53 protein-coding genes and 1 pseudogene (2 of these 54 running past the window's edge) are annotated in these 57,451 nt (G+C 64.6%); 24 read left to right on the top strand and 30 right to left on the bottom strand.

The window, feature by feature from the left end:
* The 11 genes from FHW58_RS19360 to FHW58_RS19310 form a co-directional block, all read right to left on the bottom strand.
* Positions 1–478 carry the 5' portion of a phospholipid-binding protein MlaC gene (locus tag FHW58_RS19360; RefSeq protein WP_179674812.1) on the bottom strand. It extends 164 nt beyond the left edge of the window, so 478 of the gene's 642 nt are visible here — the first part of the coding sequence; its start codon is at positions 476–478; the stop codon falls past the left edge of the window.
* A gap of 29 nt (positions 479–507) precedes the next feature.
* On the bottom strand, positions 508–1,314 hold the full coding sequence (locus FHW58_RS19355) for a VacJ family lipoprotein (protein ID WP_179674811.1): 807 nt from the start codon (positions 1,312–1,314) through the stop codon (positions 508–510).
* Positions 1,314–1,784 carry an outer membrane lipid asymmetry maintenance protein MlaD gene (gene mlaD / locus FHW58_RS19350; protein ID WP_179674810.1) on the bottom strand — a complete coding sequence of 157 codons (471 nt, stop codon included), beginning with the start codon at positions 1,782–1,784 and terminating at the stop codon, positions 1,314–1,316. Before mlaD ends, FHW58_RS19355 begins: the two co-directional genes overlap by 1 nt.
* Before the next feature lie 39 nt (positions 1,785–1,823).
* Positions 1,824–2,609: a lipid asymmetry maintenance ABC transporter permease subunit MlaE gene (gene mlaE / locus FHW58_RS19345; protein ID WP_179674809.1), complete on the bottom strand. Its 786-nt coding sequence runs from the start codon at positions 2,607–2,609 to the stop codon at positions 1,824–1,826.
* A complete protein-coding gene (locus FHW58_RS19340; RefSeq protein ID WP_179674808.1) occupies positions 2,606–3,421 on the bottom strand; it encodes an ABC transporter ATP-binding protein in 816 nt (271 codons plus the stop codon). Before FHW58_RS19340 ends, mlaE begins: the two co-directional genes overlap by 4 nt.
* Positions 3,422–3,668: 247 nt before the next feature.
* Positions 3,669–5,132 carry a glutamate synthase subunit beta gene (locus FHW58_RS19335; protein WP_179674807.1) on the bottom strand — a complete coding sequence of 488 codons (1,464 nt, stop codon included), beginning with the start codon at positions 5,130–5,132 and terminating at the stop codon, positions 3,669–3,671.
* Between the two features lie 114 nt (positions 5,133–5,246).
* Positions 5,247–9,971 (bottom strand): glutamate synthase-related protein, encoded by a 4,725-nt coding sequence (locus tag FHW58_RS19330; protein WP_179674806.1) that lies wholly within the window; start codon positions 9,969–9,971, stop codon positions 5,247–5,249.
* A 216-nt stretch (positions 9,972–10,187) separates the two neighbouring features.
* Positions 10,188–10,892, bottom strand: a complete 705-nt coding sequence (locus tag FHW58_RS19325; RefSeq protein ID WP_179674805.1) for a transposase — start codon at positions 10,890–10,892, stop codon at positions 10,188–10,190.
* A gap of 146 nt (positions 10,893–11,038) precedes the next feature.
* Positions 11,039–11,719 carry a response regulator transcription factor gene (locus FHW58_RS19320; protein WP_179674804.1) on the bottom strand — a complete coding sequence of 227 codons (681 nt, stop codon included), beginning with the start codon at positions 11,717–11,719 and terminating at the stop codon, positions 11,039–11,041.
* 54 nt (positions 11,720–11,773) lie between these two features.
* Entirely contained in the window at positions 11,774–12,910 is a 1,137-nt protein-coding gene (locus FHW58_RS19315; protein WP_179674803.1) for a PAS domain-containing sensor histidine kinase, read from the bottom strand.
* A 4-nt stretch (positions 12,911–12,914) separates the two neighbouring features.
* Positions 12,915–16,043 (bottom strand): DEAD/DEAH box helicase, encoded by a 3,129-nt coding sequence (locus tag FHW58_RS19310; RefSeq protein ID WP_179674802.1) that lies wholly within the window; start codon positions 16,041–16,043, stop codon positions 12,915–12,917.
* Between the two features lie 153 nt (positions 16,044–16,196).
* Between FHW58_RS19310 and FHW58_RS19305 the strand changes: the two genes are divergently transcribed.
* Complete coding sequence (locus tag FHW58_RS19305; RefSeq protein WP_179674801.1) at positions 16,197–18,545, top strand: Tex family protein; 2,349 nt, start codon at positions 16,197–16,199, stop codon at positions 18,543–18,545.
* A gap of 22 nt (positions 18,546–18,567) precedes the next feature.
* Here FHW58_RS19305 and FHW58_RS19300 read toward each other — a convergent pair whose 3' ends face one another.
* Positions 18,568–19,095 carry a DUF2812 domain-containing protein gene (locus FHW58_RS19300; RefSeq protein WP_179674800.1) on the bottom strand — a complete coding sequence of 176 codons (528 nt, stop codon included), beginning with the start codon at positions 19,093–19,095 and terminating at the stop codon, positions 18,568–18,570.
* A gap of 12 nt (positions 19,096–19,107) precedes the next feature.
* Positions 19,108–19,431: a PadR family transcriptional regulator gene (locus FHW58_RS19295; protein WP_373996706.1), complete on the bottom strand. Its 324-nt coding sequence runs from the start codon at positions 19,429–19,431 to the stop codon at positions 19,108–19,110.
* 127 nt (positions 19,432–19,558) lie between these two features.
* Between FHW58_RS19295 and grxD the strand changes: the two genes are divergently transcribed.
* Complete coding sequence (gene grxD, locus FHW58_RS19290; protein ID WP_179674798.1) at positions 19,559–19,870, top strand: Grx4 family monothiol glutaredoxin; 312 nt, start codon at positions 19,559–19,561, stop codon at positions 19,868–19,870.
* Positions 19,863–20,471, top strand: a complete 609-nt coding sequence (locus tag FHW58_RS19285; RefSeq protein ID WP_179674797.1) for a UbiX family flavin prenyltransferase — start codon at positions 19,863–19,865, stop codon at positions 20,469–20,471. The genes grxD and FHW58_RS19285 overlap by 8 nt, the downstream gene beginning before the upstream one ends.
* Here the strand turns inward: FHW58_RS19285 and FHW58_RS19280 are convergent.
* Both FHW58_RS19280 and FHW58_RS19275 read right to left on the bottom strand, forming a co-directional pair.
* Entirely contained in the window at positions 20,468–20,638 is a 171-nt protein-coding gene (locus FHW58_RS19280; protein ID WP_179674796.1) for a hypothetical protein, read from the bottom strand. The genes FHW58_RS19285 and FHW58_RS19280 overlap by 4 nt on opposite strands.
* Positions 20,639–20,856: 218 nt before the next feature.
* Positions 20,857–21,264 carry a hypothetical protein gene (locus tag FHW58_RS19275; protein ID WP_179674795.1) on the bottom strand — a complete coding sequence of 136 codons (408 nt, stop codon included), beginning with the start codon at positions 21,262–21,264 and terminating at the stop codon, positions 20,857–20,859.
* Positions 21,265–21,571: 307 nt separating this feature from the next.
* Here FHW58_RS19275 and FHW58_RS19270 point away from each other — a divergent pair, with 307 nt between their 5' ends.
* The 5 genes from FHW58_RS19270 (at position 21,572) to FHW58_RS19250 (ending at position 26,313) form a co-directional block, all read left to right on the top strand.
* Entirely contained in the window at positions 21,572–21,961 is a 390-nt protein-coding gene (locus tag FHW58_RS19270; protein ID WP_179674794.1) for a MerR family DNA-binding transcriptional regulator, read from the top strand.
* 66 nt (positions 21,962–22,027) lie between these two features.
* On the top strand, positions 22,028–23,212 hold the full coding sequence (locus FHW58_RS19265) for an isovaleryl-CoA dehydrogenase (protein WP_179674793.1): 1,185 nt from the start codon (positions 22,028–22,030) through the stop codon (positions 23,210–23,212).
* Positions 23,213–23,224: 12 nt separating this feature from the next.
* Entirely contained in the window at positions 23,225–24,424 is a 1,200-nt protein-coding gene (locus FHW58_RS19260) for an acetyl-CoA C-acyltransferase (protein ID WP_179674792.1), read from the top strand.
* Positions 24,425–25,099 carry an SDR family oxidoreductase gene (locus FHW58_RS19255; RefSeq protein WP_179674791.1) on the top strand — a complete coding sequence of 225 codons (675 nt, stop codon included), beginning with the start codon at positions 24,425–24,427 and terminating at the stop codon, positions 25,097–25,099.
* A gap of 86 nt (positions 25,100–25,185) precedes the next feature.
* Positions 25,186–26,313, top strand: a complete 1,128-nt coding sequence (locus tag FHW58_RS19250; protein ID WP_179674790.1) for an acyl-CoA dehydrogenase family protein — start codon at positions 25,186–25,188, stop codon at positions 26,311–26,313.
* Between the two features lie 36 nt (positions 26,314–26,349).
* Here FHW58_RS19250 and FHW58_RS19245 read toward each other — a convergent pair whose 3' ends face one another.
* From FHW58_RS19245 to FHW58_RS19205, 9 genes are all read right to left on the bottom strand, one after another.
* Complete coding sequence (locus FHW58_RS19245; RefSeq protein ID WP_179674789.1) at positions 26,350–26,643, bottom strand: GIY-YIG nuclease family protein; 294 nt, start codon at positions 26,641–26,643, stop codon at positions 26,350–26,352.
* Positions 26,644–26,753: 110 nt separating this feature from the next.
* Positions 26,754–27,332: a flavin reductase family protein gene (locus FHW58_RS19240; RefSeq protein ID WP_179674788.1), complete on the bottom strand. Its 579-nt coding sequence runs from the start codon at positions 27,330–27,332 to the stop codon at positions 26,754–26,756.
* A gap of 10 nt (positions 27,333–27,342) precedes the next feature.
* A complete protein-coding gene (gene lepB, locus FHW58_RS19235; protein ID WP_179674787.1) occupies positions 27,343–28,254 on the bottom strand; it encodes a signal peptidase I in 912 nt (303 codons plus the stop codon).
* Entirely contained in the window at positions 28,251–29,537 is a 1,287-nt protein-coding gene (locus tag FHW58_RS19230) for an arsenic transporter (protein WP_179674786.1), read from the bottom strand. Before FHW58_RS19230 ends, lepB begins: the two co-directional genes overlap by 4 nt.
* A complete protein-coding gene (locus FHW58_RS19225) occupies positions 29,531–29,992 on the bottom strand; it encodes an arsenate reductase ArsC (protein ID WP_179674785.1) in 462 nt (153 codons plus the stop codon). The genes FHW58_RS19230 and FHW58_RS19225 overlap by 7 nt, the downstream gene beginning before the upstream one ends.
* A 2-nt stretch (positions 29,993–29,994) precedes the next feature.
* Positions 29,995–30,288: a helix-turn-helix transcriptional regulator gene (locus tag FHW58_RS19220; RefSeq protein ID WP_179674784.1), complete on the bottom strand. Its 294-nt coding sequence runs from the start codon at positions 30,286–30,288 to the stop codon at positions 29,995–29,997.
* 56 nt (positions 30,289–30,344) lie between these two features.
* Entirely contained in the window at positions 30,345–30,599 is a 255-nt protein-coding gene (locus FHW58_RS19215) for a hypothetical protein (RefSeq protein WP_179674783.1), read from the bottom strand.
* A 385-nt stretch (positions 30,600–30,984) separates the two neighbouring features.
* A complete protein-coding gene (locus FHW58_RS19210) occupies positions 30,985–31,899 on the bottom strand; it encodes a YihY/virulence factor BrkB family protein (RefSeq protein WP_179674782.1) in 915 nt (304 codons plus the stop codon).
* 20 nt (positions 31,900–31,919) lie between these two features.
* A complete protein-coding gene (locus tag FHW58_RS19205) occupies positions 31,920–33,641 on the bottom strand; it encodes an ABC transporter substrate-binding protein (RefSeq protein ID WP_179674781.1) in 1,722 nt (573 codons plus the stop codon).
* 98 nt (positions 33,642–33,739) lie between these two features.
* On the opposite strand from FHW58_RS19205, the gene FHW58_RS19200 reads away from it, so the two are divergent.
* From FHW58_RS19200 to ampC, 7 genes and pseudogenes are all read left to right on the top strand, one after another.
* Positions 33,740–34,978 (top strand): nucleoside recognition domain-containing protein, encoded by a 1,239-nt coding sequence (locus FHW58_RS19200; RefSeq protein WP_179674780.1) that lies wholly within the window; start codon positions 33,740–33,742, stop codon positions 34,976–34,978.
* Positions 34,962–36,509, top strand: coding sequence for a D-alanyl-D-alanine carboxypeptidase/D-alanyl-D-alanine-endopeptidase (gene dacB, locus FHW58_RS19195; RefSeq protein ID WP_229265405.1), 1,548 nt, complete (start codon positions 34,962–34,964; stop codon positions 36,507–36,509). Before FHW58_RS19200 ends, dacB begins: the two co-directional genes overlap by 17 nt.
* 54 nt (positions 36,510–36,563) lie before the next feature.
* Positions 36,564–37,302: pseudogene (locus FHW58_RS27960) on the top strand (HipA family kinase).
* Positions 37,299–38,150, top strand: coding sequence for a DUF3037 domain-containing protein (locus FHW58_RS19185; protein ID WP_179674778.1), 852 nt, complete (start codon positions 37,299–37,301; stop codon positions 38,148–38,150). The pseudogene FHW58_RS27960 and the gene FHW58_RS19185 overlap by 4 nt, the downstream one beginning before the upstream one ends.
* Positions 38,137–39,114, top strand: a complete 978-nt coding sequence (locus FHW58_RS19180) for an aldo/keto reductase (protein ID WP_179674777.1) — start codon at positions 38,137–38,139, stop codon at positions 39,112–39,114. The genes FHW58_RS19185 and FHW58_RS19180 overlap by 14 nt, the downstream gene beginning before the upstream one ends.
* A gap of 155 nt (positions 39,115–39,269) precedes the next feature.
* Positions 39,270–41,024, top strand: a complete 1,755-nt coding sequence (gene blaOXA, locus FHW58_RS19175) for a class D beta-lactamase (RefSeq protein ID WP_373996705.1) — start codon at positions 39,270–39,272, stop codon at positions 41,022–41,024.
* A 41-nt stretch (positions 41,025–41,065) separates the two neighbouring features.
* Entirely contained in the window at positions 41,066–42,190 is a 1,125-nt protein-coding gene (ampC, locus tag FHW58_RS19170; protein ID WP_373996711.1) for a class C beta-lactamase, read from the top strand.
* Here ampC and FHW58_RS19165 read toward each other — a convergent pair.
* The 6 genes from FHW58_RS19165 to FHW58_RS19140 all read right to left on the bottom strand — a co-directional run bounded on the left by FHW58_RS19165 (position 42,187) and on the right by FHW58_RS19140 (position 48,669).
* Positions 42,187–43,026: an N-acetylmuramoyl-L-alanine amidase gene (locus FHW58_RS19165; protein WP_179674774.1), complete on the bottom strand. Its 840-nt coding sequence runs from the start codon at positions 43,024–43,026 to the stop codon at positions 42,187–42,189. The two genes, ampC and FHW58_RS19165, sit on opposite strands and share 4 nt — an antisense overlap.
* 21 nt (positions 43,027–43,047) lie before the next feature.
* Positions 43,048–43,947 carry an N-acetylglucosamine kinase gene (locus FHW58_RS19160; RefSeq protein ID WP_179674773.1) on the bottom strand — a complete coding sequence of 300 codons (900 nt, stop codon included), beginning with the start codon at positions 43,945–43,947 and terminating at the stop codon, positions 43,048–43,050.
* Positions 43,947–45,620, bottom strand: coding sequence for a family 10 glycosylhydrolase (locus FHW58_RS19155; protein WP_179674772.1), 1,674 nt, complete (start codon positions 45,618–45,620; stop codon positions 43,947–43,949). Before FHW58_RS19155 ends, FHW58_RS19160 begins: the two co-directional genes overlap by 1 nt.
* Positions 45,621–45,653: 33 nt before the next feature.
* Entirely contained in the window at positions 45,654–46,925 is a 1,272-nt protein-coding gene (locus FHW58_RS19150) for an MFS transporter (RefSeq protein WP_179674771.1), read from the bottom strand.
* A gap of 119 nt (positions 46,926–47,044) precedes the next feature.
* Positions 47,045–47,923 carry an N-acetylmuramic acid 6-phosphate etherase gene (locus FHW58_RS19145; RefSeq protein WP_179674770.1) on the bottom strand — a complete coding sequence of 293 codons (879 nt, stop codon included), beginning with the start codon at positions 47,921–47,923 and terminating at the stop codon, positions 47,045–47,047.
* A 5-nt stretch (positions 47,924–47,928) separates the two neighbouring features.
* Entirely contained in the window at positions 47,929–48,669 is a 741-nt protein-coding gene (locus FHW58_RS19140) for a GntR family transcriptional regulator (protein WP_179674769.1), read from the bottom strand.
* Between the two features lie 169 nt (positions 48,670–48,838).
* Here FHW58_RS19140 and FHW58_RS19135 point away from each other — a divergent pair, with 169 nt between their 5' ends.
* The 9 genes from FHW58_RS19135 to FHW58_RS19095 form a co-directional block, all read left to right on the top strand.
* Entirely contained in the window at positions 48,839–49,276 is a 438-nt protein-coding gene (locus tag FHW58_RS19135) for a YchJ family protein (protein WP_179674768.1), read from the top strand.
* A gap of 101 nt (positions 49,277–49,377) precedes the next feature.
* Entirely contained in the window at positions 49,378–50,985 is a 1,608-nt protein-coding gene (locus FHW58_RS19130) for a carboxyl transferase domain-containing protein (RefSeq protein WP_179674767.1), read from the top strand.
* Positions 50,986–50,990: 5 nt separating this feature from the next.
* Complete coding sequence (locus FHW58_RS19125; RefSeq protein ID WP_179674766.1) at positions 50,991–52,118, top strand: dienelactone hydrolase family protein; 1,128 nt, start codon at positions 50,991–50,993, stop codon at positions 52,116–52,118.
* Between the two features lie 57 nt (positions 52,119–52,175).
* Positions 52,176–52,961, top strand: a complete 786-nt coding sequence (locus FHW58_RS19120; protein ID WP_179674765.1) for an enoyl-CoA hydratase/isomerase family protein — start codon at positions 52,176–52,178, stop codon at positions 52,959–52,961.
* A 10-nt stretch (positions 52,962–52,971) separates the two neighbouring features.
* Complete coding sequence (bioA, locus tag FHW58_RS19115) at positions 52,972–54,312, top strand: adenosylmethionine--8-amino-7-oxononanoate transaminase (protein WP_179674764.1); 1,341 nt, start codon at positions 52,972–52,974, stop codon at positions 54,310–54,312.
* A gap of 2 nt (positions 54,313–54,314) precedes the next feature.
* Positions 54,315–55,499: an 8-amino-7-oxononanoate synthase gene (bioF, locus tag FHW58_RS19110; protein WP_179674763.1), complete on the top strand. Its 1,185-nt coding sequence runs from the start codon at positions 54,315–54,317 to the stop codon at positions 55,497–55,499.
* A gap of 1 nt (position 55,500) precedes the next feature.
* Entirely contained in the window at positions 55,501–56,277 is a 777-nt protein-coding gene (gene bioD, locus FHW58_RS19105; protein ID WP_179674762.1) for a dethiobiotin synthase, read from the top strand.
* Positions 56,278–56,294: 17 nt separating this feature from the next.
* The gene (gene bioB / locus FHW58_RS19100; protein WP_179674761.1) at positions 56,295–57,341 is read left to right on the top strand and encodes a biotin synthase BioB; all 1,047 of its coding nucleotides are present in this window, start codon (positions 56,295–56,297) and stop codon (positions 57,339–57,341) included.
* A 63-nt stretch (positions 57,342–57,404) separates the two neighbouring features.
* Positions 57,405–57,451: the 5' end (the start) of an acetyl/propionyl/methylcrotonyl-CoA carboxylase subunit alpha gene (locus tag FHW58_RS19095; RefSeq protein WP_179674760.1), read on the top strand. Its footprint extends 1,903 nt past the window's final position; 47 of the gene's 1,950 nt are visible here — the first part of the coding sequence; it begins with the start codon at positions 57,405–57,407; its stop codon lies beyond the right edge, outside the window.

Here is a 57,451-nt window from a genome sequence, read left to right as displayed (position 1 = left end):
TCTTCCAGCCTTGCGGGCCCTTGGCCACGCGGTAGTTCAGCGGAATCGGCTCGCCGCCGGACTGGATCACCTGGGAGCGCACTTCAACGTCGGTGTCGCCCGGATCGGCGCGCAGCGGCTTGAACTCCACCGTCTGGTCCTTCACCTGGGACAGCGCGCCCGAGTAGGTGAACACCAGCAGCTGGCGGAACTGCTCGGTCAGCGCCTTTTGCTGGTCCGGGGTGGCCTCGCGCCAGAAGCGGCCGGCCGCCAGCGAGGTCATGCGCTGGAAGTCGACGTACGGCAGGATCTTGGTTTCCACCAGGTCGATGACTTTTTTGGTGTCGCCGGCCTGGATGGCCTTGTCGCTCTTGGCGGTGTTGAGCACGTCCGAGCTGATGCGCTTGACCAGCGCGTCGGGCGCCTCGTCGGCGGCGTGGGCGGCGTTGAACGCCAGTGCAACAGTGGCCAAAGCGATAAATTGTTTGATAAATTTCATTGTCTAAGCCTTATCAGTGGTTCTTCGGGTCACTGGCTGTCAGGTTGTGCAGCCGGTGTGCCGGAGTTTAACGCTTTTGCGGCCGGTTCGGATGACACCGGCGCAGAAGTGTCGGCAGTATCATCTTTTTCGACTTTACGTGGCGCACCGTCGCCGTCCGGGTGAATCTGGCTCTCGCGGCGCTGCAGGAAGCCGTCGCGCAGGAACTCGTAGCGGTCCAGGGCGGCGTCTTCCAGCAGGCTCGACGCGTCCAGCAGGCGGGCGCGGGTGTCGACCACGCGCAGCACGGTGCCGCTGTTGCGGACCCAGGTCGGATCCTTGTAGCGCCAGATGTCGCCGGCGATGTCGGCCGGCAGCGCCACGGTGTCACGCACGGTGGACGGGCCCAGCAGCGGCAGCACCAGGTACGGGCCGGAGCTTACGCCCCAGGTGCCCAGCGTCTGGCCGAAGTCTTCCTTGTGCTTCGGCAGGCCGGCTTCCGAGGCGATGTCGAACAGGCCGAGAATACCCAGCGTCGAGTTCAGCGTGAAGCGGGTGACGTCCGACATGCCGTCGGCCGGCTTGCCTTGCAGGAACTGGTTGATCGCGGTCCAGGCGTCGCTGAGGTTGCCGAAGAAGTTGCCCACGCCGGTCTGCACGAAGCTCGGGGTCACGGCCTTGTAGCCCTTGGCCACCGGTTTCAACGCGTATTCATCGACCTTGTCGTTGAAATTGAACATGGCGCGGTTGTAGCCCTCGTACGGGTCGCGCGGATTGGGGCCGGCGCACCCGGCCAGCAGTGCGGTGACGCCCAGCGCCAGCGCGGCCTGGCGGAATTGTTTTACGGTACGGCTCATTATTTGTCGTCCTTTCCTTCGGCGGCTTTGCTGTAGATGAACTGGTTGATCAGGTCTTCCAGCACGGTAGCCGATTGGGTGCGCGCGATCTTGTCGCCGGCCACCAGATTGTTGGTATCGCCGCCGGCTTCAATGCCGACGTATTGTTCGCCCAGCAGGCCGGCCGTCAGAATCTTGGCCGAGCTGTCCTTGGGAAATTTATAAGCTTCTTCCATATTCAAGGTTACCAGTGCCTGGTAGCTCTTGTCATCAAACTTGATCTCTCCCACACGGCCGACCACCACGCCGGCCGCCTTGACCGCCGCTTGCGGGCGCAGGCTGCCAATGTTGTCGAACTTGGCGGTGATGGCGTAGGTCTTGCCCCAGGACAGAGAACTGGTGTTGCCCGCCTTGAGCGCCAGGAACATCAGTGCGGCCACGCCGATGACGATGAACAGACCGACCCAGATATCCAGAGATTTACGTTGCATAGTTATTATTCCTCAAATCCTATCTCAATTCCTAAGCTTTTACTTGCTGAACATCAGCGCCGTCATCATGAAGTCCAGCCACCAGATCATCAGCGATGAGATCACGACGGTGCGGGTGGTGGCGCGCGCCACGTCCTCCGGCGTCGGCTGCGCCTCGTACCCCTGGTACAGCGCGATGAAGGTGATCGCCACGCCAAACACCACGCTCTTGGCGAAGCCGTTGACGATGTCCTTCCAGAAATCGACGCCGCCCTGCATCTGCGACCAGAACGCGCCGTCGTCGACGCCGATCAGCTGCACGCCGACCAGCCAGCCGCCCAGCACGCCCACGGCACTGAACACCGAGGCCAGCAGCGGCACCGAGATGGCGCCGGCCCAGAAGCGCGGCGCCAGCACGCGCTGGATCGGGTTGACGGCCATCATTTCCATCGCCGACAGCTGCTCGCCAGCCTTCATCAGGCCGATTTCGGCGGTCAGCGAGGTGCCGGCGCGGCCGGCGAACAGCAGCGCGGTGATGACCGGGCCCAGCTCGCGGGTCAGGCCCAGCGCCACCAGCAGGCCCAGCGACTGCTCGGCGCCGTATTTATTCAGCGTGTAATAGCCCTGCAGGCCCAGCACCATGCCGACGAACAGGCCGGACAGGGTAATGATCAGCATCGAGTAATTGCCGATGAAATGCAGCTGCTCGATCACCAGGCGCGGGCGCTTCAGCAGGCCCGGCGACAGGCCCAGCATGGTGGCCAGCGTGCGCGCGCCATAGCCGATGCTTTCCACGTAGTCGCGCAGCGGCGCGCCCAGGCGGGACAACCAATTCTTGACACTCATACATGCACTCCCAGGCCCAGATCGTCGGCCAGGGACTTGCCTGGATAATGGAACGGCACCGGGCCGTCGGCTTCTGCGTTGACGAACTGCTTCACATACGGATCGGTGGACACGCTCATTTCAGCCGGCGTGCCATGCGCAACAATTTTGCCCTGCGACAGGAAATACACATAGTCGGCGATGGCAAAGCTTTCCTTGACGTCGTGCGACACCAGGATGGTAGTCGAGCCCAGCGCCGTGTTCAGGTTGCGGATCAGGTTGGCGGTGACGCCCATCGAGATCGGATCCAGGCCGGCGAACGGCTCGTCATACATCATCAGTTCCGGGTCCAGCGCGATCGAACGGGCCAGCGCCACGCGGCGCGCCATGCCGCCGGAGATTTCTCCGGGCTTCAGCTTGGCGGCGTTGCGCAGGCCCACCGCCTGCAGCTTCATCAGCACCAGGTTGCGGATCAGCTCCTCCGGCAGGTCGGTGTGCTCGCGCAGCGGGAAGGCGACGTTCTCGAACACCGACAGGTCGGTAAACAGCGCGCCGTGCTGGAACAGCATGCCCATCTTGCGGCGCAGCAGGTACAGGCCGGCGGTATTCAGCTTGTGGACCACCTGGCCCTGGACCTTGACCTGGCCGCGCTGCGGACGCAACTGGCCGCCGATCAGGCGCAACACCGTGGTTTTGCCGCTGCCCGAGCCGCCCATGACCGCAATCACCTTCCCGCGCGGGAAGTCCATGTTCAAGCCCGTCAGGATCGCGCGCTTGCCATAGGTGAAGTGTAAATCACGGATTTCGACTAGATTTGGCACGACTGAACTCATTTTTTGGAATGCCGTATTGTAGTGCAGAAAGGTCAATCTCTGCAGGACGCCGCCCCGGGCGGACCACGAATGGCAGATAATACAACACTAATGAACCCAAAGTCAGCAATTTACACCCGGCACTAAATGTTACACCCCCACCGGCAGGTGCAAGGGACGCGGCGCATAAAAAAACCGGACACAGCCGGGGATCGCCCGTCCGTGTCCGGCACAGAACCAGGCCGCGCCTGGTCGCCGCCTCAGGGAATCAACGCGGCAACTCGGAACTGCCCATCAGGAACTCGTCCACCGCGCGCGCGCACTGGCGGCCTTCGCGGATCGCCCACACCACCAGCGACTGGCCGCGGCGCATGTCGCCGGCGGCAAACACCTTCGGTGCGGATGTCTTGTAGCAACCTTCGCCATCGGTGCTGGCGCGGGCGTTGCCGCGCGCATCCTTGTCGACGCCGAACGCGTCCAGGATATTGGCCACCGGCGAGACGAAGCCCATGGCCAGGAACACCAGGTCGGCCTTCATCTCGAATTCCGAATTCGGCACCTCGGTCATCTTGCCGTCTTTCCACTCGACGCGGCAGGCGACCAGCTTCTCGACCTTGCCGCCCTTGCCCTCCAGGCGCTTGGTGGCCACCGCCCAGTCGCGCTCGCAGCCTTCCTCGTGCGACGACGAGGTGCGCAGCTTGGTCGGCCAGTACGGCCACACCAGCGGCTTGTTCTCCTGCTCCGGCGGCATCGGCATCAGCTCGAACTGGGTGACCGAGGCGGCGCCATGGCGGTTGGAAGTGCCAACGCAGTCGGAACCGGTGTCGCCGCCGCCGATCACCACCACGTGCTTGCCGGTGGCCTTGATCTGGTCTTTCAGCTTGTCGCCGGCGTTGACCTTGTTTTGCTGCGGCAGGAAGTCCATGGCGAAGTGCACGCCCTTCAGCTCGCGGCCGGGCACCGGCAGGTCACGCGGGCTTTCCGAACCGCCGGCCAGCACGATGGCGTCGAAGTCTTTTTCCAGGTCTTCCGGGAAGATGGTTTCCTTGGCCCAGTTATTGACGTTGGCCGGGAAGTCCTTGCCGATCAGCACGCTGGTGCGGAAGGTCACGCCTTCGGCTTCCATCTGCTTGACGCGGCGGTCGATGTGCGACTTTTCCATCTTGAAGTCGGGAATGCCGTAACGCAGCAGGCCGCCGACGCGGTCGGCCTTTTCAAACACCGTGACGGCGTGGCCGGCGCGCGCCAGCTGCTGGGCTGCGGCCAGGCCGGCCGGACCGGAGCCGACGACCGCCACTTTCTTGCCGGTCTGCTGGCTTGGCGGCTGGGGGACCACCCAGCCGTGTTCCCAGCCCTCGTCGATGATCTTGTGCTCGATCGACTTGATGCCGACCGGGTCCTCGTTGATGCCCAGCGTGCAGGCGGCCTCGCACGGCGCCGGGCAGATGCGGCCGGTGAATTCCGGGAAGTTGTTGGTCGAGTGCAGCGTGTCCAGCGCCTCGCGGTAGTTGCCGCGATACACCAGGTCGTTCCAGTCCGGGATGATGTTGTTGACCGGGCAGCCGTTGTTGCAGAACGGGATGCCGCAGTCCATGCAGCGCGCGCCCTGGATCTTGGCTTGCTCGTTGGTCAGCGGAATGACGAATTCCGCGTAGTTTTTCAGGCGCGTCGCTGGCGGCAGATAGCCTTCTTCCTGACGCTGGAATTCCATGAAGCCGGTGATTTTACCCACAATATTTTCCTTCGTAATCTTTGAACCCGTCGTTCCGGCGCAGGCCGGAACCCATGCTGACCCAGATCAGACGTTCCATGGGTCCCGGCCTGCGCCGGGACGACGTGCGGTTAATTAAGCGGCAACGGGTTGCACCACGGCGGCTTCGTTCGCCACGTCCTCGGCCATCTCGGCCAGCGCGCGCTTGTACTCGCTCGGGAAGACCTTGACGAACTTGGCGCGGCTGTCCGCCCAGTTATCCAGCAACAGGCGGGCGCGCGTGCTGCCGGTGTGCTTGAAGTGACGCTCGATCAGGCGCTTCAGGATCACCTCGTCCGCCTCGCGGCCATGCTCCTTGTGCTGCACGTGGAAACTAGCGCTGTCCACCGACTGCTCCTTGGCGCTCAGCACGCGCTCCAGCGACACCATGGCGGTGTTGCAGCGCGACGCGAAGTCGCCATCCGGATCGTAGACATAAGCAATACCGCCCGACATGCCGGCCGCGAAGTTGCGGCCGGTGTGGCCCAGCACCACCACCGTGCCGCCGGTCATGTACTCGCAACCGTGGTCGCCGGTGCCCTCGACGATGGCGGTGGCGCCCGAGTTGCGGACGGCGAAACGCTCGCCGGCCACGCCGTTGAAGAACGCCTCGCCGGCAATCGCGCCGTACAGCACGGTGTTGCCGATGATGATGTTGTTCACCGCCCAGCCGCGGAACTCGGTGTTCGGACGCACGATGATGCGGCCGCCCGACAGGCCCTTGCCCACATAGTCGTTGCCCTCACCGACCAGGTCGATGGTGATGCCGTGCGCCAGGAAGGCGCAGGCCGACTGCCCGGCCGTGCCCTGCAGCTGGATGTGGATGGTGTCGTCCGGCAGTCCGGCGTGGCCGTAACGCTTGGCCACCTCGCCCGACAGCATGGTGCCAACGGTGCGGTTGACGTTGCGCACCGGCGAGATGAACGACACGCGCTCGCCCTTCTCCAGCGCCGCCTTGGCCTGCGCGATCAGCTTGTGGTCGAGCGCCTTGTCCAGGCCATGATCCTGCTCCATGGTGTGGTAGATGGCGTCGCCGTTCGGCACTGCCGGCGCGTAGAAGATGTTGCTGAAGTCCAGGCCCTGCGCCTTCCAGTGCGAGATCGCCTTCGACTTGTCCAGCAGATCGACGCGGCCGATCAGCTCGTCATAAGTGCGGATGCCCAGCTGCGCCATGATCTGGCGCGCCTCTTCGGCCACGAAGAAGAAGTAGTTGACCACGTACTCCGGCTTGCCCGAGAACTTGGCGCGCAGCACCGGATCCTGGGTGGCCACGCCCACCGGGCAGGTGTTCAGGTGGCACTTGCGCATCATGATGCAGCCCTCCACCACCAGCGGCGCGGTGGCGAAGCCGATTTCGTCGGCGCCCAGCAGCGCGGCGATGACGACGTCGCGGCCGGTGCGCATCTGGCCGTCGGCCTGGACGCGGATACGGCTGCGCAGGCCGTTCAGCACCAGCGTCTGTTGCGTTTCCGCCAGGCCCAGCTCCCACGGCGTGCCGGCGTGCTTGACCGACGACAGCGGCGAGGCGCCGGTGCCGCCGTCATGGCCAGCCACCACCACGTGGTCGGCCTTGGCCTTGGTGACGCCGGCCGCCACGGTGCCGATGCCCACTTCCGACACCAGCTTGACCGAGATCGAGGCGCGCGGATTGGCGTTCTTCAGGTCGTGGATCAGCTGCGCCAGGTCTTCAATCGAGTAAATATCGTGGTGCGGCGGCGGCGAGATCAGGCCCACGCCCGGCACCGAGAAGCGCAGCGTGGCGATGTATTCCGACACCTTGTGGCCCGGCAGCTGGCCGCCTTCGCCCGGCTTGGCGCCCTGCGCCATCTTGATCTGGATCTGGTCGGCCGAGTTCAGGTAAGCAGCGGTCACGCCGAAACGGCCGGACGCCACCTGCTTGATGCGCGAGCGCAGCGAGTCGCCATCCTGCAACGGAATGTCGACCACCATCTGCTCCTTGCCCATGATCGAGCCCATGGTTTCGCCCTGCTTGATCTTGATGCCCTTCAGTTCCATGGTGTAGCGCGACGGGTCCTCGCCGCCCTCGCCGGTGTTGGACTTGCCACCGATGCGGTTCATGGCCACGGCCAGCGTGGCGTGGGCCTCGGTCGAAATCGAGCCCATCGACATGGCGCCGGTGGCGAAGCGCTTGACGATTTCCTTGGCCGGCTCGACCTCGTCCAGCGGAATCGCCTTGCTCGGATCGATCTTGAACTCGAACAGGCCGCGCAGCGTCAGGTGGCGCTTGCTCTGGTCGTTGATGATCTGGGCATACTCTTTATAGCTGCTGTAGTTGTTGGCGCGGGTCGAGTGCTGCAGCTTGGCGATCGCGTCCGGCGTCCACAAGTGATCCTCGCCGCGCACGCGGAAGGCGTATTCGCCGCCGGCGTCGAGGTGGTTGGCCAGCACCGGATCGTTGCCGAAGGCCAGGTTGTGCAGGCGCAGCGCCTCTTCCGCCACCTCGAACACGCCAATGCCCTCCACCTTGGACGAGGTGCCCTTGAAGTACTTGTCCACCAGCGACTTGTTCAGGCCCACCGCCTCAAAGATCTGCGCGCCGCAGTACGACATATAGGTCGAGATGCCCATCTTGGACATCACCTTCATCAGGCCCTTGCCGACCGCCTTGGTGAAGTTGTAGATGGCCTTGTCGGCCGACATGTCGCCCGGCATGCCTTGTGCCATTTCGGCCAGGGTTTCCATCGCCAGGTAAGGGTGGATGGCTTCCGCGCCGTAGCCGGCCAGCAGCGCGAAGTGGTGGGTTTCGCGGGCCGAGCCGGTTTCCACCACCAGGCCGGTCGAGGCGCGCAGGCCCTTGCTGACCAGGTGCTGGTGGATGGTCGAGGTGGCCAGCAGCGCGGGAATCGCCACGCGCTCCGGGCCGATCGAACGGTCGGACACGATCAGAATGTTGTGGCCGGACTTGACCGCGTCCACCGCTTCCGCGCACAGCGAGGCCAGGCAGGCTTCCACGCCTTCCTTGCCCCAGGCCAGCGGGTAGCAGATGCCCAGCTCGTACGACTTGAACTTGCCGCCGGTATGCAGGCTGATGTTGCGCAGGCGCTCCATGTCGTCGAAGCCCAGCACTGGCTGCGACACCTCCAGGCGCATCGGCGGGTTGACGTTGTTGGTGTCCAGCAGGTTCGGTTTCGGGCCGATGAACGACACCAGCGACATCACCATCGCCTCGCGGATCGGGTCGATCGGCGGGTTGGTCACCTGGGCGAACAGCTGCTTGAAGTAGGAATACAGCGGCTTCAGCTTGTTGGACATCACCGCCAGCGGCGAATCGTTGCCCATCGAGCCGACCGCTTCCTCGCCGGCGGCCGCCATCGGCGCCATCAGGAATTTCAGGTCTTCCTGGGTGTAGCCGAAGGCTTGCTGGCGGTCCAGCAGCGACGGCACGGCTTTCTCGCCCGGCGCCTGCTTGTCCTTGGCGCGGTTGTGCGCCAGCTGGCTTTCGCTCAGCTTGATCTCGTTGAGCTTGATGCGCACGGCGTTGATCCACGCCTTGTACGGCTTGGCGTTGGCGTAGGTGTCCTTCAGCTCCTTGTCGTCGACGATGCGGCCGGCTTCGAGGTCGATCAGGAACATCTTGCCTGGCTGCAGGCGCCATTTCTGGATGATTTTCGACTCGGGAATCGGCAGCACGCCGGATTCCGAGGCCATCACCACCAGGTCGTCGTCGGTGACGATGTAGCGGGCCGGACGCAGGCCATTACGGTCCAGCGTGCCGCCGATGTAGCGGCCGTCGGTGAAGGCCATGGCCGCCGGGCCGTCCCATGGTTCCATCATGGCGGCGTGATATTCGTAGAACGCGCGGCGATTGTCGTCCATCGTGCCGTGATTTTCCCAGGCTTCCGGAATCATCATCATCATCGCCTGGGCCAGCGGGTAGCCCGCCATCAGCAGCAGTTCCAGCGCGTTGTCGAAGCAGGCGGTATCCGACTGGCCCTCGTAGATCAGGGGGAACAGCTTGTGCAGGTCGTCGCCCAGCACGGCCGACTTCATCACGCCTTCGCGGGCGCGCATCCAGTTGAAGTTGCCCTTGACGGTGTTGATCTCGCCGTTGTGGGCGATCAGGCGGTACGGGTGGGCCAGCGGCCATTCCGGGAAGGTGTTGGTCGAGAAACGCTGGTGCACCAGCGCCAGCGCCGAGATGCAGCGCGCGTCCTGCAGGTCTTTATAGTAGACGCCCACCTGGTCGGCCAGCAGCAGGCCCTTGTAGACGATGGTGCGGGCCGACATCGAGGCCACGAAGAATTCTTTGCCGTGGATCAGTTTCAACGCCTGGATGGCGTGGCCGGACGATTTGCGGATCACGTATAGCTTGCGCTCCAGCGCGTCGGTGACCATGATGTCGGCGCCGCGGCCGATGAAGATCTGGCGGATCACCGGCTCCTTGGCGCGCACGGTCGGCGACATTGGCATGTCGGTATCGACCGGCACATTGCGCCAGCCCAGCACCACCTGGCCCTCGGCGCGGACGGCGCGCTCGATTTCCTGTTCGCAGGCGATGCGCGAGGCGTTTTCCTTCGGCAGGAAGACCATGCCGACGCCGTATTCGCCGGGCGGTGGCAGTTCCACGCCCTGTTTGGCCATTTCGTCGCGGTAGTACTGGTCCGGGATCTGGATCAGGATACCGGCGCCGTCGCCCATCAGCGGATCCGCGCCCACCGCACCGCGGTGGTCCAGATTCTTCAAGATCAGCAGACCCTGTTCCACAATCGAATGACTTTTATTGCCCTTGATGTGGGCGACGAAACCAACGCCGCAGGCGTCGTGTTCGTTGGACGGATCGTACAGACCTTGTGCTTCCATGGCTAAACTCCAAAACTGATTGGCTTGAAAAACAAGGTTAGTGCAACGCAGCGTAAACCTCAAGCATAACAATTAGGGTCGGAGTCGAATTAAAATTCCGCGAGAAGCTGATTTTTTTAATTGGGGACAGAGCCACGTCATTCCGGCGAACGCCGGAATCCATGCTGACTATGTGGTCCGGGGCTCCACGGATTACGGCCTGCGCCGGAATGACGGTCAGGGGGTATCAACAGGCTTTATTTTGAAAGGCCGGCCGCGTTTTGCCGGCAATACCTGGCGTTTCATCTTGTGCTGCAGGGTAGTCTGGAACTGCTGCGAGCCCAGTGGCCAGCCCTTCAGCAAGGATTTGTTGATTAAAGTGATTTCGTCCGCCGTCAAAGGCGGCTCGGACATTGCGCTATAGGCCGCTTCGCGCTGGAATGGGGTGTTGCCCAATTCCCAAACCTTGGCGTGGTCGGTAATCAATCCGTCCGGGCGGATGCCGGCGTGGTGGCAGTAACTGGACCACGGATAATCCTCGGCGCGGGCCACCATGCCGTTGCGAACCGGGTTGAATTCGATGTAACGGCTGCACAACATGAAGTAAACATCCGCGTCGATCAGCGAGGTTTTGTAGCGTCCGTTCCACAAAGTTCCACTACGGGAATACTTTTGATTGAAATAGGGGACGTAATAGCGGCCGACCCACTGCATCATCTGGCCTAGGCCGGTTTCATCGGCTGGCGTGACCAGCAGATGCAGGTGGTTGGGCATCAGGCAGTAGGCGTGGATGGCGACTTTGTAGGTTTTGGCGGCGGAGCGCAGCCAGCCGAGGAAGGCCTGGTAGTCGGCGGTGTCGAGGAACACGTCCTGGTTGTTGGCGCCGGTCTGAATGACGTGGTGGGGCTGGTTGGGGACGATTAAACGGGGCAGGCGGGCCATACGAGGAACAAAAAGGGGTGAACGGAAACCCGATTCTACCCCTTTGATACGACTCTGTCCCCATTAGCACCCCGCAAGGCGGCCGGCCGCGGGGTCTGACCCCGTACGGGGTCAGACCCCTCTCACGTAGTGCGGGTTGGCGTTTTTCAGGACAGGTTGAAACTGGCGGACAGGCTATACCCCTCGCCATACGCGCTGCGCAGCGGCAGATCCTGGCCCAACCCCGTGCGCGCCTTCTTGCGCAAGCGGTACACCAGCATATCCACCCGCCGCCCCGCATCCGGATCATCGCCGCCGATCCCGGCCACGATCACCTGGCGCGGCACCGGCCGCGTATTAATCGTCAGCAAATGCAGGAAATTGCACTCCTTCTCCGTCAGCGTAATCGCCATCCCCTGCAACTCCAGTTGGCGAGCGCTCACCTTCAGCGTCCACTTGCTTGGCAGCGGAAGGGTCTCCTGCGGACCGACCCGCCGGTCCAGCGCCTCAATGTGCGCCGCCAATTCCGGGAATTTGATAGGCTTGGTGAGATAGTGGTCCGCGCCCAGGCGCAAGCCAAGAATACGATTATCGAACGCCACGCGGCCGGTCAGCACCAGCAGCCCGATCTGCGGATACAGCTGCCGCATGCGCGGAATGACGTTGAAGCCATCCTCGTCCGGCAGGCCCAGATCCAGCACGACCACGCCGACATTGCCTTGGCTCAAGGCCGACCACATGTCGCTGGCGTTGTTGGTGATGTGCACTTCGTGTTCAAGCTCAGTCAGGAACTCCGCCATTTCCTCGGCATAGTCCAGATTGTCTTCCACGATCAGTATTTGCGTCATTGATGCGCCACTTCGTTCAATTGTTGAGCAAATTGTGCCCACAACTTGGGACAATCAGCTTGCGTCTAGGGAATTATCACTGCTGGCACCAGCCCGCGCAAGGTTTTTCCCGGCATTGGCCGCCACCGGCAACCAAATCCGAAATTCCGTGCCGCTTTCAGAAACATTTCTCGCAGTAACAGTACCGCCGTGCACATCAACAATGGAACGCGCCATATACAGGCCCAGGCCCGATCCCGCCACACTGGCGGCATTGCTACCCCGGAAAGCCTTGTCGAATACCTTGGGCAATTCCGCCTCCGGTATCCCGGCGCCGTGATCGCGCACCAGGAACTCGACGCCACCTTCCGCTGCAATTCTTCCCGTTAATTCTATCGGAATATTATCTTCTGTGTACTTAATTGCATTATCCAGCAGCATTTCGAGGCATAAACGCATGCCGGCAGGGTCGCAACGCATCCATTGCGGCAAACTATCGGTCTGGACTGTGACATTGGCGCGACGCTTGCGCGCCTGCTCGGCCGCCGCTTGCAGCAAGTTGGCCGGATTGACCTCGTTCGGCTGACGCTCACGGCCGATGCTGGCCATGCGTTCCGGCGACAAATATTCGTCCAGCATCGCCAGCATGCGGTCGACCGCGGTCTGGATCTTGCGGTAGCGCTTGCGGGTGCCCTCGTCGTGGTGGGCGCCGGTCATTTCCAGCCGCTGCACGGCGCCATCGATGGTCGACAACGGCGTGCGGAATTCGTGCGACAGCATGGAGGCAAACTTTTTCTGCTGCGCGGCCAGCTCGCGCCGGGCGCTGAGGTCGCGCACCACGCCGACCACCGTGGCCGGCACGCCGTTGGCATCCAGCATCAGCGTGGATTCGATTTCGACCGGCACCGCGCGACCAGCCGCGTCAGACAGCTCAGTTTCGCGCAGCAGGCGACGGCGGCTCAGGTCGCCATTGGCGTAGCGCGCCAGCCGCGCCGGCAAGTCTTGCAGCAGGCCATGGGCCAGCGTTTGCGCGGTGTCCAGCGTGTAGCCGAACTGGCGTTCGGCGGCCGGGCTCAGCCAGGTCAGCCGCAGGGTGGCGCAGTCGGCCATCCAGCTGATCTCGCTGCTGTGGTCCAGCAGCAGCCGGTAGCGGGCCTCGTTGGCTTGCGATTGTTGGAGGGCAGCCTGGAGTTCCGCTATCGTCTGCGTCATGGTGTTACTCCACTAAGGGTGCGAAGATTTGTTGCAGGTCTTCCTGGGTCAGGGCCATCTTCTGCGATTCGCCCTCGGCCAGGATGGATTGCGCCAGATCCGACTTCTTCTGCTGCAGGATCTGGATTTTCTCTTCCAGCGTGCCCTTGGCGATCAGCTTGTAGACAAACACCGGCTTGTCCTGACCGATACGCCAGGCGCGGTCGGTGGCCTGGTTTTCCGCCGCCGGGTTCCACCACGGATCATAATGGATCACCGTGTCGGCCGCCGTCAGGTTGAGGCCGACACCGCCGGCCTTCAGCGAAATCAGGAAGATCGGCACCGCGCCCTGCTGGAAGGCCGCCACTTGCGCGCTGCGGTCCTTGGTGTCGCCGGTCAGCAGCGCGTACGGGATGTCGCGCGCCTCCAGTTCTTCCTCGATCAGCTCCAGCATGCTGGTGAATTGCGAGAACACCAGGATCTTGCGCTTCTCTTCCAGCAAGTCCTCGATCATCTGCATCAGGTCGGCCAGCTTGGCCGAGCCGGCGGCCTGCTGCTTCTTGGTGGTCGACTTGACCAGGCGCGGGTCGCAGCACACCTGGCGCAGCTTGAGCAGCGCTTCCAGGATCACGATCTGGCTGCGCGCCACGCCCTTGCGGTCGATTTCCTCGCGCACTTTCTGGTCCATGGCCAGGCGCACGGTTTCGTACAGGTCGCGCTGGGCGCCGGTCAGTTCCACCTTGCGCACCATTTCGGTCTTCGGCGGCAGTTCCTTGGCCACGCTGTCCTTGGTCCGGCGCAGCAGGAAAGGCTTGATGCGGCGGTTCAGCAGCGCGCGGCGCAGCGGGTCGTCCTGGCGCTCGATCGGGTGGCGGAACACGGTGTTGAAACCCTTCTCGTCGCCCAGCAGGCCGGGCAGCAGGAAGTGGAATTGCGACCACAGCTCGCCCAGGTGGTTTTCCAGCGGCGTGCCGGACAGGCACAGGCGGTGACGCGCGCGCAGCAGCCCGGCGCTCTGGGCCGCCTTGGAGCGGGTGTTCTTGATGTAGTGCGATTCGTCCAGGATGACCAGGTGGAAATCGTGCTCGCGCAGTTTTTCCTCGTCGCGCGGCAGCAGCGCGTAGGTGGTCAGCACCAGGTCGGCCTCGTCGATCTGGTCAAACTGGCCCATGCGGTCTTTGCCTTGCAGCAGCAGCACCTTCAGGCCGGGCGCGAAGCGCGCCGCCTCTTCCTGCCAGTTGCCCATCAGGCTGGTGGGGGCGATGACCAGCGCTGGCGCGGTCAGGCGGCCGGCTTCCTTCTCCACCAGGATGTGGGCCAGGGTCTGCACGGTTTTGCCCAGGCCCATGTCGTCGGCCAGGATGCCGGCGAAGCCGTATTCACGCAGGAACTGCATCCACGACAGGCCGTCGGTCTGGTAGTCGCGCAGCGTGGCCTGCAGGCCGGCCGGCGTGGCGACGCGCTTGACCGAACCGAACTGGTTCAGGCGGGCGCCCATTTCGCGCAGCTCCTCGCCGCCGGTCCATTCCATGTCGACGTTGCGGGCCAGCTCGTCGAGGCGGGCGGCGTCCAGCGTGGCCATGTGGACCGAGGTCTTGATCTTGTCGCTGAAATACAGCTCGCCCAGCGTGTTCAGGATCGGGCGCACGCGGCCCCATGGCAGGGCCACGCGGGTGCCGTCGGCCAGCGTGGCCAGCATCTGGTCTTCCTCGCTGTGCTGGGCGATGACTTTCGGATTGAAATCGTTGGGTGCGTTGCGGATCAGCTGGACCAGCACCGGCAGCAGCGGCACGCGCTCCTGGTTGACCATGATGCCCAGTTCCAGGTCGAACCAGGCGCGGCCGCCGTCGGCCTCGTCCTCCACCACGTCGGCGTACCAGTCGCCGACTTCCACCGTGTCGTAGCGGTATTTGACGGTTTTCTCGATCTTCCAGCCGGCTTCCTTCAGCGCGGCAATGCCATCGCGGGCGAAGCGTATCCACTCGGCTTGCGACGGCAGCAACAGGCCGCCCTTGACGCTGCTCAGCGGCAGCGTGGTCGGCGCAACGAAGTGGCGTTCGCTCAGCAGCGCCAGCGCCTCGGCCTCGGCGGCCTCGTCGCGCTGGATGATTTCGGTGACCTCGCCCTTTTGGCGGACCACGCGCTGCGACGGGTCGAACGACACGCGCTCGCCGTCGTAATCGTAGGACAGCACGGCGAAATCGTGCCAGCGCTGCAGCGAGCCGTCGGCCAGCATGGCGGCGTCCAGCGTCAGCACCGGGCGCGGCTTGACGTCGTCGCGCATGCGCTGCGGCAGCGGCTGCGGCAGCGGCATCAGGCCTTGCAGGCCGTGCGCCAGCAGCAGTTGCGACACGCGCATCTTGTCGTTATTGGTCAGCAGCGGCGCCTGCGCCACCAGCGCCTGCAGGTCGGCCAGCGGAATCTGCGCGCCGCCCTGGTTCAGTTGCAGCACGCCGCACGACAGGTTGTCGATGTACCACGGCGGATCGGTCGGCAGCATGTAGTCGACCTGGTCGGCGCCGACGTGCTTGGCGCCCGGCGGCGGCGCCACCTGCCAGCCAAGGCGCAAACCCTTGCCTTCCTCGCGCCAGGCCAGGTTGGCCTCGCGCAGCACGCCGCCCTTCAATGGATAGACCAGGCCGTTGCCGACGTCCGACCACGAATTTGCCCACAGTAATTTATCTTGCTCGGCCAGCATCTGCAGCAGCGCTGCGCCGATCTTGCCGCGCGGCTCGGTGGCCGAGCCGGTCTGGGAATTCTGGCCGCTGCGCATGGCCACGAAGAAGCGGATCAGGTCTTCGTCGGCCGGCGTCAGGAAGGTCGGCGGCGTCGACAGCAGCGAGAACACCTCGCTGACCGGGCTGGCGGCGGCCACGTCGCCGTTCGGCCGCAGGCGCGCCTTGTACAGGCACAGCGCCACGTGGCGGCCGCCGCTGGTCGGCGCCAGCACGTAAATCAGTTTGTATTGCGTTTGCTTGGGGTCGTTATCGACCGGCGGCGGCGTCAGCTTGGCCTTGGGGTGGGCTGCCGCATCCACACGCTGCAGCCAGGTGGCCACGGCGTACGACAATTGATTCGCGGGCGGCGCAGGGCGCGTGGGGGCCGGTGCTGGAGCAGCAGGGGCGGCAGGGGCGTCGTCGCGGGTAAAATCCATAGGTCGCATTGTTGTTCAAAGATGGTTCAAAAACGGCAACAGGCAATATTATCCGCCATTGAAGCGTTCGTGTTTACGTAAATCTTATAAAACCTGTGGGCTTGCCCACGTTCACTGTATTATTCCGGGCTTGTTAGTCTAGGAATCATCACCATGTTGCCTTCCATCGAACAACGTCTCGCCCTGGAACTGTCGGCCAAGCCGGTCCAGGTTGCCGCCGCCATCGCCCTGCTGGACGAAGGCGCCACCGTGCCCTTCATCGCGCGTTACCGCAAGGAAGTGACCGGCGGCCTCGACGACACCCAGCTGCGCCTGCTCGAAGAGCGCCTGCGCTACCTGCGCGAGCTGGAAGAGCGCCGCGCCAGCATCGTCGCCTCGATCACCGAGCAAAACAAGATGACACCAGAGCTGTTAGATGCTGTCATGCATGCAGAAGACAAGACCCGCCTGGAAGACTTATATCTTCCGTACAAGCAAAAACGCCGCACTAAGGCCCAGATCGCCATCGAAGCCGGCCTGGCGCCGCTGGCCGACGGCCTGCTGGCCAACCCGGACCTGACCCCGGAGGCGGAAGCCGCCAACTACCTGCGCGAAGCCTTCACCACCGCCGACGGCAACAATCCGGGCGTGGCCGACACCAAGGCCGCGCTGGACGGCGCCCGCCAGATCCTGATGGAACGTTTTGCCGAAGATGCTACCCTGCTTCAGTCGCTGCGTGAATATGTCCAAGAGCATGGCATCGTCGAATCCAAGGTTATTGAAGGTAAGCAAGAAGAAGGTGAAAAGTTCGCCGACTACTTCGATTACGCGGAAACCCTGTCCAGCGTGCCGTCGCACCGCGCGCTGGCCCTGATGCGCGGCCGCCGCGAGGGCGTGCTGGACGTCACGCTGCGCCTCGACTCCGAGCCGGAAAAACCCAAGTGGGACGCGCCGCACAACCCGTGCGAAAGCCGCATCGCCGCCCGTTTCGGCATCAAGCACGGCGGCCGCCCGGCCGACAAATGGCTGGCCGACACGGTCCGCTGGACCTGGCGCGTGAAAAGCTTCATGCACCTGGAAACCGAACTGATGGGCGCACTGCGCGAAAAATCCGAGCTGGACGCCATCACCGTCTTCGCTACCAACCTGAAAGCCCTGCTGCTGGCGGCGCCGGCCGGCCAACGCGCCACCATGGGCCTGGACCCGGGCCTGCGCACCGGCGTCAAGGTGGCGGTGGTGGACGCCACCGGCAAGGTGGTCGACACCGCCGTGATTTATCCGCACCAGCCGAAAAACGACTGGGAAGGGTCGCTGCACACGCTGGGCAAGCTGGCCATGAAGCACAATGTGTCGCTGATTTCGATCGGCAACGGCACCGCCTCGCGCGAAACCGACAAGCTGGCGCAGGACCTGCTCAAACGCTTCCCTGAGCAAAAAATGAACAAGATTGTTGTGTCGGAAGCAGGGGCATCGGTGTATTCGGCGTCCGAATACGCGTCCAAGGAGCTGCCGGACATGGATGTGTCGCTGCGCGGCGCGGTGTCGATCGCCCGCCGCCTGCAGGACCCGCTGGCCGAACTGGTCAAGATCGATCCGAAATCGATCGGCGTCGGCCAGTACCAGCACGACGTGTCGCAGACCCAGCTGGCCCGCACGCTGGACGCGGTGGTCGAGGATTGCGTGAACGCGGTGGGCGTCGACGTCAACACCGCCTCGGCGCCGCTGCTGGCGCGCGTGTCGGGCCTGTCGGCCTCGGTGGCGCAGGCGATCGTGTCCTACCGCGACGCCAAGGGCGCGTTCACCTCGCGCGCCGGGCTGAAATCGGTGCCGCGCCTGGGCGACAAGACCTTTGAACAGGCGGCCGGCTTCCTGCGCGTGATCGGCGGCGAGAATCCGCTGGACGCCTCGGCGGTGCACCCGGAATCGTACCCGGTGGTGGAAAAAATCCTGGCCGACATCCAGAAAGACATCAAGGGCGTGATCGGCGACAGCGCGCTGATCAAGCGCCTGCAGCCGGCCAAGTACGCCGACGACAAATTCGGCGTGCCGACCGTGACCGACATTTTGAAGGAACTGGAAAAGCCGGGCCGCGACCCGCGGCCGGAATTCACCACCGCCACCTTCAAGGAAGGCGTGGAGGACATCAAGGACCTGCGTCCGGACATGATCCTGGAAGGCGTGGTGACCAACGTGGCCGCGTTCGGCGCCTTCGTCGACATCGGCGTGCACCAGGATGGCCTGGTGCACATCTCGGCGCTGTCCAACACCTTCGTCAAGGATCCGCACACGGTGGTGAAGGCCGGCCAGGTGGTCAAGGTCAAGGTGCTGGAGGTGGACGAGAAGCGCAAGCGCATCGCCCTGACCATGCGCCTGTCCGACAGCGCGCCGCAGGCCGGTTCGCAGCCGCAACAGCGCGGCGACCGCAACGACCGCCGCGCCATGGGCCAGCAGCAGAAACAGACCGCGCGCGAGCCGGCGCTGGGCGGCAGCATGGCCGCCGCCTTCGCCAAGCTGCGCGGCTAAGACGGCGCGCCGGGGCGCCGCCTCAGGCGCCCTGGACGTCCTTTATGCGGCGCGACAGCCTGGCCAGCGCATACAGTCCCACCACGGCGGTGCCGGTGAACGCGCCCCAGGTCATGCCTTCGGCAAATGCGTGCTCGCCCGGGGCCAGCCAGCGGATCAGCCAATACGCCAGCGCCTCGGCCGAGACCACCAGCGCCAGCAGGCGGATCACGCGCAGGTACTTGGCGGCGTTGTCGGCGCGCTGGGTGAAAATCTCGGTGTTGGCGCCGGCCGCGCGCGGCTTGCGCCAGCAATGCCAGCCCACGGTGGAAGTCACCAGCTCCCAGCCGGCGTCGCGGAACAGTTGCTTGTATTCCTGGCTGGGGCCAAGGTAGCGCACGTCCCAGCGATAGACCATGTCGGCCGGTTCGCCGCGCTCGAAGGTGTGGATGCAACAGGTGTTGGTGCCGCGCAGGTGCAGTCCCTGCGCCGCCATCTGCTGCAACCACTGCTGATGTTCCTCGTCCTGCCACACGAACCACAGCTTGAATTTCCGTACCAGCTTGCTCATCACCGCTCCTCTTTAAGATGCGTGCTTCAGCGCGCGCGCATTGCCCAACATGATTTCCAGCCGGCGCACCTGCTCCGCCAGCACCGCCTTGCCCAGCTCTGTCAGCGCGTAGACCTTGCGCCGTTCCTCTTCCGCCACCTTGACGATCAGCGCCTGTTTTTCCAGCGTGCCGAACACCCCGTACAAGGTGCCCGGCCCCAGCGTGACCTGGCCCTCGCTCATGGTTTCCACGGTCTGCATGATGGCGTAGCCGTGCATGGGCCGGGTCAGCGCCAGCATCACGTAAAAGGTCGCCTCCGACAGCGGCAGGTATTTGCCGTAATGGATTTCGGTCACTGTATCGCCTTTCGCTATATCGAGTCTCGATATAGGCATACTACACGGATTTTTTCGGCGGTCAATACGCCGGCGGCACATTTCTTATAAAATGTCGCATCTGATATTTCACTTCACCGAGGCAGCTATGAGCGACGTACAAACCTGGATCAAAGAAACCGTGACCAACACCCCGGTGGTGCTGTTCATGAAGGGCACCGCCCAGTTCCCGCAATGCGGCTTCTCCGGCCGCGCCATCCAGATCCTGAAAGCCTGCGGCGTCGAGAACATTGCCACCGTCAACGTGCTGGAAGATCCGGAAGTGCGCCAGGGCATCAAGGACTATTCGAACTGGCCGACCATTCCGCAGCTGTACATCAAGGGCGAATTCATCGGCGGTTCGGACATCATGAACGAGATGTTTGAGTCGGGCGAACTGAAAGCCCTGCTGAATGGCTGATCGCCCGCGGCGGATTGTCATCGCCATCACCGGCGCCACCGGCGCCGTGTATGGCGTGCGTCTGCTGCAGCATTTGCAACCTATCGCCGGCATCGAGACCCATGTCGTGGTCTCGGAATCTGCCGTCCTCACGCTGCACCAGGAAACCGGGCTGCAGCGGCGCGAGGTCGAATCCCTGGCCCACGTGGTGCACAAGGTGCGCGACGTCGGCGCCGCCATCGCCAGCGGCTCGTTCCAGACCGACGGCATGGTCATCGCTCCCTGCTCGATGAAAACTTTGGCGTCGGTCGCCCATGGCCTGTCCGACAACCTGATCGCGCGCGCGGCCGACGTGGTGCTGAAGGAGCGCCGCCGGCTGGTGCTGATGGTGCGGGAAACGCCGTTCAACCTGGCGCACCTGCGCAATATGACGGCGGTCACGGAAATGGGCGGCATCATCTTCCCGCCACTGCCGAGCTTTTATCACAACCCGCAAAGCATTGCGGACATGGTCGACCACACGGTGGCCCGCGTCATCGATCTGCTCGGCATTGAGAACGCGCTGGCGCCCCGCTGGGCCGGCCTCAAAGGCCAGGCCGCTGGCGACGCCCCGGAAATTTAGCGCTTGTCGTAGTAGGAACTGCTGGCGCGCTTGAGTTCGCGCGCCTCTTCCACCATGCGGCGGTGCGCGATGCGCTTGCGCATCACTTCAGCATGCTGTTCGGCTGTCATCGGCGGGGCGGTCATCAGATCTTTCAACTGGGCCACATTGCTGTAGTTGCTTTTCATAAGACGGCTCAAAGCATGACTCCCCAAAATAAAGGTACTGGCCTATTGTGCCCTAAATCCGTGTCGGATCCATGACAATTCGCAAACGTGGCGAAAATAAAAACAATGCCGCCCTGACCCGAACAAAAACCGGTCAATCATGAAACTGGTTTCATCTTATCAGGCAGGCGGCACCGGCACCCGCTTGGGCCTCCCTGCGTAGTACTACGTAATCTTTATTACTTTTGGTAGTTGACACGCACCAGCATACGGATAAATTCTCGCGCAATCTGGCGATGATGCTCGTCCAGACGCTGCAAATCGGCGATCAGCTTGACGTCGGCCGACTCGAAACGCGTCAGGCTGCCATTGTTGTCGCCGTTCGGCGCGCCTTCTTCCGGGCCGCCAAAGCGCAGCCACTCGGCCGGCACGCCCAGCCACTGGGCGATCATGCGCAGCTTCTCCTGCGTCGGAATCGCCTCGCCAACCAGCCATTTACGGGCAGCATGGACCGTTATCGGCCGGCCGTCGAACCGAATATTGAACTCGCGCGCCAGCCGGGTTGGGCTGTCGGGCGAATAATGGGCGTTCTTGAGAGCCTGTTGGAGTCGCTGGCTAAAGCTTTCGCGTTCATTAGAGGAATTCATAATGGCACTATTTCATGTTGCGTCATGAAAGTCAGTCTCTACGGCGCTTGCCGCAAGTGTGACTTTTCCGGATTTTATAATTAACATTCCATCCTCTGCCGGGACCAACGCCAGGGGAATTGCGGAGCAAATATTATTCGGCCAGGAAGTGCGGGATGGGTATCATGCCTGCCGCGCCGCCTTTCACGTCGCACGATACCATTCCGCATCTCCGGGGTCACGTTGTCGCATGGAGTCTGGGTTCTAACGGTGTTTTCGCGCTACAATGGCTTGACGTTGACGTAAACGGCAATCACCTCACATCCCTATGTCCACCTACACCATCACCGAACTGGCGCGCGAGTTCGACATCACCGCCCGCGCCATCCGCTTTTACGAAGACCAGGGCCTGCTGAGCCCGTCGCGCGAGGGCGCCGGCGGCCGCAACCGCGTCTACACGCCGCGCGACCGCACCCGCCTCAAGCTGACTTTGCGCGGCAAGCGCCTCGGCCTGTCGCTGGCCGAAATCAAGAGCCTGGTCGACATGTACGAAACGCCCAAGGATTCGGTGGCGCAGATGCACCGCTTCCTGGCCGTGCTGGCGCAACACCGCGAAACGCTGGAACAGCAGCGCGAGGACATCGAAATGTCGCTGGCCGAGATCCAGGCCCACGAGGACGAATGCAAACGCTTGCTGGAAACGCACACCGTCGCTTGACGTTTACGTTAACGTCACATCGGCGTATCATGGCCGCTCCAGTCCCAAAACAGAATAGAGGAAGACATGCTCCATCTCCCAGGCCTGACCTTTGACCATGGCGAGGATATCGCCGCGCTGCGCGAGGCCGTGCAGCAATTCGCCGCCGCCGAGATCGCCCCGCGCGCGGCCGAGATCGATCGCAGCGACCAGTTCCCGATGGACCTGTGGCGCAAGCTGGGCGAACTGGGCGTGCTGGGCATCACCGTGCCGGAAGAGTACGGCGGCGCCAACATGGGCTACCTGGCCCACATCGTGGCGATGGAGGAAATCTCGCGCGCCTCGGCCTCGGTCGGCCTGTCGTATGGCGCTCACTCCAACCTGTGCGTCAACCAGATCAAGCGCAACGGCACCGAGGAGCAAAAACGCAAATACCTGCCCAAGCTGATTTCCGGCGAATACATTGGCGCGCTGGCGATGTCCGAGCCGAACGCCGGCTCCGACGTGGTCAGCATGAAGCTGCGCGCCGACTTCAAGGGCGACCGCTGGGTACTGAACGGCACCAAGATGTGGATCACCAACGGCCCCGACGCCGACGTGCTGGTGGTGTACGCCAAGAACGACCTGGAGGCCGGGCCGAAGGGCATGACCGCCTTCCTGATCGAAAAAGGTTTCAAGGGCTTCTCGATCGCGCAGAAGCTGGACAAGCTGGGCATGCGCGGCTCGCATACCGGCGAGCTGGTGTTCGAGGACTGCGAGGTGCCGGCCGAGAACGTGCTGGGCGGCCTGGGCAAGGGCGTCAACGTGCTGATGTCCGGCCTCGACTTCGAGCGCACCGTGCTGTCCGGCGGTCCGCTGGGCATCATGCAAGCCTGCATGGACGTGGTGGTGCCCTACATCCACGACCGCAAGCAGTTCGGCCAGGCCATCGGCGAGTTCCAGCTAATGCAGGGCAAAATCGCCGACATGTACTCGACCATGATGGCCTCCAAGGCCTATGTGTACGCGGTGGGCCAGGCCTGCGACCGCGCGGTGACGCCGGAACAGGTGCGCAACCTGCGCAAGGACGCCGCCGGCGCCATCCTGTACAGCGCCGAGAAGGCGACCTGGATGGCCGGCGAGGCGATCCAGACGCTGGGCGGCAACGGCTACATCAACGAATACCCGGTGGGACGCCTGTGGCGCGACGCCAAACTGTACGAAATCGGCGCCGGCACCAGCGAAATCCGCCGCATGCTGATCGGCCGCGAGCTGTTCGCGGAAACCCGTTAATGGAGAGTGAACATGAATGATCCTATCGTCATCGTTGGCGCGGCGCGCACCCCCATGGGCGCATTCCAGGGCGATTTCTCCGGCAAGGCCGCGCACGACCTGGGCGCCGTCGCCATCCAGGCCGCCGTGGAGCGCGCCGGCATCGACGCCAAGCTGGTGGAACACGTCTACTTCGGCAACTGCCTGATGGCCGGCCAGGGTCAGGCGCCGGCGCGCCAGGCCCTGCTCAAGGCCGGGCTGCCGACGTCCACCGGCGCCGTCACGCTGTCCAAGATGTGCGGCTCGGCCATGCAGGCCGCGATCTTCGCCCACGACCAGCTGGTGGCCGGCAGCGCCGACATCGTCATCGCCGGCGGCATGGAGTCGATGACCAACGCCCCCTACCTGGTGCCGAAGGCGCGCGGCGGCTACCGCATCGGCCACGGCATGCTGTTCGACCACATGATGTACGACGGCCTGGAAGACGCCTACTCGCGCAACGAGAAAACCGGCGAGGGCCGCTCGATGGGCACCTTCGCCGAAGAGTGCTCGGCCAAGTACCAATTCACCCGCGAGGCGCAGGACAACTTCGCCATCGCCTCGGTCAAGCGCGCGCAGACCGCCACCAGCGAAGGCTGGTTCAAGTGGGAGATCGCGCCGGTCACCGTCAGCTCGCGCGCCGGCGACACCGTCATCGACCAAGACGAGGGCCCGCTGAAAGCCAAGGTTGAAAAAATCCCGACGCTGCGCGCCGCCTTCAAAAAAGACGGCACCATCACCGCCGCCTCGTCGTCGTCGATCAACGACGGCGCCGCCGCGCTGGTGATGATGCGCGAATCGAAGGCCAGGGAACTGGGCCTGGCGCCCATCGCCCGCGTCCACGGCCACGCCACCTTTGCGCAGGAACCGGACTGGTTCACCACCGCGCCGATCGGCGCCATCGAAAAGCTGTACAAGAAAACCGGCTGGAGCACCAGGGACGTCGACCTGTTCGAGATCAACGAAGCCTTCGCCGCCGTGCCGATGGCCGCCATGCGCGACCTCGACATCCCGCACGACAAGGTCAACATCCACGGCGGCGCCTGCGCGCTGGGCCACCCGATCGGCGCCTCGGGCGCGCGCATCATCGTCACGCTGCTGGGCGCCTTGAAACGCACCGGCGGCAAGAAGGGCGTGGCGGCGCTGTGCATCGGCGGCGGCGAAGCGACCGCGATGGCCGTGGAGCTGCTGTAAATGGCGACCGCGTTGATCATCGGCGCCTCGCGCGGCATCGGCCTGGAACTGGTGAAGCAATACCGGCGCGACGGCTGGCGCGTGATCGCCACCGCGCGCAAGCAGGAAGACTGCGACGCGCTGGCGGCGCTGGGCGCCGAGCCGCACAAGCTGGATGTGACCAGCGTCGAAGCGGTGGCCGGCATCGGCTGGAAGCTGGATGGCGAGGAACTGGACGTCGCCATCCTCAACGCGGGCGTGTACGGCCCGCATCACGACGGCTTCCCTTCGCAGGCCGACTTTGACGCGGTCATGCACACCAACGTGCTGGCGGCGATGCGACTGCTGCCGATTGTGGCGCCGCTGGTGTGCGCATCGCGCGGCAATGGCAAGCTGGCGGTGCTGTCCTCGCGCATGGGCTCCCTGAGCGAGCGCAATTCGCCGCAGGGATCGCTGTACCGCGCCAGCAAGGCCGCCTTGAACTCGGTGCTGATCGACACCGCGCTGGTGTACGGCAAACAAGGCGCCACCTGTGTCGCCCTGCATCCGGGCTGGGTGCAGACCGACATGGGCGGTGCCGGCGCCGACATCACGGTGGAACAAAGCGCGGCCGGCATCCGCGCCACGCTCAGCGGGTTGGCGGCCTCCGAAGTCGCCGTCTACCGCGACTACAACGGCGCGGAAATCGGCTGGTAAACCCGCACGGCCAGGCGGGGTCTGACCCCGTACGGGGTCAGACCCCACGACGGTTTGGGGTCCAACAATAAAACAAGAGACACGTCATGATACTCAGCCAGGAACACCAAATGATCCGCGACGCGCTGCGCACCTTCGCGCAGGAACGCCTCGCCCCCAATGCCGCCCGCTGGGACAAGGAACACCACTTCCCCAAGGAAGAACTGAAGGAACTGGCCGCGCTGGGCGCCTTCGGCGTCGCCGTCCCCGAAGCACTGGGCGGCGCCGGCATGGACTACGTCTCGCTGGCCCTGGTGCTGGAAGAAATCGCCGCCGGCGACGGCGGCACCTCCACCATCATCTCCGTCAACAACTGCCCGGTGTGCAGCATCGGCATGATGTACGCCAACGCGCAGCAACAAGAACAATGGCTGCGTCCCCTGGCCCAGGGCGACATGCTCGGCGCCTTCTGCCTCACCGAACCGCACACCGGCAGCGACGCCGCCGCGCTGCGCACCACCGCCACGCGCGAGGGCGACCACTATGTGCTGAACGGCGTCAAACAGTTCATCACCAGCGGCAAGCACGCCGACGTGGCGATCGTCATGGCCGTCACCGACAAGAGCGCCGGCAAGAAAGGCATCAGCGCCTTCTGGGTGCCGACATCGACACCCGGCTACATCGTCGCCGGCATCGAGCAGAAGATGGGGCAGCACTCGTCCGACACCGCGCAAATCGTGTTTGACAACTGCCGCGTGCCGGCCGCCAACCTGATTGGCGAAGCGGGGCAAGGCTACAAGATCGCCCTGTCCGGGCTGGAGGGCGGCCGCATCGGCATCGCCTCGCAATCGGTGGGCATGGCGCGCGCCGCGTACGAAGCGGCGCTGCAGTACGCGCGCGAACGCGAAAGCTTCGGCCAGCCGATTTTCGAACACCAGTCGGTGCAATTCAAACTGGCCGAGATGGCGATGCAGATCGAAGCCGCGCGCCAGCTGATCCTGCACGCCGCCGCGATGAAGGACGCCGGCCTGCCCTGCCTGAAGGAAGCCGCCATGGCCAAGCTGTTCGCCTCCGAGATGGCGGAGAAAGTGTGTTCGGACGCCATCCAGATCCATGGCGGCTACGGCTACGTCAGCGACTTCCCGGTGGAACGCATCTACCGCGACGCCCGCGTGTGCCAGATCTACGAGGGCACCAGCGACATCCAGAAAATCCTCATCGCCCGCGCCCTCTAACGTCGTACCGGCGAAAGCCGGTACCCATAGAACGCATCAAGCACAGATATCGGAGAACAAATCCCGCCACAAGGGATTTGTCTTCTGTATCAACTCAATCTTCCAATCCCGCCGCCACTCCTTGATCTGCTTTTCCCGGGTGATGGCGGCGTAGATGTCCGTGTGCTGCTCAAACCAGACCAGACGCTTTACGTTGTACTGTTTGGTGAATCCATCGACCAATCCTTCGCGATGTTGCCACGCTCGTTGAATCAAGTTTGAGGTGACGCCGATGTACAGGGTTCCGTACCTTGCGCTGGCCATGATGTAGACGTAGCTGGTCTTGTCCATTTTTCTCATCCTGTGGTTGGATGAAAAATGGTTGCGCTACTGGGTCTGGTCGGCTTTGACTTGTCTTAAACGTTCTATGGATTCCGGCTTTCGCCGGAATGACGGGGTGGTTAGTTGGTGTTTGCGACGACCGCGTCGCCGATGGCGTAGAAGTTGCCGCCGGCGATGTAGTGCAGGCTGCGCCATTCCGGGCCGGCGTTCTCGAAGGCCCAGTGGCCGTTCTGGAACACGCGCTCGTCGGCATACGCGGCCACCACTTCGCCGATGAACAGGTCGTACACCTGTTCATTGCGCGGCTCCGGCAGCACCTTGCAGATCAGCCACGCCGACGATCCCTTCACCAGCGGCACATCGTAGCCGTCGGCGCGGAACAGCCCCACGCCGAACCTGGCCAGCTTGTCCGGCGCGTCGTTGGCGCTGGTGTGGCCGACGTCGTAGGTCAGCTGCAGCTGCGCCATGTTGGGCACCTGCAGCGCGAACCAGCCGCTCTTCTCCACCAGCGGCCGCGTGGCGGTGGCCTTGTCCAGCACCACTGTCACCTTGGGCGGCGCGAAATCCAGCGCGCACGACCACGCGGCCGACATCACATTCTCCACACCGCCATGACTGGCCGACACCAGCACCGTCGGCCCATGATTCAACAAACGATACGCTTTCTCCAGCGCCACCGGCTTGATATGCTGATCCAACTTGCACTCCTTATTGACGTGGCAGGGCGGTGTACACCACCTTGCCCAACACCGCGCTGGCAGGCACAAAGCCCCAGTAGCGGCTATCCAGGCTATTGTCCCGATTATCGCCCATGACGAAATAACTTGCCGGCGGCACGGTGCAGCTCAGCGTCTCGCCGTCATCGGTGCAGTCCTTCGACAGGTCGCGGCCGGCGCCCGGCTGGCGCGACGGCACGCCATCGTTCAGCAGAATGTCATGCACGGTCTGATCCAGTTTTTCGCGATAGCGCTGGCGATAGGCCAGCCGTTCCGGGTCGAGATAGTCAGCCAGTTGCTGGCCGCGCACGTCCACGCCATTCACCAGAACGTGCTTGTCGCGGTAGACGATCTTGTCGCCCGGCAGTCCGACCACGCGCTTGATGTATGTCTGTCGCGGATCGACCGGGTAATCGAACACCAGGATGTCACCGCGCGACAGCGGCGCGGTCATGGCACCATGCCCGAGGCGGTAGCCCATGGTGCCGTAGTAGCCGTAACCCCACTTCTGCACCAGCACATTCGCGCCCACCGGCAGTGTCGGCAGCATCGCCGATGAGGGAATGCGGAAAGGCTCGTACACGAACACACGCAACGACATCGCCACCAGCGACGCCACAACCACTACGCCAACTATCCCATGCCAGCGTGAATACCACGGACGCGGTTCGTCAAACCTCCGCTGGCCTGCAAAGCGGTACGCGCGCCAGATCCACAGCACCATCAGCGCCAACGAGAGCACGCCAAATAGCGCCTGCTGGCCCGGCACCAGAAAGCTGGCGATGCCCACCACCAGCGACAGCGCAAAGGCCAGCAGCGCCCAGCGTGGTGCGCCGACATACAGAAACGCCAGCGGCGACGCCAGGATACCCAGTACGACAGCAATCCATTTTTTGGGTTTCAAAAGAGCTCCAGACGGACAGCCAATGCCGCCAATGTGACAAACAACACCGGCAAAGTCAGGCACACGCCGACGCGGAAGTAATACCCCCACGTGATGCGCGTGCCCTTGTTGGCCAGCACGTGCAGCCAGAGCAGCGTGGCCAGGCTGCCGATCGGCGTGATCTTCGGACCAAGGTCGCTGCCGATCACGTTCGCGTAAATCATCGCCTCGCGCACCATGCCGTGCGCCGACGCCGCGTCCACCGACAACGCGCCAATCAGCACCGTCGGCAGGTTGTTCATGATCGACGACAGGATCGCCGTCAGGAAGCCAGTGCCCAGCGCCGCGCCCCACACGCCATGCTGGCCGCACCAGTCCAGCGCCGCCGTCAGATACGCCGTCAACCCGGCGTTGCGCAGGCCGTACACCACCAGGTACATCCCCAGCGAGAAGATCACGATCTGCCACGGCGCATGCAGCAGCACCTCGCGCGTGGAGATGCGGTGCCCGCGCGCCGCCACCACCAGCAGCACCAGCGATCCGGCCGCCGCCACCACGCTGATCGGCACGCCCATCGGCTCGATCACGAAGAAGCCGATCAGCAGCAGCGCCAGCACCCACCAGCCGGCGACAAACGTGGCGCGGTCGTGGATCGCCAGCGCCGGCGCCTTGATCTGCGTGACGTCGTAATCGGCCGGGATATCGCGTCGGAAGAACCACATCAGCGCCGCCAGCGTGGCCGCCACCGCCACCACGTTCACCGGCACCATCACCGCCGCGTAGCGCGCGAAGCTGATGCCGAAATAGTCGGCAGAGACGATGTTGACCAGGTTCGACACCACCAGCGGCAAGCTGGCCGTGTCGGCGATGAAGCCGGCCGCCATCACGAACGCCAGCGTGGCCTTGGCCGAGAAGCGCAATTCGCGCAGCATGGCGATGACGATCGGCGTCAGGATCAGCGCCGCGCCGTCGTTGGCGAACAGGCCGGACACCGCGGCGCCCAGCAGCACCAGCATGACGAACAGCCGCTTGCCGCTGCCGCGGCCCCAGCGCGCCACGTGCAGCGCCGCCCATTCGAAGAAGCCGGCTTTGTCCAGCAGCAGGCTGGTAATGATGATGGCCACGAAGGTGGCCGTGGCGTTCCAGATGATGTGCCACACCACCGGGATATCGCCGACGTGGATCACGCCAGCCAGCAGCGCCGCCAGCGCGCCCAGCGACGCGCTCCAGCCGATGCCCAGGCCGCGCGGCTGCCAGATCACCAGCACCAGCGTGGCGATGAAAATCAGCAGGGCGCTCAGCATTCGGCACCCAGCGTGCCGATGCGGTCCAGTTCCGCCTGCGACAGGGTCGGCGCGGCCAGGAAGGCCTCGATGCGCGCGCGGATAATGCGGTAGGTCCGCTCGAACGCCGCCTCGATCTCCTCCTCGCTGGCGACCAGATGGCTCGGATCATCCACGCCCCAATGGGTGCGCCGCACCGGGCCCAGATACGCCGGGCAGGTTTCGCCGGCGGCGCTGCCGCACACGGTCACCACCAGGTCCGGCGTCAGCGGCAGGTCGTCCCAGGATTTGCTGTAATAGCCGTCGGTGGCAATGCCTTTGCGCCGCAGCAGCGCCACCGCGCGCGGGTTCAACTGGCCGGTCGGCTGGCTGCCGGCGCTGATCGCCCGCCAGCCCTCCGGCGCCAGGTGGTTGAAGATGGCCTCGCTCATCACCGAGCGGCAGGAGTTGCCGGTACACAGAAAAAGTATGTTCATCGTTAGCAGGTGCCGCCACCGCAGCAGTTTTCAGTTAAAAATCCGATCAGGCCATGCATCGTGCCGGTATCGGCCGAATAGATGACGAATCTGCCCTCCTGGCGCGAGACGATCAGGCCGGCATGCGAGAGTTCCTTCAGGTGAAACGACAGGGACGAGGGCGCTATCGCCAGTTGCTCGCCGATCTTGCTGGCAGCCAGGCCCGTCGGGCCGGCCTGCACCAGCAGCCGGAACACCGCCAGCCGGCTCTCCTGCGCCAGGGCCGCCAGCGCGGCCAGTGTCTGCTTGGTATCCATGCGGCGATGCTACCGCAAACAATTCAACACTTCAAGTAATATTGAAATGAACCTGGTCAAGGCGGCGGGAAACCGGCGCGGATGTCGATCAGCTCGGCGGTGGGCAGGGCGCGCTGCACATCGGCGATGGCGGCGGAGAGGGCGGCGGCGGCGCTGTCGGCCGGACGCAGGAAGTCCAGCACCAGGCAGCCGGCGCGGTTGATGCTGACCAGCGCATCGTCGCAACCGCCGGCCGCCAGCTGGGCCGACAGCGCGTTGTAGTCGTGCTGCTGGGTGGCCAGCCGGTATCTGAGCGTAAAAGCGAATTCCATGGTTCACCTCCGTCCGTTCCTCAGAATAGGCCGGCCCCGCCCCGGCCGTTTGGGCGAACGCAAACGCGCGATAAAACCCGGACGAAAAAAAAGCCCGCATCGCTGCAGGCTTGATTCCAATGTATTACCTATGCTTCAATCGTACCGGGCTCCAAGGCTATCTGCCAGGTGAGGCGGCGTCCCAGGCGCCCATGCTATCTGCGTGGTGCCCCTGACGTGTAAATCGACCAATGTCTTCGGGATTACAACTCCGGCCTCCGCGTCACCTGCGCCATCGAACTTACACAACTCTGGGCGCGGCGCGTTGGCCGAACGTGGGACTGTTTGCAGGGCAAACCTCAACCACGAACGTAGTGTAACACAGATTTTTGTGCGGCGCACAAATTTATTTCGGCGCCGCTTGCGTGACCATCGACTGGGGCGCGCGGTTGGGCCGTTCGCGGCCGGCGCGCTCGAATTCGGATATCACCTGGGCGCCGAACAGCAGCAACGTGGCGCCAATTTCCAGGCTGAACATGACGATGATGGCGGTGGTCATCGAGCCATACACCACGTTCACCTGCGACAGCGTGGAGAAGTACCACACCAGGATGCGGCGGGCGATTTCCCACAGCAGCGCGGCCGTCACGCCGCCAATCAGCGCATGCGGCAGCGATAGCCGGCCGACCGGCATCACCAGGTAAATCGACGACAGCACCAGCACCTCGCCAGCCAGCCCCAGCAAATACAGCAGCACGCCCGACACGCCATTCAGCGACCAGCTGTAGCCGAACAGCCGCACGCTCTCCTCGCCCAGCACCTGCAGGCTGCCGGCCACCAGCGTGACCAGCAACATGCCGGCGCCCAGCGACAGGATGTAGCAGTAGGGCATGATCGCCGAGATCAAAAAATGCCGCCGCCGTATCGCCACGCGGTGCTTGAAGATGACGCTCATGGCGTTTTCCAGCACCGTGAAGGCCAGCGAACTGAAAAACAGCATGGTGACCACCAGCACGCCGCCGACCAGGTCGCGGTGTTCGAGGAAATGCGCCACCTCCGCCACGATCGGCCTGGACTGCCCCGGCACCAGCCAGTTCAGATAGCGGCCGACGGCTGACAGCAGCTCGTCCTGATCGATGACGTGCGACAAGGCCACCACCACCAGCATCAGCAGCGGCACGATGGACAGCAGCGAGTAATACGCCACCGCGCCCGCCAGCAGCAGGCCTTGGTTGGCGCGAAAGCCCTTCAGGCATTGCAGCGCGAAATCCAGGGGATGGCCGGCCACATAGGCCAGCGCCCTGCGGTTGAGTAGGTTCATGCTGTCATTCTATGCACCGCTCAGTGCGCGGTATGTGCGTCTACGTCCAGATAGCGCCAGTTGGTGAACTCCACCGGATGGCGGCGGTAATGTTTCAGCCACGGTTGCTGCAGGTCGGCGGAGATGGGATGCGTCAACAGCACCCACGGCGTGTAGGCGTGAATGAGTTGTGCCATTTCATCATACAGCGCGGTGCGCTGCGGCGAATCTCCCATCGAGCGGGCTTGCTCATAGCGCCGATTGTAGGCAGGCAGGTTGAAGCGCGCGTAATTGGCGCGGCCGGCGTTGGGGCCGTACAGCAATTGATAAAAATTATCGCCGTCGGGGAAGTCGGCTACCCAGTTGGTTTCAAACATCATCACCTTGCCGAGGCGCGAGGCTTTGATGATCTCGGTTTTCTTGTCGCTCTTGAAGGTGACGTTGAGGCCGATGGCATTCAGGTTCTTGCGCCACAGCTCGTCGCGCAGGCGGCCGACGGTGGAGGCTTCGCTGTGCATCACCAGCCGCAGCGGCTGGCCGTCCGGCCGGGTGCGGTAGCCGTCCTTGCCCTTGCGGTAGCCGTAGCGGTCCAGCAGCGCGTTGGCCAGCGCCGGATCGTAAGCAACCGGGCTGCGGAAGGCCGGATCGTAGCCCAGCACGTTCGGCGGCAGCGGCGTGGCGGCCGGCAGCGCCAGCCCTTTTTTCATTTGCGCGATGTCTTCCGCGCTGTTGTAGCCGAGCGCGATGGCGCGCCGCAGCGCGACTTTTTCCTTGCCGTAGCCGCCGATCACCGGATCGTCCATGTTCATCCACATGTAATAGGTTTGCAGCACGGGAAAGGGCGCCAGCACGATGCCCTTGCGCGCCAGCTCAGGCCGGAGCTGGTTGTCGGCGGTTAGCACCAGCTCTTTCATCGACTCCGGCACTTGTTCGAGGAAGTCGAATTCGCCGTTCAGGAAGCCGAGCACGCGCGACTGGTATTCTTCGACGATCTTGATGTCGATGCGGTCCAGCATCGGCAGGCGCTTGCCTGCGAACTCGGTCGGACGGAAGCCGCGGTTGGCCAGCAGCACGATCTGGTCGCTGCGCTGCCAGCGGCCGATCTTGAACGGGCCGGTGCCGACCGGGTGGTTGCCGGCCTGGGCGCCATGGGCTTCGACCACTTCGCGCGCCACCACGGCGGTGGCCGGCATCGCCAGGTAAAACAGGAAATTCGGATCGGGGGCCTTGAGGCGGATGCGCAGCGTGAACTTGTCCGGCGCGTCGATGCCGGCCACGCCGTCGAACAGGTACAGCCAAGGCGATTTCAGCGCCGGGTCGTACAGGCGCTTGAAGCTGTAGACGTAGTCGTCGGCCGTGGCCTGGCGGCGGGCGCCGTTGAAGGCGGGGTCGGGCGTGAAGTAGACGTCCTGGCGCAGGCGGAAGGTGTAGGTTTTGCCGTTGTCGCTCACTTGCGGCATGGCGGCGGCGGTGTTGGGCATCAGTTTGACCGGGCGGGCCAGGTAGTCGTAGCGCAGCAACGGGTCGAACAGGTTTTCTAGCAGGCTGAGGCTGGCGACGTCAGAGGCGACGGCGGGGTCGAGCCCGGTTTCGCTGGTGCTGAGGAAGGCGTGCAGGACTTTTTGCTCAGCATGGGCCGCATCGGCGGACCGTCCGCCGTTCGCCGGAGCGGCGGCGGCGGCGGTGGCGGTGGCGGTGGCGGTGGCGGTGGCGGTGGCGGTGGCGGCCAGCGCCAGCGTGGCGGCTGCACAAATTTTTAGCATGCTTCGCATCGGTCCTCGCACGGTAAAGCGGCAGCTTATAACTTTTTGAGCTTGCTTACCCGCTATACTTTGCAAATCGCCTACTGCAATCAAGAAAAATGTCGCTCAATTACATCTGGTCTGGCTTCTTCCTGGTGGGATTTCTGGCCGCGCTGGCGCAGTTCCTCTTCCTGGGCGACACGGAAATCTTCAAGCGCATCATAGACGGCACTTTCGACTCGGCCCGCACCGGCGTAATGGACATCGCGCTGCCGCTGGCCGGCGTCATGACGCTATGGCTGGGCATCATGAACATCGGCGAAAAAGCCGGCGCCATCGACCTGCTGGCCAAACTGATCGCGCCGTTCTTCTCGCGCATCTTCCCCGGCGTGCCATCCAACCACCCGGCCACTGGCCACATGGTGATGAACTTCTCGGCCAACCTGCTGGGCCTGGACAACGCCGCCACGCCGTTCGGCCTGAAAGCCATGGAAAGCCTGCAAACGCTCAATCCCAACAAGGACGAGCCGACCGACGCGCAAATCATGTTCCTGGTGCTGCACACCTCCGGCCTGACCCTGATTCCGCTGGCCATCATGGCGCAGCGCTCGATCCTGGGCGCGGCCGATCCGTCCGATATCTTCATTCCCTGCATGGTGGCGACCTACGTGGCGACCATGACCGGCATCATCGCCGTCGCCATCCGCCAGCGCATCAACCTGTTCAACCGCGTGGTGATGGGCTGGCTGGGCGGCATCACCGCCTTCATCGTCGGCGTGGTCTGGTACTTCACCCACTACCTGACCAAGCCGGAGATAGAAACCTTCTCCAAGGTATTCAGCAACTTCGTGCTGATCGCCGTCATCGCCGGCTTCATCATTGGCGCGCTGCGCAGGAAGGTCAACGTCTACGAGGCGTTCATCGAGGGCGCCAAGGGCGGCATCCAGACCTCGCTGACGGTGATTCCCTACCTGGTCGGCATGCTGGTGGCCATCAGCGTGATCCGCAACGCCGGCCTGCTGGGCTTTGTGGTGCAGGGCTTTAACTGGGTATTCAGCCACCTCGGCGTCAACACCGATTTCGTCGGCGCCCTGCCGACCGCGCTGATGAAGCCGCTGAGCGGCAGCGCCGCCAAGGCCATGATGATCGACACCATGCAGACCTACGGCGTCGATTCCTTTGTCGGCCGCCTGGCCTGCGTGTTCCAGGGCTCGGCCGATACCACCTTCTACATTGTCGCGCTGTACTTCGGCTCGGTCGGCATCCGCAAGACGCGCTACGCGATCTCCTGCGGCCTGATCGCCGACCTGGCCGGCGTGCTTGCCGCGATTGCGATTTCCTATGTCTTCTTCCACTAAATTGTTACGCCGTTGCCTTGTCGCCGCGCTGCTCGCGGCCAGCGCCGTGCACGCCCTTGCCGACGGCTTGCCCGAGCCGGTGGCGCTGCTGATGCAAGCGTCGAACATCCCGCCGGAAGCGGCCGGCATCATCGTCCTGCGCGGCGACACCACGCTGGTGTCGCACAACCCGCGGCAAAGCATGGCGCCGGGTTCGACGATGAAGCTGTTCACCACGTTGACGGCGCTGGAGCAACTGGGGCCGGTGTTTCGCGGCCGCACCGAATTGCGCAGCAGCGCCGACGTCGTCAACGGCGTGCTGCAAGGCGACCTGATCCTGCGCGGCGGCGCCGACGCCGACCTCAACGAGGACGTGCTGGGCCATATGCTGCAGGCGCTGCGCAACCAGGGCATCCGCCGCATCCAGGGCGACATCGTCGTCGACCGGCTGCTGTTCACGCCGGCGCGGCCGGACGCGGGGCAGCCGCCGTTTGACGAATATCCGTGGGCCTACTACAACGTCATCCCCAACGCCGCCCTGATCAACACCAACCTGCTGAAAGTGGAAATGCGCTCCACCGGCAACAAGCTGTCGCTGGTGATGATGCCGGAACTGGAAAACGTCAGCATCCGCTCGGACATGAAACTGACCGACAGCGCCTGCGCCGCCTGGGAAAACGGCTGGCGCACGCCGGACTACACGCGCAAGGGCGACCGCATCGAAGTCGTCCTGCACGGTAGCTTCCCCAAGGACTGTACCCGTAGCACCGCCATCAACGTGCTGGACAGCCAGGACTACCTCGCCCGCTTGCTGCTGGCCGAATGGAACAAGCTGGGCGGCGCCATCGGCGGCGAAGTGCGCGAGGCCAGCGCGCCCGCCGCCACCGACGCCGCCACGGCCACCACCGACGCCGCCCCTGCGGCACGTGCGGCAACGCCGGCCCCCGCCACCACGCGCCTGCTGGCCGAGCACGTCTCCCGCACGCTGCCGGAAATCATCCGCGACACCAACAAGCAATCCGACAACACGCTGGCGCGCACCATCTTCCTCAGCCTCGGCAGCCTGGAAGCCGACCCGCTGCTGGGCAGCAAACCGCTGCCGCCCGACACCAGCGGCGCCAGCACGCCGATGCGCGCCGAAACCGCCATCCGCGCCTGGCTGCAGCAGCACAACATCGACGGCAACGGCCTGGTGATCGACAACGGCTCCGGCCTGTCGCGCAGCGAACGCGCCACGCCGGCGCAACTGGCCGGCCTGCTGCAAGCCGGCCTGAAAAGCCTGTGGATGCCTGAATTCCTCGCCAGCCTGCCGGTGGCCGCCACCGACGGCACCATGCGCCGCCGCCTGAAAGACAGCCCCGCCGCCCAGCGCGCGCGGCTGAAAACTGGTAGCCTGAACGGCATGATCGCCATCGCCGGCTACGTACAGGACGCCAACAACCAGACCTGCATCGTGGTCGCCATCCTCAACGACGCCCACGTCGCCAACGGCGCCGGCCGCGCCGTGCTGGACGAACTGGTCGACTGGGTCGCCCGGAGCAGGCAAGAATAAAGGTAGAAAGAACTCTCGTAGAATATTGTTTGCGGTAACCAGGAACGTCGAACGATGCCTTTAACCGTCACCGAAATTCTAGGCCGATCTTTAGAAGGTCAAACCCAGCCATACATCTGTCGATGCGACGATGATGAGGTGTATTTTGTCAAGGGCAGATCGGCGACGAGCGCTGGATTGATTAACGAGTGGATAGCCGCTCGCTTGTGCAGTAGCTTGGCCCTGCCAATCGCACCTTATTCGATCGCGGTCGTTCCCGAAGAGCTGATAGCAGCCGATTTGACAGGCCAATACGCTGAACTCGGCGCTGGCCCCGCTTTTGTCCAAGCGAATCAACGCGACGAGCCTGACGCGTACACGCCTTCGAGCGATACCGCGACAGGTCCGGCACGATGTCCTCATGTTCGATTGGTGGGTGCATAATGCGGACCGCAACCTGACGGAGTTGGGTGGCAACCCGAATCTTTTGTGGAGCAATGAGCAGCCGGCGACGCTTACGATGATCGACCACAATCTTGCATTTGATCCCGATTTCAATGCTGCTGAGTTCTTGCATCTGCATATTTTCTCGGAAGAGGTACCTGCTCTTTTCAGCGATTTTCTTCTTCGGGAAAGTTACAGCGCCCGCTTCGATCAGGCATTCCAAAGTTGGGGGGATATTTGTGATACGCTTCCCGAAGCATGGTTCTTTATCGACGCAGAAAAGACTCTTCCAGTGAACTACCCGTTTGATGCTGTCAAGAAGCTCTTGGAGCGCGCCGCCTCCGAAGCCTTCTGGCAGCTACCGCCATGATGAATATCGCCTGCCACTATGCTATCGCCCGATTCGCTCCGTTCGTTGAAACCGGAGAGTTCGCCAATGTTGGCGTGGTGATGTTTGCGCCTGGTGCGCGCTTTTTTGGATTCAAGCTGCTGGGCAACCGATACGCCCGCGTCACCAATTTTTTTGAGGGGCTGGACACCAAGGTATTTAAAGGTTCGATCACTGGCCTGCGGGAAGAGTTAGACCGCATCTTGCGCATGCTTCAAGAGCCTGGCACGTTGAGCAAGGAGAGCCAGGTAGCGGTATGGACTGATCTGGTCAAGCCGCGCGAAACCATGGTGCGATTCAGTGAGCCCAGGATTGTCATGGCGGACGATTGCGAGGCTAAGCTGCTTGCGCTCTACGATTACTACGTCGGACACAACTTCGCCACCAAGGAATATCATGAAAAACTGCTTGAGCGGGCAGTTACGGGCTGGTTGCGTGATGCCGGTTTGCAGAACAAATTCCATCCAGCACGCATAGGCAACGACGAATACCACGCCCATTTTCCATTCGTCTCGGGCCCCGATACCCATCCCGAAAGAATCATTAAACCACTTAATCTCAACCATGCGGACGCGGCTAAAATCATCGATCACGGTGGACTGTGGCTGACTCGGATAGCTGCCTTGAAAAAGCGCGATCTGCTGCCGCCGCAAGTGTTATTCACTGTCCAGGGACCCGCTCCCGACGAATCATCACCGCGTGGCCGCGCAAAAAATGAGATTGTGACAGAACTGAAAAGCAAAGATGTGCTGGTCATTCCTCACGGGTCCGCATTGCCAATCATCGAGTTCGCCAAATCAGGCACTATTCCATCATATGAATCAACGTAAATTAGGTAAGCAGGGCCTGATCGTCTCGGCCCAGGGCCTGGGCTGCATGGGCATGAGCAACGTGTATGGCGCGGCGGATGAGGGCGAGTCGATCGCCACGCTGCACCGGGCGATTGAGCTGGGCATTAATTTCTTCGACACGGCGGAGGTGTACGGGCCGTATCACAACGAGGAGCTGCTGGGCCGCGCGTTCAAGGGGCGGCGCGGCGAGGTGATTCTGGCCACCAAATTCGGCTTCGATATCCGCGAGGGCGTGCGCAACGCCGTCACCAGCGATCCGGCGCATATCCGCGTGGCGGTGGAAGGCTCGCTGCGCCGGCTGGGCACCGATTACATCGATTTGCTGTATCAGCACCGCATCGATCCCAAAGTGCCGATCGAGGACGTGGTCGGCGTCATGGGCGAGCTGGTGCGGGAGGGCAAGGTGCGCTACCTGGGCCTGTCCGAGGCCGGCGTGGCGAATATCCGCCGCGCCCACGCGGTGCATCCGATCAGCGCGCTGCAAAGCGAGTATTCGTTGTGGGAGCGTAATCTGGAGGCCGACATCATCCCGCTGCTGCGCGAACTGGGCATCGGCCTGGTACCGTTCAGCCCGCTAGGACGCGGTTTCCTGGCCGGCACCGCCAAGCGCGCGGAAGACTATCCGCCGAGCGATTTCCGCCACCAGGACCCCCGCATGCAGGGCGCCAACTTTGACGCCAACATGCAGGCGGCGCAGGCGGTGCGCGAACTGGCCGCCGCCCGCGGCCTGACAGCGGGCCAGGTCGCGCTGGCCTGGGTGCTGCATCAGGGCGACGACATTGTGCCGATTCCCGGCACCCGCCGCCGCGCCAACCTGGAGCAGAACGCCGCCGCCACCGACGTGACGCTCAGCGCCAGCGACATCGCCACGCTGGAGCAGGCGCTGCGACAGGTCGCCGGCCCGCGCTACAGCGCCGAACGCATGGCCAACGTCGACCGCTAAGGCAGTCGCCCGGCCGGCAACGACGTCCATCCGTACATGGCCCCCCAGCCGCACGCCGCCGGCAACCCGCCCGGCGCAGACGGCGCGCGACGCCGCTTGACCTTGTTGCGACAACTGTCGCATAATGATGGCAACAGTCGCATATGGAGTCGCTCGTGTCTATCTTCGCTACCTTTACCGGCCTGGAGCCGCTAGCGCTGCGCTTTGCGCTGGCCAGCGCCGGCTGCGTGGCCGCCGGCCTCGGCGTGTGGGCGGTGACCGCGCTGTGCCGCCGCTGGCTGCCGGCCATCGCCGCGCAGCGGTCGGTGTGGCTGCTGGGCCAGTGCACCATCGTCGCCGCCTTCCTGCTGATCCTGATGCCACAGAGCGAACGCCTGCGCGTGCTGCCCGCCATCGACATCGAAAGCTATGCGACCCCGGCGCCAGCCGCGCGCGCCGACACCGGCACCGCGTCGCCGGCCGCCGCCGTGGCCGAGGCGCCGGCCGCGCTCACGCCGCAGTCGATGCTGGCCTGCGCCACGCAAGGCTGGCTGCTGCTGTACGCGCTGGGCCTTGGCTACTCGCTGATCCAACTGCTGCGCACCCGCCGCGCGCTGCACGCCCTGGCCGCCGCCGGCCACCGCACCGGCGCCGCGCCGGTGCACACCATCGAAGTCGACGCGCCCATCTCGCCGATGCTGTTTGGCCTGTTCCGCCCGCGCCTGCTGCTGCCGCTGCACCTGCGCGCTTTCGACGCCGACCAGCGCCAGATGATCGTCGAACATGAACTGACACACTGGCGCCGCCACGACCTGCAATGGGCCAGCGCCGGCATCGTGCTGCAAACGCTGCTGTGGTTTAACCCCTTCATGCGCCTGCTGCGCAACCAACTGTCGTGGGCCCAGGAACTGGGTTGCGACCGCGACGTGCTGCACGGCCGTCCAGCCACCCAGCGCAAAGCCTACGCCGCCGCGCTGGTCGCCCAACTGAAGCTGCAACAGACGCCCATCGCCACCGCCCTCGCCTTCGGCCACGTCACCCAGTCCACGCTGGCCGACCGTATCGCGCTGATCCGCACACCGGTCCAGGCGCTGCGAGGCCCGTGGACCCGCATCGCCACGCTGGCCGCCCTGGGTGCCGTGCTGGCCGCCAGCCTCGCGCTGCGACCGTCGCTGGCATCGCCAAGCGCCGCCCAGTTGTCGTGCGTGGCGCTGATGGATGCCGCCACCGGTCAGCAACTGCGCCGCGACGGCCAGTGCGAGACCCGCGCCACGCCGGCTTCCACCTTCAACATCGTGGTCGCCCTGATGGGCTACGACAGCGGCATCTTGATCGACGAGCACACGCCGGTGATCAAGTACGACCCACGCTACACCACCTGGAACCACGAGGACTGGCGCATCGACACCGATCCCTCCAGCTGGATCAAATACTCCAACCTGTGGTTCGCGCAGCAGGTCACCACGCGGCTGGGCGCCACGGGACTGCAGGACTACGTCAACCGCTTTGGCTACGGCAACCGGGACGTCTCTGGCACGCACGGCGCACACGATGGCCTGACCCAGTCATGGGTGCAGTCATCGCTGCAGATTTCGGCCGACGAGCAGATTGCCTTCCTGCGCAAGATCGTCAACCGCCAGCTGCCGATATCGGCCAAGGCCTACGACATGACCGCCCGCATCCTGCATCCGCAAACGCTGACCAACGGCTGGACCATCTACGGCAAAACCGGCACCGCCTCGCCGACGCTGCCCAACGGCGGCGATGACGACAGCCGCCAGTACGGCTGGTACGTCGGCTGGGCCACCAAGGGCGGGCGCACCATCGTCTTCGCCAACCTGCGGCTCGACCAGCGGCAGGAAGACTACGCCGGCTTCCGCACGCGCGAAGCCTTCCTGCGCAACGTCGCCACGCAACTCGACACGCTTTAACCACCACCCACCGAGGAGACATCTTGTCCACACTGAGCCGCATGGCATTCGCCATCGCAGCATGCTGCTGCACACCCGTCGCCGGCGCCGCCGACCTGCAAACCGTGGTCGATCAGGCCATCCAGCCGATCATGAAAGCGTACAGCGTGCCCGGCATCGCCGTCGCCGTCACGATCGATGGCAAGCCGGCCTTCTTCAGCTACGGCGTGGCGTCGAAGGAAAGCGGCGCGCCGGTCAGCGAACACACGCTGTTCGAGCTGGGCTCCGTCAGCAAGACCTTTACCGCCACCATGGCCGCCTACGCGCTGGCGCAGGGCAAGTTGTCGCTGGACGACCACCCGAGCCGCTATGTGCCCAAGCTGAAAGGCACGCCGCTCGACCAGGCCACGGTGCTCCACTTCGGCACCTACACCGCCGGTGGTCTGCCGCTGCAATTCCCGGACGACGTGGCGGACGATGAGCAGGGCATGCTGATCTACTTCGGCGGATTCAAGCCGACCGCCTCGCCGGGCAAGGTGCGCGTGTATTCCAATCCGAGCCTGGGCATGTTCGGCCACCTGGCCGGCCTGTCGCTGCAAGCCGATCCGGCCGACGTGCTGGAAAAGCAGATCCTGCCCAAGCTGGGCATGACCAGCACCTACCTGCGCATGCCGCGCGGCGCGATGGCCCATTACGCCTGGGGCTACAACAAGGACAACAAGCCGGTGCGCATGGGACAAGAGCTGTTTTCCGGCCAGACCTACGGCGTCCGCTCCAGCACCGCGGACATGATCCGCTACGTGCAGGCCAACATCGATCCGGCTCATCTGGACGACAGCGTACGGCGCGCCATCGAAGGCACGCACGTCGGCTACTACCGCGTCGGCGGCATGGTGCAAGGACTGGGCTGGGAACAGTACGCGATGCCGGTGTCGCTGGACACGCTACAGGCCAACAACTCCGACAAGATGAGCCGCGACGCCAATCCGGTGGCGCTGCTGACGCCACCGAAAGCGCCGTCCGCCAACACCTGGTACAACAAGACCGGCGCCACCAACGGCTTCGGCGCCTACGTCGCCTTTGTACCGGCGAAGAAAATCGGCATCGTCATTTTGGCCAACAGGAACTACCCGATCGCCGAGCGCGTCAAGGCCGCCTACACCATCCTCAACGCGCTCAAGGATTAAGGGCCGCCGTCCGCCGGCGCGGCAGCTGCCGGCACTATCGGCACGGGGCTGGTCAGCACGTCCAGGATGGCGGCGGTTTCCGCATCCGGCGTGCCGTCGTATAGCGCCGGGCGGTACTTGGTCTGGAAGACCGAGATGACGTTGCGGGTGGCCTGATCCAGTTCGCCGGTCTGCGGCACGGCGTAGCCATGCTCGGCCAGCTTGCGCTGGAACCAGGCCACCTCCGGCAGCTGTTCCTGGAAGCCCGGCAGGCGCGCCGCCACGCGGCTGGGCTCGGGCCACGGAATCAGGCCGGCGTCGGCCAGCTGCTTCCACGGGAACAGCGGTCCCGGATCCTGCTTGCGCTGCGGCGCGATCTCGTTGTGGCCGAGGATATTCCCCGGCGCGATGTTGTGGCGCTTGACGATGTCCTTCAACAGCAAAATCAGCTGGTCGATCTGCGCCTGCTTGAACGGCGCGTAGACACGGCCCTCCGGCGTCTCCTTGAAGCCCGGGTTGACGATCTCGATGCCGATCGATGCGGCGTTGAGCTGGTTGTAGATCTTCCAGCTGCTATAGCCGGCGTGGTTGGACTGGCGCGATTCGTCCACCAGCGTGTAGAAGAACGGCTGCTCCGTGTCGGTCAGCAGGTAGTGCGCGCTGACGTCGCCGGTGGTCAGCGTCCTGATCGAACGCGGCGTGTCGCTGACCGTGTAGTGGACGATGATGTACTTGATGCGGTCACTCTGCGCGCGCGAAGTCAGCGAGTGGTCCAGGCGCGGACCGGCCGGCGGTGGCGGCACCGTGGCGCAACCGGCCACCAGCGCGGTCAGGGCAAGCAGGGGAACTATCTTCATGGCGTCATCTCGGCAATCGGTTCAATGAGGGGAGTGTAGAGCAATCCGCGCCGCCGCGTGGTGGGCAAGGGTGTGGCGCTGCGTCAGCGACAGGTCCGCCGGCAGCGCCGCGCGCATGCTCTGCGCGATCAGCGGGTGCAGCTGCGCCGCCCGGCCGCCCAGCACGATCGGCCGCGCGCCATAGCGGCCCACCAGCGCCAGCGCGATGCGCGCCAGTTCGCGGCCGGCGTTGTCGAGTATCGATCGCGCCACCGGATCGGCATCGGCGCTGGCGGCGACGGCCAGCGCCAGGCTGCCGATGGCGCCGCGATCCTGGCCGTAGATGAACTGGCGCGACAGCGCCCAGTCGCTGCCGCCGATCTGGCCGAACACCGCGCGCGCCATGGCCGACTGCTGCCACGCGCCCGGCTGCTCGTCCTCCCGCCGCCAGATGTGGCGCATGGCCTCGCGCGCGATCCAGAAGCCGCCGCCGCCATCGTCCAGCGTTACGCCACGGCCGCCGGCGCGGTGGAACTGGCCGTCGGCGTCGATCCACGCGGCGATGGAGCCGGTGCCGGCGTACACCAGGTAGCCCTGGCCCGGCGCAAAGCTGTCCAGATACGCGATCTCGACGTCGCTGCGCACACTGATGCTGGCTGGCGCGATCTTCAGCACCTCGGCCAGCAGTTGCGTGGCCTGCATGCTGGCGCCGTCAAAGCCCGTCAGGCCGGCGCAGGCGCGCACCGGCTGCCCGGCCGCCAGCACCTGCGTGGCCAGCATGGCAAAGATGCCGCGCACCGCGTCGCGGCCGGCGGTGCTGTTCATCTGCGTGGCCGACATGCCGCCGACGCTGCCCTCGGCCACGATGGCGCCCGCCGCATCGGCCAGCGCCCAGCGGGTTTGCGTGCCGCCCGCATCGATGCCCAGACCGAGATCGCTCATCATCCGCTCCGCGTGTAGACGTGTATCCGTTCGCTCTCGTTGCCAAGGCGGTCGACCGCGCTGACCACCACCACCTGCGCGGCGCCGCCCGCCGCGTCGTCGGCCAACAGCAGCACCGGCCGCGACGCCGGCGCCACCGCGAAGCGCCACTCGTTGCCGTAGCGCGACCAGATCGCATAATGCGCAACCGGCTTGCCGGCGCCGGCGGACAGCTTGAGCGCCACGCCATTGCTCTCGCGCCGCGCGGCCGCCTGCGGCGCGGCCGGTGCATCGCTGCCCAGCCATGGCGTGGGCGGCGTCAGCGCGGCGGTCTGGTAGGCCAGGGTGCGCAGCTGATCGGTGATGCCCTTGCGGTTTTCCATCAGCGCCGCGATCGAGAAGTGCAGGTGGCCGCGCACGCCATTACGGCTGCGCGTGACGCCGATCTGCTTGACGATTTCCTCCGGCGCGAACGACTTGATGCTGTTGTCGATGCGGCTGGTGTACAGGCCGGGCCAGACATGACGCGCCTGCGTGTTCTGCGCCAGCCAGTAATCCAGCAGCACGTCGAATGCCTGCGGCGCCTGCGCCACCGGCCAATACAGCTGCGGCGCCAGGTAATCCAGCCAGCCGTTGGCCAGCCACAGTTCCGCGTCCGCATACAGCTTGTCGTACTGGCTGAAACCGATGATGCCGGCCGGGCGGCGGTCCGGCCGTCCAATGCCGAAGGGGCTGATGCCGAAGCGCACCCACGACTTTTCCTTGCGGATGCCCAGGTACATCGCTTCGATCAGCGCATTGACGTTCTGGCGGCGCCAGTGCGCGCGGTCCAGCGTGCCGCCTCCCAGCAGGTAGCGCTGCCACGAGATCTGGTCCGGGAACTCCAGCTCCTGGCGGGCGCCGACGCCGCCGTCCAGCGCCACGCCTTCCGGCCCGGCCGCATTCGGCGTATCGATCGGATAGGGATAGAAGTAGTCATCGATATGCACGCCGTCGATATCGTAGCGGCGCACCACGTCCAGCACCACGTTCAGCGTGTGCTGCGACGCCGCCGCCTCGCCCGGATCCATCCACAGATAGCGACCGTACGGCTTGACCACCTCCGGCAGCTTGCGGCCGATATGGTTGGCGGCCAGCGGGGTCTTGGCGGTGGCGTGGCGCGCGCGGTAGGGATTGAACCACGCGTGCAGTTCCAGTCCGCGCGCGTGCGCCTGCTCGATCCAGAACTGCAGCGGATCCCACGGCTGCGCCGGCGGGCGGCCCTGCTGGCCGGTGAGGAACTCGGACCACGGCTCCAGCTCGGACGGATAAATCGCGTCGGCGCTGGGGCGCACCTGCAGCACGATGGCGTTGAGGTTCAGCGCCCGCGCGCGGTCGAGAATGGCGACGGCTTCGGCCTGCTGTTTGGCCGTGCTCAAATTGCTGCGGCTGGGCCAGTCGATATTGGCCACGGTCGATACCCAGGCGGCGCGGAATTCGCGCGGCGCCGGCGGCGGCGTGTGGGGATCGGCCGGCGCGGGGGCCGGCAGCGGACGCGCCGCGCCCGCGTCGGCGGGACGCGGGGCCGGCGTGGCGCCCGCCGCCGGCGCGGGCGCACTCGGCGTGCTGGAACATCCCTCAAGCAGCGCCGCCAGACCGGCCGCCACGCCAGCCGACAAGGTCAGCCGCTTCTTCGCATCAAAAACCAAAACCACTCTCCGAATCAGTTGAGATCGACATTGTAATGGCTATTCACGGCCGAACCCGGCTGGAATGCGCACCCGTGCGGCCAGCGCAAACGCCGGCAGCGTCGACACGCAGGCCCAGATGAAGAACTGTTGATAACCCAGCTGCTGCTGGATCCAGCCGCTGACCATGCCCGGCAACATCATGCCGAGGGCCATGAAGCCGGTGCAGATCGCATAGTGGGCGGTTTTGTGCGCGCCATCGGCCACCAGCACCATGTACAGCATGAAGGCGGCAAAGCCGAAGCCATAGCCGAACTGCTCCACCGCCAGGCAGGCCGCCACCAGCGCCAGATTGTCCGGCAGGGCCGTGGCCAGGTAGACAAACACCAGGTCCGGCACATGCATGATGAACACCATCGGCATCAACGCCCGCCGCAAGCCGAAACGCGCCACCGCCACGCCGCCGGCCAGCCCGCCCAGCACCAGCGCGCAGACGCCGATGGTGCCGTAAACCAGGCCGAAATCCGCGGTGGTGAGGCCAAGGCCGCCCTTGTCGCGCGGATCCAGCAGGAAAGGCGCGGCCATCTTCAGCAACTGCGCCTCACCCAGCCGGTACAGCAGCAGGAAGCCGAGCGTGACGGCGATATCTTTCTTCTGGAAAAAACTGCGGAACGTGTGGACAAACTCCCGCCAGCGCGCGCCGCCGGCGCTGTGGCTGCGGTCCGCGTCCGCGCGCGGCAGGATCAGGTGATGATATGCGCACAGCGCCAGATACAGCAGCGCCATCAGCGCGAACACCACCGACCAGGCGTGGACCGGATCGCCGGTGGCCTGCATCAACCGCCCGGCCAGATACACCAGCCCGCCTTGTCCGCCTATCATCGCCAGCTTATAAAACGCGCTGCGGACGCCGACGAAAGCGGCCTGCTGGTGCTGGGTCGGCAGGCCGAGCATGTAAAAGCCATCGGACGCGATATCGTGCGTGGCGGACGAAAACGCCATGAGCCAGAAAATCACCAGCGTCCAGCGGAAAAAATCCGGCGCGTGCAGGGTGAGCGCCACGGCCGCCAGGCCGGCGCCGCCGACCAGCTGCATCAGCACCGTCCAGCCGCGCTTGCTGCCGAACATCTCCACCACGGGCGACCACAGCGGCTTGACCACCCATGGCAGATACAGCCAGGCGGTATAAAACGCCAGGTCGGCGTTGGAAATGCCCAGATTCTTGTACATCACGGTCGACAGCATCATCACCGCGACATAAGGCACGCCCTGGCTGAAGGACACGCTGGGCACCCACGCCCAGGGATTGGAGTTACGGCCGATTATTTTCATCGCAGTACGATACGGCCACCTTGGACAGAACGCAACTCCGGGGTCAGGTCCTCCATTTCTACACGGGCTCAGGTGCTCTGCACCTGAGCCCGTGTAGAAATGGAGGACCTGACCCCGGATTATTGCAGGGCGGCGCGGAGGTTGCCGTGGGCGGCGTCGAGCAAGGCCTGGGCCTCGGCGGCGGGGAGGTGTTTGAGCAGGACCACGATGGCGGTCTTGACGTGGAATTGGGATTGCGCCAGCGCGGCGCGGGCAGCGGGCTCGGCGGCGCCGGTGGCGTGCATGGTCAGGCGCACGGCGCGCTCGGCCAGCTTGGCATTGGTCGGGTGCAGGTCGACCATCAGGTTGCCGTAGACTTTGTGCAGGCGCACCATCAGCGCGCTGGACAGCGTGTTCAGCACGATTTTTTGCGCCGTGCCCGCCTTCAGCAGGGTGCTGCCGGAGATCACTTCCGGGCCGGTGTCCAGGCAGATGCCGAGGTCGGCGCCGACCAGCAGCGGCGTGCCGGGATTGTTGGCAATGCCCACCGTCAGCGCACCCACCGCCCGCGCCGCCTGCTGCGCGCCCAGCACATACGGCGTGGTGCCGGACGCGGCCACCAGCAGGATCACATCGTTGTAGCCGGGATAGAGCCGACGCAGGTCGGCCGCGCCCTGGTCGCGGTCATCTTCCGCGCCTTCGACCGCCTCGAACACCGCGCCCGGACCGCCGGCCAGCAGCGCGGCCGCCCGCTCGGACGGCCAGGAAAACGTCGGCGGCAGCTCCACGCTGTCCAGCAGGCCCAGCCGGCCCGAGGTGCCGGCGCCGACATAGATCAATCTGCCGCCGGCGGCCACGCGCGGCGTCATCGCCGCCACCGCCGTGCTGATGCTGGCCGCGGCCGCCTTGATGGCCCGCATCGCCAGCGCCTGATCGTCGACCAACGCCTCGACCAAGGCCTCCACCGGGTAGAGGTCCAGCTGGGGATGCTGCGTACTCGGCGTCTCGGTCTTGAGCATGGGCTTTAAGTGGCGCGGCGCATCTCCGCGACAAAGTCATAGTGATCGCTATGGCAATACGAATGGGTCAGCTCCATCGCCTCGCCGGTTTCCAGATAGGCAATCCGGGTGATGTACAGCAGCGCCTGGCCCTCCGGCACGCCCAGCTGCGCGGCCAGTTCGGCCGAGGCGTTCATCGCGCGGATGTGCTGCAGTGCCCGCGCCGGCGACTTGTTGATGCTGTCCAGATACTGATACAGCGAATTGCCGACCGCGTTCGGGTCGTTCAGCACGGTCTGCGGCAGCACCGACACCTCATACGCCATCACCACGTCATCGGCCAGGCGCAGCCGCTCCAGCCGCGCCACCTTGGAATACGGCGACAGGCCCAGGCTCAGCTGCTCCTCCGGCGTCGGCGCGACGATCGCGCGCTTGAGCCAGCGCGAGCCGGGAATGTGGCCGCGCTGCTGCAGCTGTTCCGAAAAACTGGTGAGGTTGGACAGCGGCTGCTCGATGCGCGGCGCGATGTAGTTGCCGGAGCCGCGGCGGCGCACCACCAGTCCCTGGTCCACCAGCTGGTCGATGGCCTTGCGCGCGGTGACCCGCGAAACGTTTAACAGTTCCGACAGGGTCCGTTCGGACGGCAGCGCCTGATCGACCTGGTAGCGGCCATTGAGCACATCGTCGCTCAATTTGCGGGCAATTTGCATGTACAACGGCGAACTGTCGTTGGCATCCGCCTTGAATTCAAAACTGGTCTGGCTCATTCATTTCTCCTCACCTCGCTAGTGTAATAGCGATGCGGAAAACGGTGTACGCCTTACACGAGCGGAACCAACAATATTTCTACAAGTAGCATAACGCCGCACCGGGCGAAAGCCGCGCATTTGGCGGATAATGCGGGGTTTGCACCCTCAGCCCAGACCGTTTCCGACCATGTCCAAGAAGTCCACCGCGCCCGCCGGCTGCCCCTGCGGCGGCCCCGCGCTTGCCACCTGCTGCGGCCCGTACATCGACGGCAGCGCCATCGCCCCCACCGCCGAGGCGCTGATGCGTTCGCGCTATACCGCCTACGGCCAGCGCAACGAGCCCTACCTGCTGGCCACCTGGCACGCCAGCACCCGTCCCACCGAGCCGATCATGAGCGACGAGGAAAAGGTGCAATGGCTGGGACTTGAGGTAAAATCCGCTTTACGTTTACGTCAACGTAAAGCAGAAAATGCCGATCTGACCACGGATACGGTGGAGTTCGTCGCCCGGTTCAAGATCAATGGCCGGGCGCAGCGCCTGCACGAGATCAGCAACTTTGTCCGCGAACCGGCAGCAGGAGGAGACCTGCGCTGGTTTTACGTTGACGGTAGTTTTCCAGAATAATCATGACAACACCGGGGTCAGTGCCGACATTCGGACATTGTGTCGCGTGCGACCCAATGTCCGAATGTCGGCACTGACCCCGGTTGAAAAAGGGACACGCCATGCCGCAGATCGAAAGCAAGCTCAACCCTCGTAGCGAGGATTTCAAGGCCAACGCCGCCGCCATGCAAGCCGTCGTCGACGATTTGCGCGACAAGATCGCCGCCATCGCCCAGGGCGGTGGTGAAGCGGCCTCGGCCAAGCACGTCGCCCGCGGCAAACTGCTGCCGCGCGACCGCGTGCAGATGCTGCTCGATCCCGGCACGCCTTTCCTCGAACTGTCGCAGATGGCCGCCTATGGCATGTACGACGACGCCGCACCGGCCGCCGGCATCATCACTGGCATCGGTCGCGTGGCCGGGCAGGAGTGCGTCATCGTCTGCAACGACGCCACCGTCAAGGGCGGCACCTACTACCCGATGACGGTCAAGAAGCATCTGCGGGCGCAGGAGATCGCCGACCAGAACAACCTGCCCTGCATCTACCTGGTGGACTCCGGCGGCGCCAATCTGCCGAACCAGGACGACGTCTTCCCCGACCGCGACCACTTCGGCCGCATCTTCTACAACCAGGCCAACCTGTCGGCCAAGGGCATTCCGCAGATCGCCGTGGTGATGGGTTCCTGCACCGCCGGCGGCGCCTACGTGCCGGCGATGAGCGACGAATCCATCATCGTCAAGGAACAGGGCACCATCTTCCTCGGCGGCCCGCCGCTGGTGAAGGCCGCCACCGGCGAGGTGGTGACGGCGGAAGACCTGGGCGGCGGCGATGTGCACACGCGCCTGTCCGGCGTGGCCGACCACCTGGCGCAGAACGACCTGCATGCGCTGTCGCTGGCACGCACCATCGTCTCCAATCTGAACCGCAGCAAGCCGCAGCAGGGCGCGTTGCGCGAGACCGTGGCGCCGGCCTACGGTGCCAAAGAACTGTACGGCGTGATTCCGGTCGATACCCGCAAGCCCTTCGATGTGCGCGAGGTGATCGCCCGCATCGTCGACGGCAGCGAGTTCGATGAGTTCAAGGCGCGCTACGGCACCACGCTGGTGTGCGGCTTTGCGCACATCTTCGGGATGAAGGTCGGCATCATCGCCAACAACGGCATCCTGTTCTCCGAGTCGGCGCTGAAAGGCACGCACTTCATCGAGTTGTGCGCGCAGCGCAAGATCCCGCTGGTGTTCCTGCAAAATATCACCGGCTTCATGGTCGGCCGCAAGTACGAAAACGAGGGCATCGCCCGCAATGGCGCCAAGATGGTGACGGCGGTGGCCACGGCCAAGGTGCCCAAGTTCACCGTCATCATCGGCGGCAGCTTCGGCGCCGGCAACTACGGCATGTGCGGCCGCGCGTTCTCGCCGCGCTTCATGTGGATGTGGCCCAACGCACGCATCTCGGTCATGGGCGGCGACCAGGCGGCGTCGGTGCTGGCCACCGTGAAGCGCGACGGCATCGAGGCCAAGGGCGGCGCCTGGTCGGCCGAGGAGGAGGCCGCGTTCAAGCAGCCGATCAAGGAGCAGTACGAGCACCAGGGCCACCCGTACTATGCCACCGCGCGCCTGTGGGATGATGGCGTCATCGATCCGGCCGACACGCGCACGGTGCTGGGCCTGGGCCTGTCCGCCGCCATGAACGCGGAAATCGAGGACACGAAGTTTGGCGTATTCAGGATGTGATCCGGATGACCATGCGCACACTGTATCGACTGGGAGGGGCCGCACTGCTGTGCGCCAGCGCCGCCGCGCTGGCGACGCCGCTGCCGGCCATCGATACCCGCATGGGCGAGCAGGTGGTGTCGATTCCCGCGCACATCGACGGTGACGACATCGGCCTGCAGACCACCATCTTCAAGCCGCCCGGCGATGGCCCGTTCCCGGTGCTGTTCATGAACCATGGTAAGGCGCCAGGCGACGCCCACAAGCAGAACCGCGCCCGCTACATCTACATCAGCCGTGAATTCGTCAAGCGGGGCTACGCCGTCGTCATCCCCATGCGCGTGGGCTTCGCCGGATCGGGCGGCAGCTACGTCGACCGCGAATGCAACCTGGAACACAACGGCGAGGGCCAGGCCATCTCGCTGTACGCCGCCATGCAATACGTGGCGCAACAGCCGTGGGCGGACAAAGAGCACGTGCTGATCGCCGGCCAGTCACATGGCGGCCTGACGGCGATTGCGGCCGGCAGCCACAATATGGAAGGCGTGAAGGGCATCATCAACTTCGCCGGCGGCCTGCACAAGGATAATCCGCGATGCGACTGGCAAACCTCGCTGGTCAACGCTTTTGGCGCTTACGGCAAACGCAGCGCCACGCCGTCGATCTGGTTCTACGGTGAGAACGACCGCCTGTTCGGCCCCAAACTGGCGGCCAGCATGTACGCGGCGTACACCGGCGCGGGCGGCAAGGCGCAACTGGTGGCATACGGCCCATTCAAAAATGACGCGCACGGCATGAGCGCCAGCCGCGACGGCGTACCGATCTGGCTTCCGGAAACCGAACACTTTCTGAAGACGATCGGCATGCCCGCCGACGCAAAGTACACCATCGCCGCCATCGAAGCGGCGCCGCCGACCAACTTCGCACCGCTGGATGCCGTGCCGCCGTATCTGCGCTCCCCGGGAGAGCAAGGCTACAAGGCCTTCCTGACCAAGTCCGTGCCACGCGCATTCGCGCTGTCGCCCTCCGGTTCCTGGGGCTGGGCGGAAGACGGCGATGATCCGACCGCACGGGCACTGGCCAACTGCCAGAAAAACAGCCGCACACAGTGCAAGCTGTATGCCATTGACGACTATGTCGTCTGGAAGGAATGAACATGGTGCCGGAACAGGTAGTGGTGGTTCCCGCCGAAATCAACACAAGGATTAACCATGGCTTTTGACACCCTGACCATCACGCGCGAGGAACGCGTGGCCACCGTAACGCTGAACCGTCCCGACGTGCGCAACGCCTTCAACGAAACCGCCATCGCCGAGATTAAGCGGGCCTTCAGTGAACTCGGCGAAGATGCCGGCCTGCGCGCGATTGTGCTGGCGGCGAACGGCCCGGCGTTCTGCGCCGGCGCGGACCTGAACTGGATGAAGAAAATGGCGGGCTACACGCACGCCGAGAACCACGCCGACGCGCTGCAACTGGCGGAAATGCTGCGCACCATCTACCTCTGCCCCAAGCCGGTGGTGGCCAGGGTACAGGGCGATTGCTACGCCGGCGGCATGGGCCTGGTGGCCGCGTGCGATATCGTCGTCGCGGTGGAGGAGGCCAACTTCTGCCTGAGCGAAGTGAAACTGGGCCTGATTCCGGCGACGATTTCGCCGTATGTGATCAAGGCCATGGGCGAGAACGCGTCGCGCCGCTACTTTCTGACCGCCGAGCGTTTCGGCGCGCGGGAAGCGCTGCGCATCGGTTTTGCGCATGAAGTGGTCAGCGCCGACGCGCTCGACGCCAAGGTGGCGGAGATCGTCAAGGCGCTGGTGAATAACAGTCCGCACGCCGTGCAGCAAGCCAAGGTGCTGGTGCGCGACGTCAGCGGACAAGAAGTGAGCGATGCGCTGCTGGCCGATACGGCGGAACGCATCGCGCAAATCCGCGCCTCCGGACAGGGGCGCGAAGGCGTGGCTTCCTTCCTGGAGAAGCGCAAGCCCGCCTGGTTGAATTAATGGAGCAGTTTTGGAATTGAATACACAAAGCGACTGGGTAGCGCGCAGCTTGCGCAGCGTATGGCACCCGTGCACCCAGATGCAGCATCACGAAACCATCCCGCTGATCCCGGTCAGCCGGGGCAAGGGCGCATGGCTGTACGACCATGAAGGCCGCCGCTACCTGGACGCGATCAGCTCCTGGTGGGTGAACCTGTTCGGCCACGCCAACCCGCGCATCAACGCGGCGCTGAAAGACCAGCTGGATACGCTGGAACACGCCATGCTCGCCGGCTTCACGCACGAACCTGTGATTGAATTGTCCGAAAAACTGTCGGCGCTCACCGGCCATGTGCTGGGCCACAGCTTCTACGCCAGCGACGGCGCCTCCGCCGTGGAAATCGCGCTCAAGATGAGCTTCCATTCGTGGCGCAACGACGGCCACGCGGACAAGCAGGAATTCGTCTGCCTCAAGGGCAGTTACCACGGCGAAACCATCGGTGCACTGGCCGTCACCGACGTCGCGCTGTTCAAGGACGCCTACGGCCCGTTGCTGCGCGCCTCGCAAACCGTGATGTCGCCCGACTGGCGCCTGGCCGAGGAAACCGGCAGCGCCGAGGAACGCGCGCAGGCGCAGGCCCGCCGCGCCGCCGCCGATGTCGAGCGCCTGTTCAACGAACGTGGCGACAAGATCGCCGCCATCATCATCGAGCCGCTGGTGCAATGCGCCACCGGCATGGCGATGCACGACCCGCTGTACCTGCAACTGGTACGCGCACTGTGCGACAAGCATGACGTCCACCTGATCCTCGACGAAATCGCGGTCGGCTGCGGCCGCACCGGCACCTTCTTCGCCTGCGAACAGGCCGGCGTGTGGCCGGACTTCCTGTGCCTGTCGAAGGGCATCAGCGGCGGCTACCTGCCGCTGTCGCTGGTGATGACGCGCGACGACATCTACCAGGCCTTCTACAGCAACGACGTCACGCGCGGCTTCCTGCACTCGCACTCGTACACCGGCAACCCGCTGGCCTGCCGCGCCGCCCTGGCGACGCTGCACATCTTCGAAGAAGACGATGTCCTCAACGCCAACAAGGCCAAGGCCGCGCGCCTGACGCAAGCGCTGCAACCGCTGGCACAGCACGAGCGGGTACGCAACTTCCGCCAGCGCGGCATGATCTGGGCCTTCGACGCCATCGACGCGCCGAAAGACTTCTCGCGCAACTTCTTCGCCACCGCGACCGAACACGGGCTGCTGATGCGCCCCATCGGCTCCACCGTCTACATGATGCCGCCGTACATCCTGAGCGACGAGGAAATCGACGGCCTGGCCGCCAACACGCTGGCCGTGTTCAACCAAGTGATGGCGGGCTGACGATGGAACTGCTCAACCGCCTGCACCAGCAGCTGCAAGCGCTGGACGACAAGCAGCTGATCCGCAAGCGCCGCACGGTCGACTCGCCGTGCGGCCCGCGCGTGACCGTGGACGGCCGCGAGCTGCTGGCCTTCTGCAGCAACGACTACCTCGGCCTGGCCAACCACCGCAAGATCAAGCTCGCGCTGCAGGAAGGCGCGGCGATCTACGGCGTCGGCAGCGGCGCCTCGCACCTGATCAGCGGTCATGGGCGCGCCCACGCCATGCTGGAAGAACGGCTGGCGCAATTCGTCGGCGACCAGCTGGAAGCGCCGCGCGCCATCAGCTTCTGCACCGGCTACATGGCCAACCTGGCCGTCATCGCCGGCCTGACAGCGCACGACCGCGACGCCGAGATCTTTTCCGAAGAACTGAACCACGCCTCGCTGATCGACGGCGCCCGGCTGGCCCGCGTCAAGACGCACGTCTACCCGCACGCCGACCTGCCGGCGCTGGAAACGCTGCTGAAAGCCAGCCACGCCGCCACCAAGGTCGTAGTGACGGACAGCGTGTTCAGCATGGACGGCAACCTGGCGCCGCTGCCGCGGCTGCTGGCCCTGTGCGAACAATACGGTGCCTGGCTGGTGGTGGACGACGCCCACGGCTTCGGCACGCTGGGCGCCAATGGCCACGGCGCGCTGGAGCACTTCAACCTGCGCTCGCCCTACCTGGTCTATATGGGCACGCTGGGCAAGGCGGCCGGCGTCGGCGGGGCATTTGTCGCCGCGCACGAGACGGTGATCGAAACGCTGATCCAGAAAGCCCGGCCGTATATTTTCACCACGGCGGCGGCGCCGGCCATGGCGCACGCACTGCTGACCAGCCTCGATCTGCTGGAAGGCGACGAAGGCGCCACGCGGCGCGCCCATTTGCAGGCTTTGGTGGCACAATGGAACCACGGCCTGCGCCTGCAGCGCTGGCGGCGCCTGCCCTCGGCGACGGCGATCCAGCCGGTCATCATCGGCGATAATGCGGAAACCATGCGCGCCGGCGCCGCCCTGTTCGAGCAGGGGCTGTGGGTGGGCGCGATCCGTCCGCCGACCGTGGCGCCGGGCAGCGCGCGCTTGCGCGTCACCCTCTCGGCCGGTCATACCAGGCAGGACGTGTCAACATTAATCACTGCGCTCAACGCATTGGAAAGGACCTGAGATGAGCTTGGACGATCCCGTGTTAGCAGTCGCTCCACAGACCCAGCCGACAGCGGCCGGCAGCGGCATACCGCCGCGCTTCAACTGCTTCGTCACCGGCACCGACACCGAAATCGGCAAGACGCTGATTTCCTCCGCCATGCTGCACGCCCTGGTGCAGAGCGGCGTACGCGCCTGCGGCATGAAGCCGGTGGCGGCCGGCGCTGAACTGGGCGACGACGGCAAATGGCACAACGACGATTGCGACCAGCTGGCCGCCGCCGGCAACGTGCACCTGCCGCAGTCCATCACCACGCCGTTCCTGCTGAAGGAACCGGCGGCGCCGCACATCGCCGCTGCGCTGGAAGGCATCACCATTTCGCCGGTGCCCATCCTGGCGGCCTACGTGGAAATCAACGCCGCGTCGGACGCGGTGGTAGTGGAGGGCGTGGGCGGCTTCATCGTGCCGCTGAACGACGAATTCGACACCGCCGACCTGGCCGAGCAGCTGGAACTGCCGGTGGTGCTGGTGGTCGGCCTGCGCCTCGGCTGCATCAGCCACGCGCTGCTGACGGTGGAAGCCATCCTGTCGCGCGGCCTGAAGCTGGTGGGCTGGGTGGCCAACGAAACCCAGGCCGACATGCCATTCGCCGACGAAAACGTGGCAGCGCTGGCGCAGCGCATTCCGGCGCCGCTGCTCGGCCGCGTGCCGCGCCTGGACGAGCCGACCGCCGAAGCGGCGGCGGACCATATCGATTTTACCCAGCTGCCCAACTGGCCGCTGGAGAACACCATTTGAACCAAGAAGGAATCACCATGCCACAGAACATCCTGAAAGAACCCAAGGTCGTCTCGCTGCACCGTCCCGCCGCGCCGATCACGCCAGCCGCATCCACCTGGCCGCGCGAAGAAGTGCTGGCGCTGTTCGAGCTGCCGTTCAATGACCTGATGTTCAAGGCCCAGCAAGTCCACCGCGCCAACTTCCCGGATGGCGACGTGGAACTGGCCACGCTGCTGTCGATCAAAACCGGCGGCTGCGAAGAGGATTGCGGCTACTGCCCGCAAGCGGCGCGCTACGACACCGGCGTCGAAGCCAAGAAAATCCTCGACATCGACACCGTGCTGGACGCGGCCAGGCAGGCCAAGGACAACGGCGCCACCCGCTTCTGCATGGGCGCCGCCTGGCGCAGCCCGAAAGACCGCGACATGGACAAGGTCGAGGAAATGGTGCGCTCGGTGAAGGCGCTGGGCCTGGAAACCTGCGCCACGCTGGGCATGCTGGAAGAGCACCAGGCGCAGCGCCTGAAAGACGCCGGCCTCGATTACTACAACCACAATCTGGACACCGCGCCCGAGTTCTACGACAACGTCATCTCCACCCGCCAGTACCAGGACCGCCTGGACACGCTGGGCCACGTGCGCGAAGCCGGCCTGAAAATCTGCTGCGGCGGCATCGTCGGCATGGGCGAAACGCGCGACCAGCGCGCCGGCCTGATCGCGCAACTGGCCAATCTGAATCCGTACCCGGAATCGGTGCCGATCAATCACCTGGTGCAGGTGGAAGGCACGCCGCTGCACGGCCTGGACCCGCTGGACCCGTTTGAATTCGTGCGCACCATCGCCGTGGCGCGCATCACCATGCCGAAAGCGCGCGTGCGTTTGTCGGCCGGCCGCCGCGAGTTGGGCGAAGCGGTGCAAGCCATGTGCTTCATGGCTGGCGCCAATTCCATCTTCTACGGCGACAAGCTGCTAACCACCGATAACCCGGAAGCGAACGACGACCGCGCGCTGCTGGAGAAACTGGGCCTGCGCACGCGCGGCGCGGTGCTGGAGTCGGTGCAAAAGGAGAGCTGCGGCTGCTAAGGCAGTCCACAGCTCCCACGATGATAAAAAAACTTCCGGCCATAAGCCGTCAAGAGAGAGACGATGTTTACCAAAATTCTGATCGCCAATCGTGGTGAAATTGCCTGCCG

This window comes from Duganella sp. 1224 (genome assembly GCF_013408245.1).
Lineage (GTDB): Bacteria > Pseudomonadota > Gammaproteobacteria > Burkholderiales > Burkholderiaceae_D > Rugamonas.
This window is presented reverse-complemented; position numbering and strand designations above follow the sequence as displayed.

Bases quoted from the DNA above. Each gene is read 5' to 3' on its own strand.
- FHW58_RS19355 (WP_179674811.1), bottom strand. From the start codon at position 1,314: ATGAGCCGTACCGTAAAACAATTCCGCCAGGCCGCGCTGGCGCTGGGC.
- mlaD (WP_179674810.1), bottom strand. From the start codon at position 1,784: ATGCAACGTAAATCTCTGGATATCTGGGTCGGTCTGTTCATCGTCATC.
- mlaE (WP_179674809.1), bottom strand. From the start codon at position 2,609: ATGAGTGTCAAGAATTGGTTGTCCCGCCTGGGCGCGCCGCTGCGCGAC.
- FHW58_RS19340 (WP_179674808.1), bottom strand. From the start codon at position 3,421: ATGAGTTCAGTCGTGCCAAATCTAGTCGAAATCCGTGATTTACACTTC.
- FHW58_RS19330 (WP_179674806.1), bottom strand. From the start codon at position 9,971: ATGGAAGCACAAGGTCTGTACGATCCGTCCAACGAACACGACGCCTGC.
- FHW58_RS19325 (WP_179674805.1), bottom strand. From the start codon at position 10,892: ATGGCCCGCCTGCCCCGTTTAATCGTCCCCAACCAGCCCCACCACGTC.
- FHW58_RS19320 (WP_179674804.1), bottom strand. From the start codon at position 11,719: ATGACGCAAATACTGATCGTGGAAGACAATCTGGACTATGCCGAGGAA.
- FHW58_RS19315 (WP_179674803.1), bottom strand. From the start codon at position 12,910: ATGACGCAGACGATAGCGGAACTCCAGGCTGCCCTCCAACAATCGCAA.
- FHW58_RS19310 (WP_179674802.1), bottom strand. From the start codon at position 16,043: ATGGATTTTACCCGCGACGACGCCCCTGCCGCCCCTGCTGCTCCAGCA.
- FHW58_RS19305 (WP_179674801.1), top strand. From the start codon at position 16,197: ATGTTGCCTTCCATCGAACAACGTCTCGCCCTGGAACTGTCGGCCAAG.
- FHW58_RS19300 (WP_179674800.1), bottom strand. From the start codon at position 19,095: ATGAGCAAGCTGGTACGGAAATTCAAGCTGTGGTTCGTGTGGCAGGAC.
- grxD (WP_179674798.1), top strand. From the start codon at position 19,559: ATGAGCGACGTACAAACCTGGATCAAAGAAACCGTGACCAACACCCCG.
- FHW58_RS19285 (WP_179674797.1), top strand. From the start codon at position 19,863: ATGGCTGATCGCCCGCGGCGGATTGTCATCGCCATCACCGGCGCCACC.
- FHW58_RS19280 (WP_179674796.1), bottom strand. From the start codon at position 20,638: ATGAAAAGCAACTACAGCAATGTGGCCCAGTTGAAAGATCTGATGACC.
- FHW58_RS19275 (WP_179674795.1), bottom strand. From the start codon at position 21,264: ATGAATTCCTCTAATGAACGCGAAAGCTTTAGCCAGCGACTCCAACAG.
- FHW58_RS19270 (WP_179674794.1), top strand. From the start codon at position 21,572: ATGTCCACCTACACCATCACCGAACTGGCGCGCGAGTTCGACATCACC.
- FHW58_RS19265 (WP_179674793.1), top strand. From the start codon at position 22,028: ATGCTCCATCTCCCAGGCCTGACCTTTGACCATGGCGAGGATATCGCC.
- FHW58_RS19260 (WP_179674792.1), top strand. From the start codon at position 23,225: ATGAATGATCCTATCGTCATCGTTGGCGCGGCGCGCACCCCCATGGGC.
- FHW58_RS19255 (WP_179674791.1), top strand. From the start codon at position 24,425: ATGGCGACCGCGTTGATCATCGGCGCCTCGCGCGGCATCGGCCTGGAA.
- FHW58_RS19250 (WP_179674790.1), top strand. From the start codon at position 25,186: ATGATACTCAGCCAGGAACACCAAATGATCCGCGACGCGCTGCGCACC.
- FHW58_RS19245 (WP_179674789.1), bottom strand. From the start codon at position 26,643: ATGGACAAGACCAGCTACGTCTACATCATGGCCAGCGCAAGGTACGGA.
- FHW58_RS19230 (WP_179674786.1), bottom strand. From the start codon at position 29,537: ATGCTGAGCGCCCTGCTGATTTTCATCGCCACGCTGGTGCTGGTGATC.
- FHW58_RS19225 (WP_179674785.1), bottom strand. From the start codon at position 29,992: ATGAACATACTTTTTCTGTGTACCGGCAACTCCTGCCGCTCGGTGATG.
- FHW58_RS19220 (WP_179674784.1), bottom strand. From the start codon at position 30,288: ATGGATACCAAGCAGACACTGGCCGCGCTGGCGGCCCTGGCGCAGGAG.
- FHW58_RS19215 (WP_179674783.1), bottom strand. From the start codon at position 30,599: ATGGAATTCGCTTTTACGCTCAGATACCGGCTGGCCACCCAGCAGCAC.
- FHW58_RS19210 (WP_179674782.1), bottom strand. From the start codon at position 31,899: ATGAACCTACTCAACCGCAGGGCGCTGGCCTATGTGGCCGGCCATCCC.
- FHW58_RS19205 (WP_179674781.1), bottom strand. From the start codon at position 33,641: ATGCTAAAAATTTGTGCAGCCGCCACGCTGGCGCTGGCCGCCACCGCC.
- FHW58_RS19200 (WP_179674780.1), top strand. From the start codon at position 33,740: ATGTCGCTCAATTACATCTGGTCTGGCTTCTTCCTGGTGGGATTTCTG.
- dacB (WP_229265405.1), top strand. From the start codon at position 34,962: ATGTCTTCTTCCACTAAATTGTTACGCCGTTGCCTTGTCGCCGCGCTG.
- FHW58_RS19185 (WP_179674778.1), top strand. From the start codon at position 37,299: ATGATGAATATCGCCTGCCACTATGCTATCGCCCGATTCGCTCCGTTC.
- FHW58_RS19180 (WP_179674777.1), top strand. From the start codon at position 38,137: ATGAATCAACGTAAATTAGGTAAGCAGGGCCTGATCGTCTCGGCCCAG.
- ampC (WP_373996711.1), top strand. From the start codon at position 41,066: ATGGCATTCGCCATCGCAGCATGCTGCTGCACACCCGTCGCCGGCGCC.
- FHW58_RS19165 (WP_179674774.1), bottom strand. From the start codon at position 43,026: ATGAAGATAGTTCCCCTGCTTGCCCTGACCGCGCTGGTGGCCGGTTGC.
- FHW58_RS19160 (WP_179674773.1), bottom strand. From the start codon at position 43,947: ATGAGCGATCTCGGTCTGGGCATCGATGCGGGCGGCACGCAAACCCGC.
- FHW58_RS19150 (WP_179674771.1), bottom strand. From the start codon at position 46,925: ATGAAAATAATCGGCCGTAACTCCAATCCCTGGGCGTGGGTGCCCAGC.
- FHW58_RS19145 (WP_179674770.1), bottom strand. From the start codon at position 47,923: ATGCTCAAGACCGAGACGCCGAGTACGCAGCATCCCCAGCTGGACCTC.
- FHW58_RS19140 (WP_179674769.1), bottom strand. From the start codon at position 48,669: ATGAGCCAGACCAGTTTTGAATTCAAGGCGGATGCCAACGACAGTTCG.
- FHW58_RS19135 (WP_179674768.1), top strand. From the start codon at position 48,839: ATGTCCAAGAAGTCCACCGCGCCCGCCGGCTGCCCCTGCGGCGGCCCC.
- FHW58_RS19130 (WP_179674767.1), top strand. From the start codon at position 49,378: ATGCCGCAGATCGAAAGCAAGCTCAACCCTCGTAGCGAGGATTTCAAG.
- FHW58_RS19125 (WP_179674766.1), top strand. From the start codon at position 50,991: ATGACCATGCGCACACTGTATCGACTGGGAGGGGCCGCACTGCTGTGC.
- FHW58_RS19120 (WP_179674765.1), top strand. From the start codon at position 52,176: ATGGCTTTTGACACCCTGACCATCACGCGCGAGGAACGCGTGGCCACC.
- bioF (WP_179674763.1), top strand. From the start codon at position 54,315: ATGGAACTGCTCAACCGCCTGCACCAGCAGCTGCAAGCGCTGGACGAC.
- bioD (WP_179674762.1), top strand. From the start codon at position 55,501: ATGAGCTTGGACGATCCCGTGTTAGCAGTCGCTCCACAGACCCAGCCG.
- bioB (WP_179674761.1), top strand. From the start codon at position 56,295: ATGCCACAGAACATCCTGAAAGAACCCAAGGTCGTCTCGCTGCACCGT.